Below are 44543 nucleotides of genomic sequence, written 5' to 3'. Positions count from 1 at the left end.
CTTGAACAAACCGTTTCATCTCGCTCACCCCCGTTACCGGATGAGAGATTTTAGCTCTTCAAAAAAGCGTTTTGACACACTCTGGGCCATGTCCGCTCATCGGGTCGATTGAAGGGGTGCTCACTGGAATGGCTGGTTTATGTCGGCTGCGGTAGTTCGATGTTGGATGGCCCGGTAGCTTGTCCCAACGTGGTACGGAAATAAAAAAACAGGGAGTGCGGCAGCACGCTCACTCACCATGCAGGAATGCCCGCAGTGCAATGAACTTTTCTACCCCGAGGATGAACGCGATGGGCAGGATGGGTTCGCGACACCGGTCAAGCGGATTGAAACGCTCTGACCTGGCGTAGCATCTCGAAAACAAGCAAGGTTTCCTTGCTTGTTTTTCTTTTGATTAGCCCACGTGTGGGAGGGCGCCTGCCGTGCGAACCTTGGGCGGCCGGTCGCGCAGCAGCAGGGGCATCAAACGCCGGTTGGCTGTCTGCGCCGCCCACTCGCAATACGCGGCGCTGCCGAGCACCCGGCCCTTGAGCGTCGACTGCATCAGGTTATTGACATCAAGTTCGTCAAGGGGTTGTGCGCCCAAATCGCGATAAGCCTGGTGGCGCTCGAACGGTGTATTGCCGAGCGTCCGGTAGAGTGGATGGTCCTTGATGAAACTATCGACACGCAGCCCGATGTGATGCGTGAAGCTGGACCACTGGTAGTTTCCCGGCTCTGCCACAAGGCGGTTGCGCACCGGCGCATGATCGATGACCTGGCTCGCGAGCAGGAAATACCGCTCGGGCTCAATCACTGTTGCCCAGTAACCGCCGCGCCACACCGACCCGCGGCGTCCATGGCGGCGGTTGAAGGTCTCGACATAGCGACGGCCGACCGCCTGCATCGCCATGGCCACGCTCGACGCGTATGAAGGTGTGACGAGGAACTGCACCGCGTCAGGCATGAGTACCCACGCGTGGACTGCCAGATCGGCGACGCGCGCTGCGTCTGCCAGGCAGGCGAGGAAGTACAGGTAGTCTCCTTCGTCCAGGAATGCGGGCCCCGTGAGCCCCTGCAAGATAACGTGCTGCGGTTGTTCTGGGACGTAGTGCCGTGCAAGCGATGTCATGCTGAATTAACCGGAAATCCGTGTCTGAGAAAGCGATCCGACAGGTATCGGACGCGTGACGGTGCGTAACGAAATTCTATGGGTAATGTGCATGCGTTTGCATCTCGAACAGGCCTTCTTTCTGGCCTCTCTTCGTTGAATTGCCGATCGCAGCCAGCATCTCTTCTATGCCAACGCTGAATAGCAGCGCCGCGCTATACACCTCCAGACGCTCTCCCGCGCGCCATCCGGCACCAATACGTCAGGCAGCACGACGGTACAGCGGTCGAGGCGTCTCTAGTCTCCATTCGCATTCGACCTGAATCGGTCGAAGCCCAGCGTAATGTGATTGGCGAATTTCATCGGCAGGTATGTGCTACCTGGTTCGTCGCTACCTCGAATCGATAGACGTGGCGCTGGCACCTGAACCGCTCGCACTTCGATGGCACCAAGGCAAGTCGCAATCTCGCCGTCGTAATCCGGGTTACGGAAGCTATCGATTCGCGCGCCTATGTTCAGCAAAACCTTGGGCGCAGTGCATAAGCGGCGCCAGCTGGATTTTCAAGCAGGCGCGCGACGCGTCGCAGGCAGATTGGTGTAGCAGTGCCAAGGGCCTGCGCAGGCTCGGGGCCGCGATCTTCGCTCTCGGTTGCGAGCTTCCTATGTGATTGCTGTCGCGGGGGGGGGGGTGAAAGGGTCGACCGCGGCACGTGAGTCGATGGCCGCATTGCATTCGGCACCGCCCTTCCCTGCAGACCGTCAGCCGGCAGGGAGCTCAAAGTTAAATGAACCGCCTTCCGAATAGTTTAGAGTTAAGTGAATCGCGGGCTCGGAATAACCGAACAGCACGCCCGTGAAGCCCCGATTCTAGGGAAATGACCCATTCAAACTTAAATGAATCTTGCCAATCGACCCCGCTATCCCGCTAAAGCGCGTCAACCGAAAGCGGATTGCATCGAGGTCGCAGACTTTCCCGCTACTGTCGTATCCTAGGCTTTGGGCGCACACAACGGGGTTCTTGACTTGACCCGCGTTCACTATTCTACTTACGCCCCCGCGTGGACCCTACTGGGAGCCTGCCGGGGAATATCTGCCGGAAGCGGACTATAAGGAGAGCAATGCGCGGCCCTACCAAGAAGCAACTGACTTTGATCGAACTGGTCGACCAGGGCTTGAGCGTCGAAGAAATTGCGACGCGTACCGGAAAACTGGTGGCGTCGGTTCATAAGCAATTGAACCGGGTTCGACGCAAAGTGCGCGAAGGGCATTTCGCACCTTCCCCTCTGCCCATCGAGCGCGCTGCGGCCACTCCGCGCGTCTACCTCGCTGGGTTCGACGTCTTCCGCCGCGACGCGCTCAGTCACGGTCAGCATCTGAAAGCGCTCTGCCAGGCCCGCGGAATGATCGGTCTCTATCCGCTGGACGGACAGGTTCCCGACGAACTCGAGCCGCGCGCCAAAGCGCAGTGGATTTGCCGCGCAAACATGGACACCATTCGTTCCGCCGATGTCGTCCTCGCCAACCTGAACGACTTTCGCGGAGCCGGCGAACCGGACAGCGGGACCGCGTTCGAAGTGGGTTTCGCCGCTGCGCTTGGCAAACCGATATGGGCCTATGTCGATGACGACCGATCGCTGCACGAACGTGTATCGGTCACGACCGACAAATCTGCTGCGTATTGCGCGAACGGCTTCCTGGTCGAAGACTTCGGCTTGAACATGAATCTGATGCTGGCGTGCACTGCCCGTATTGTCGTGGGCGGCCCGCAGGCGTGCCTGGACGCCATGCTCGCAACCGGGCAGTTCTAATGCTTAGCGCCATGCCGCGGGGCGATCAGAGGCCACTTAGCGTTATAGCGGGCTTACCTTCCAGCCTTTGGCGGATATGCAAAGCGAGCAGATCCGCGAACGTTCCGTTCGGTCCACCGGCGGTATTGGAAAGCACGATCACCGCGTAGTTCGCTTGGCGGTTGAACATCGCATAGGACGTGTAACCGCCGGTTCCGCCACTGTGCCAATACATTTGGGCGCCCGGATCGTAGAGCCACCCGAGCCCGATGCGCTCACCCCGCCACGCGTGCGCCCTCAGTTCGTGAGCCTGCGTGAGGGCCGCCGCCATGGATCGGCTTTCCGGGCTGCCCGTCGCCACGTATTTTTCCGGATGCAGGTTAGCGTTGAGATAAGTCAGCATGTCTTTGGCCGACGAACGAATCGCGCCAGCTCCGGCCAGCGCGGTCAGGTCCCATGCGGAGACCGGCTGATGGCTCGCGTCGTGCCCAACGATAAATCGCGCACGCAGATCCGGCCGCATCGTGACGACAGTCTCAGTCATACCGAGCGGACACGTGATCTCTTCTTCGAGCAAGTCCTCATAAGACGTTCCCGCGCGATTCGCAAGCGCCTGACCTAACAGTCCGACCCCCAGGTTGCTGTAAAGAAAAGGGGCATTAGCGGGCTTATCCACGCCGTATTTCGACATGTACGAATACAAGGCGGCGGTCCCGTAGTCCGCATAAGGATTCGCGTTGTCCGCCGGATTGAAATTGCTGGGCATACGCGGCAAACCGGAATGCTGAGTCGATAAATCCACCAGCCTGATCTCATCACCGTCGGGTTTGGCTACCGTGCCGGCGGGCAGCAGTTCACGCACCGGCTGGTCAAACCGCACTTTCCCCTGCAAGACCATTTGCGAGAGCATCAGTCCTGTAAAGGTCTTGGTGATCGACCCAATCTCATAGATGGAGTCCGGTTGTGCAGCCCCGTACGCAAATATCTTTTGTCCGCCATGCTGCACGATGCCAATCGATACGCCCGCCCCTGTCCCCGCCTTCAAAGCGCCGGACTTCAACGCCGTCGCCAGATCGCGAGCGAGAACCTGTCCGAGTTCGGCCACAGGCACGGGCGGGATCGCGGCATCGACAGGTAGTGGCGTGACGGTTAGCGCCCGCGTCTGCCGATCGAAGTCGAGCGTCATGGATCCACTCTGCGTCCACGTTCCCTTGAGCGTGTTGCCATTCGGCGAAAGCGTTCCGGCCCAACGTCCTCCTACCGTCGGCACATCGAAGGAAAAGGTGTGCCCGTCAAACGCGACGTTCGTGCATGTCAGACCCGTCGCGTGCTGGTCGAGGCTGTCGAGACTGCAGAATTCCTGCCCGGCTTCATCGCTCTTGGTAGTGATCTGAATACGCAATCGGTTAGGCTCGATTGCCAGCGAGCCTAACCAGTATCCATCGACGGCGGATGGATTCTTCGCAGCAACAAAGGTATCGCGCGCAAAAGCAGTTGGTGTTGGCGTGCCCTGATTCCAGATACCGGAAAGCGTCAGGCCATTGCTTTCAATCTTGCCCCTCCAGGTGCCATGTATTGACGGAATCGCGAAGCTTAACGAGTCGCCGTCGCGATGAAAGTCGGCACAAGGAATGTCCGCCGCGCCCTGGTCCGGACTATCCACCGTCCCGCCAAGCGTCCCGTCCGGACTCTCCGTTAAATGCAGTTTGATGGGAAGCCCAGCAACGTCGCCTGCGTAATCGCCACTGATATTCGCTGGTTGCTGTGCCATGGCAATGGATTGAGTGAGAACGATAAGGGCGACCACGCCGATCTTCCGTGCGAGTCGTAAAAAACAGCATCCCATGCAACGACCCCGAGAAGTCGGTTTAGGAGTGACCGGGCTTGCGTCATTCCAGCTTGCGCTATTAAGCCCGCACTATCGTAATGCCTGCGTCCTCCAGCGGCTTCGTCAGTGCAAGGTCAGTTTCCCGCTCGACAATGATCGTCTGAGCTAGCGTGATGTCGCCAATCACATACTGCGACGCGGCGTTGATCTTATCGGATGAAGCCAGCACAACCGTCTCCGCCGCGCGAGCGGCAAGGGCTCGCTTGACGTAAGCCTCTTCGAAATTGCCGGTGCTCAGGCCCGCGGTCGGATGCACGCCGGTCACGCCCATGAAATAGATATCGGCCTGGATATGCGACATCGCTTCAACGGCGGCGGCGCCGACCGTCACGATCGAATGCTTGAAAAGCCGGCCGCCGATGACAATCACCTCGATCAACGGATGATCGACCAGTCCGACGGCAACGCTCGGACTATGCGTCACCACCGTAGCCGATAAATCCTGCGGGATCTGGCGGATCAGTTCGGCGGATGTCGTGCCGCCGTCGATGATCACCACCTGCCCCGGTTCGATCATGGCCGCCGCCGCTGCGGCGATCGCGCGCTTGGCCGTCGACTCCAGGCCTCGCCGCTCGGCGAACGGCGCCACGGCCGTAGAAGCGGGCAGCGCGCCGCCGTGAACGCGCTGCAGTAATCCCTCGCCCGCCAACTCGCGCAAATCGCGCCGCACCGTGTCTTCGGACACCCCAAACGTCTCGCTGAGTTGCTTGGCGAGCACTTGCCCGTCGCGCGCCAGTGTCTTGAGGATCGCTTTCTTGCGTTGAGAGGTCAGCATAGTGTTTGCACGAAATATCTTGATATTGCACGAATCTGCACGATACCATGACTACTCCTTTTGCGCGATATGGAGCTGACGAGATGGTGTCTATGGCTACAAAAGACCGGGTTCGCATTATCGACACGACGGTCCTGTCCAACGACTGGTACGTGCTGAAGAAGACGACGTTCGATTTCCTGCGTCGCGACGGCGTGTGGCAGCGTCAAAGCCGCGAGACCTACGACCGGGGCAACGGAGCGACGATCCTGCTGTTCAACCGCGACCGGCGGACCGTCGTGCTGACCCGGCAGTTCAGGTTGCCCGCGTTCGTCAACGGCCACGACGGCATGATGATCGAGGCGGCTGCCGGACTGCTCGACAACGCAACGCCTGAGGAGCGAATCCGCGCCGAAGCGGAAGAGGAAACGGGGTATCGGGTGGATAACGTGCAGAAGGTTTTTGAAGCGTACATGAGCCCCGGTTCGGTCACGGAGAAGCTGCATTTCTTCATCGCCGAGTACGACGCGTCGACGCGCGTGGGACACGGCGGCGGCGTGGAGGCGGAAGGCGAGGATCTTGAAGTGATCGAATTGACGCTCGACGATGCGCTGAATGCCGTGCGTCGCGGCGAGATCGTCGATGCGAAAACCATCATGCTGCTGCAGTTCGTTGCGTTGAACCCTGTGCTCGAAAGGAGTGTGTCTTGAGACCTCAACTAATACTCATCGCGGGACCGTACCGCAGCGGCACCAACGGAAATGCCGAGTTGATTGCCGGCAATCTTGGTCGGCTTGAAGAGGCTGCGCTGCACATCTACCAGCTCGGACATATGCCGATGATCGGCGAGTGGGTCGCGCTTCCGCTAGCGGCTGCGGCAGGCTCCAAAGCGGTGGGCGATCCGATCAGCGAAACGTTCTTGTACCCGGTCGCGGATCGCTTGATACGGCAGTGCGATGCGGTGTATCGGATCGATGGCGCGTCCCAAGGCGCCGAAAGCGATGTCCGACTCGCCAAAGAACTCGGCTTGCCTGTTTATACAAGTCTGGGGGAGATTCCGCAGGTGGCGACGACGGTCTGAGAGCAAGCCCAGATGCTTGGCGTTTTCCCCTAAGCAAGCTTCAAAACAGACACAACAACGCCAGAAAACGCTCATCGATTGGCGGCAATATCAAACCTTCGAAATGGAGGTTGGATCATGGTCTCGCTGCAATTGCTGCTCGTTTTTATCGGCGCCCTCGCGGTCGTTTATGCGCTCCCCGGCCCGGACATGGCGCTCATCCTGCAGACCAGTTCATCGCAGGGCCTGAAGCACGGATTCTCGACCGCTGCCGGTCTGGCGATGGCGCGCACTCTGCACGTTACATTGTCGGCGCTTGGCGTCGCGGCGCTGCTGCGCAATGCACCGTGGCTCTACGACGGCGTACGCATTGCCGGTGCGCTGTATCTCGCCTACGTGGCGATCCAGATTTTCCGCTCGCCGGCGTTCGGTCTCGACGACAACAACATGGCATCGAAGACGCGTCCGCCGTTGCGCGCCGCCTTGTCGAAGGGCGTGCTCAGCAGTCTGCTGAATCCGAAGGCGCTGCTGTTCTGTTCGGTCCTGTTGCCGCAATTCGTGCATCCGGAAGCGGGCGCGATCTGGTCGCAGGTTCTTGAACTGGGCGTCGCGCTGGTCGTGATCGGCGCGGTTTTCGACACGACACTCGCGGTTTCCGCCGTGCGGCTTTCGCGCTGGCTGCGCAGTCATCCGCGCGCTCAAGTCGTGCAACGCTGGACATTCTCAGTTGCCTTACTGGCGTTTGCGTTGAGGTTGTCGATTGAATGAGACAGCCTTGATTAAACCAGCGGGCCGTCGGCTTGCTTGCTCCTGATTGCCACCAGGATTGAACTGCCGACAATCAGCAGGATGCCCAGCAGCGACACCATGCCGACCGTCTCACCCCAGACCACAAACCCGAAGATCGCCGCCCAGACAATGCTCGTGTAGTTATACGGCGCGAGTGCGCTGGCATCGGCTTGTCGAAACGCCATGGTCAACAGCAGTTGCCCGGTGCCGGCCAGGATACCGAGCAAAGCCATCACGGCGAGGAAATCCAGCGTCGGTGTTTGCCACGCGAACACGAGCGAAAGCCCGCTGACGAGCGCGCCGATCATGGTGAAGTAAAGCACGGTGACACTCGAATCATTCGATGCGCGGATACGCTTGATTTGCAGGATCGATAACGCGCCGAAAACCGCGCTCGCCAAAAGAAGCGCGGGACCGAGCCAACTCGTCTGATCGCTGCTTGGACGCACGACTAAAAGCACGCCGATAAAACCGATCGCGGCCGCGCCGGCGTCACGCCGTCTTAGCGTTTCCTTGAGAAGCAAGGGCGCCAGCACGATCACGAAGATGGTCTCCGAATAGACGATGGCAACCGCTTCGCTCAACGGCACGTAAGGCAAGCCCGCGAAAAACAGTCCGAGCGCGCAAAGCAAGGTAACCGCGCGTAGCGTCTGCGCCGGAAAGTCCAAAGTCCTCAAGCGCTCGCTCAACGGTTTGCCTTGCAAGCACATCGCAAACGCGGGCAACAGACCGAAGATCATTCGAAAGAACGTGATCTCGTTAGCGGGGTATTTCAGGCTGACCGACTTCGCCAGTGCATCGACCACTGCAAAGCAAAACATGGCGGCGAGGATTTGCGCGATGCTGCGCAGTGGCACCGCTCTGCTTTGGGCAATGGTTGCAGGCATAGTGATTCACGATCGGAGGAAACGCGGGGTGCTCGCGCAAGCGTCCTGGGATAAGCAGCCGGTCGTGGCCTTGCTAAGGCCGTTAAGAGAACCAACTTGTCTGGACATCGCGTAGCTTATCACCGGATGACGGGGTGTCAGGCGATGCTTTTGCACACGCTCTTGATCAAATGCGACGCGGTGTTTTCGGGCGATGACGGATTAAATCATCTTGCTGGCGGCTTAAGACATTCCTCTTTAGCGGGAATGTGCTTAAGCGGTATTGTGAAGTCCAGACTAAGTGTTGACTCAGGCCGTTACATCGCTGGCGATGACGGCGCCTTCCTCTTTGAGCGCGTGAATACGTTCATCGGAGAAACCGTATTCCCGCAGCACTTCCGCGGTGTGTTGACCCAGCAGCGGCGCAGGCATGGGCGATTGCGCAAGCCCGTCGGAGAAATGGATCGGCAAGCCCAATCCACGCATGCGTCCTGCTACCGGATGCGTCGTCTCAACAATCATCCCGCGCGCCAGCGTTTGTTCATGCGCCGCCGCTTCGGGTACACCTAGCACTGGCCCCGACGGCAGGCCGATTGCATCGAATGTGGCAAGCCATTCGTCCGTCGTTCTCTCGACAAGCCGCGCTGTCAGGATGTCGACCAGCGCTCCGCGATACTTCAACCGCCCGGCATTGGTCCGGAAGCGCTCGTCCTCGGCAAGTCCCGGAATATCCAGCACACCGACCAGCCGCTCGTAATTACTCTGATTCGCCCCGCCGATATTCACCCAGCCGTCACGAGTCCGGAACGCCTGATACGGCGCGCTGGTCGGATTGGCCGAGCCGGCCTTGGGCAACACCGTGCCATCAGCGAAGTAGTTGGCGAAGGCCCAGTACATCTGCTGCAAACCCGCTTCGAAGAGCGATGTATCCACCATCTGGCCCAGCCCGGTCTTTTGCTTGCCCGCATAGGCCGCGCAGATGCCGAGCGCGGCGAGAATGCCCGCGTTGATATCGGTGACCGGCGAGCCCGCCTTGATCGGCGCCTGACCCGGTTCGCCGGTCATGCTCATGAGACCGCTCATGCCCTGCGCGATCAGGTCGAAGCCACCCTTGTCGGCCATGGGTCCGCTGCGGCCGAAACCCGAGATCGCGCAATAGATCAGGCCGGGATTTTCCGCCTTGAGCACGTCATACCCCATGCCGAGTTTTTCCATCGTGCCGCGACGATAGTTTTCGGTGACTACGTCGGCAGTAGCCAGCATCTTGCGCAGCACTTCACGGCCACCGTCGGTCTTGAGATTGATCGCGACGCCGCGTTTATTGCGGTTCACGATCATGAACGACGCCGACTCTCCGCCTTCCAGGATGGGAGCGAAGCGACGGCAGTCGTCGCCGCCGGGGATCTTCTCGACCTTGATGACATCAGCGCCCATGTCGGCGAGCATCATCCCGCAGATGGGCCCGGACATGATGTGAGCCAGTTCGATGACGCGCATGCCCGCAAGGGGGCCTTTGCTTCCTGTATCAGTTCCGAGCATTTCAACGCCCCTTGAATTCGGGTTTGAGCTTGTCGAGGAAAGCTTGATATCCCGTGCGAAAGTCTTCGGTGCCGAAGCACGCGAAACCTTCGTCACGTTCCTCGGATGTAAGCGGCGCCGGGTTCATGGCGCGCTTCACGAATTGCTTGTGCCAGCGTGCGACCAAGGGCGCTCCTTCTGCGATCCGCTGCGCTGTTGCAAGCGTTTCGGTGGTGACCTGATCATCGGCTACGACCCGCGTGACGAGCCGTTTCTCAAGCGCCTCTTGCGCCCCAAAAATGCGCCCTTCCAGCAGGATTTCCAGCGCGACGGCGGGACCCGCGAGTTGCACGAGCGCATCGAGTTCCGCATGCGCCATCACCAGGCCAAGGTTCTTGATCGGCACGCCAAAGCGGCTGGACTCCCCGCAAATACGCAGGTCGCACATGGCGGCAATCTCAAGTCCGCCGCCCACGCAGATGCCATGAATCATCGCGACAATCGGATGCCTGCATGCACCCAGCGACTTCAACGTGCGATGCATGATCGCCCCATAAACACGGGCCTGTTCGACATTGGAGCGATCGGTCTGGAACTCGGCTATGTCATTGCCCGGCGAGAAGGCTTTCTCGCCGGCGCCGCGCAGGATGATGCAGCGGATGGAGTCATCGGCGGAGAGCGCATCGATGGTTTCACCCAGCGACTGCCAAAGTGGCTTCGTCATTGCGTTGAGCTTCGCGGGGCGGTCGATAACAACCGTCGCGATAAACCCCTCGCGTTCAATCAAGATGGATGGTTCAGCCACAGCGTCTCCTGGAAAAAAATAGCAGCGTCCGGTGCGAGCGGACATCTAGACAAACTTCCTCGCCGCCTGTGCGCCTTCCTTTCCTTCAGCACCCGCAGTAGCGTCGTCCAGCGCCCGATCCGGCCGCATGGTGAACGAGAGCACAATGCCGACCGCCATGAGGATCATGGAAACCGTGAAAGGCAGGTTCCAGTTCCCGGTCTTGTCGATCAGGAAACCACCAACAACCGGACTGATGATCGCGGCCAACGCAGAGCCCGAATTCATGATGCCGCTGGCGGTGCCGGCGTGCTTGGGGGCGATGTCCATCGGCACGGCCCACATGGGTCCGATCGTCATCTCGTTGAAGAAGAAGCCGCCGCTCAGGCAAACCGCGGCCAACGTTATCGACATATTGGAAACCAGCATGATGGGCGCGAGCGAAAGCATCGTCAGGAACATGCAGACACCGACCATCACGTTGCGAGCCATGCGGATATTCCCGCTGCGCCGCAGGATACGGTCCGTGACCGAGCCGCCGAGCCAGTCGCCAAGCACGCCCGCAAAGAACACGCCTGATGCGAACAACGCCGACTTCCCTAACTCCATGTGGTAGTTGTGGAGAAAGTATTGCGGAATCCAGCCGAGGAAGAGCCACAAGACCCAGCCGTAGCAGAAGTACACGGCGGTCACCGGGGCCATCCGTCCCAACAATGCACGCCATGGAACAGGCACGCGCTGCTTGACCCCGGAGAACGACGAAAGCGTGGCGCACTCATCGGCGGTAATGCTCTTATGGTCGCGGGGGTTATCGCGGAAATAGAAGATCCAGACGATCGCCCACAGAAAACTGATGACCCCCGTCACGATAAATGCACCGCGCCAGCTCGTTGCAATCATCAACCAGACGATCAACGGCGGCGCCACCGCATTACCAATGCGCGACGCGGCATGCGTGGTCCCTTGCGCGAAACCGCGTTTGTCCGCCGGCATCCAGTTCGACATGGCGCGGGTGGCGGTCGGGAACGTTGCCCCTTCGCCCAGCCCAAGCAACAAGCGCGCAATGATCAGCGATACAAATCCGCCGGCCAGCCCGGTCATGATCGTGGCGGCCGCCCAGATCACGGCGCAGACAGCAAGCGTGCGGCGCGGTCCGAAGCGGTCCCCCACCCATCCGCCAATAATCTGGAACACGAGATACGGATAGGCAAATGCGGAAAAAACAAAGCCGATCTGGACATGCGACAAATGCAGTTCCGCACCGAACTGCGAGGCAGCGGTACTGACGTTGACACGGTCGATATAGGTAATGAAATACATTGCGCACAGCAGCAACAGAACGCGCGTCGTAGCTCGACGGAACATCATCGTCTCCTTGAGTAAGGCGTGCTTCATCAAGGCGCCCACGGGCGCCAGAAGCGAACTGCATCCCGAACTTTCGATAAGGCTTTACCGGATGGGCGTTAAAGCGAGGTGCGAATCCTGGGTTTGCGCGGTCGTGCCATGCTGGTCTCCAATGCGCGGAACATGACGCCGTCCGCTGTTTATGTGAACCTGTGCTGCTTTGGTGCTGTGCTGGTCAATAATCCCTTAGCGCCGCAGCCAGTACCTGCGCGACATGCAGCGCTTTTGCATCGGTGCCGTCCGCTATCTGGTGACGGCAGCTGGTGCCATCGGCGACGATCACTGCATCCTGAGCCTTGCGCACGGCGGGCAGCAACGACAACTCCGCCATCGCCTTCGATGCTTCGTAGTGCTCGGCTTCGTAACCAAAACTCCCGGCCATGCCGCAACACGACGATTCGACCACCGAGACCTCCAGCTGAGGAATCCAGCCGAGCACAGCTTGCACGGGACGAAACACGTCGAAGGCCTTTTGATGGCAGTGACCGTGAACCAGCGCCTTCGGCTGAGCGAGTGGTTTCAGCGAAAGCCGCAACCGTCCCGCCTCTTTCTCGTGAACCAGGAACTCCTCGAACAGGAACGACGACTTCGCGAGCTTGCGCGCTTCATCGCCGTAACCGTAGTCGAGGAATTCATCGCGGAAAGAAAGCAGGCACGACGGTTCAAGGCCGACGACCGGCACCCCGCGTTCTATATAGGGGCGCAATGTGTCCAGCGTGCGGCGCGCTTCAGCCTTCGCTTCATCGACCCGTCCCGCGGATAAAAACGTACGTCCGCAACACAACGGCCGCTCGCCAGCTTTGACGTTCAGATGAACCGTGTACCCCGCCGCCTCGAGCACGCGCTTCGCGGCGCGGGCGTTGTCGGGTTCCATATAGTTGTTGAAGGTATCGACGAAAAGCAGCACTTCCTTGTCGCCCTGCGCGGGTGGCAAAGGCTGCACGGTCGTCGATAAAAACGACTTCACGAAATGCGGAAACGCGCGTTGCGGGGCAAGGCCCAAGCGCGTCTTCAGCCAGCCTGCAAAACGCGGCAAACGTTCGACCGAGCCGAACAACGACGGCATGCGGCTCGCATACGGCGCGTAACGCGGCAGAAAGCCCACTAGCCGGTCGCGCATACGCAAGCCGTTCACTGACGTCCACGCCGCACGCGCTTCAATCTTGATCTTCGCCATGTCGACGCCCGTCGGGCAATCACGCTTGCAACCCTTGCACGATACGCACAGGTCCAGCACATCCTTCACGTCCTGGCTTGCAAGGCCTCCCTCACCGAGTTGTCCGCTGATCGCGAGCCGCAGCGTGTTCGCGCGGCCTCGCGTGACATGCTGTTCGTCCTTGGTGATGCGATAGCTTGGGCACATGGTGCCTGCATCGAACTTGCGGCAATGGCCGTTGTTGTTGCACATCTCGACGGCCTTCGCGAGGCCGCCAGTGTGATCGTCACCTGTTCCCGGTGCGGTCTCGACACCCGTCAACGGATCGCGCGTCACGTTCCATTGCGACCAGTCGAGCTGCGTCGCGATCTCGCGTTCGCGATAGGTCGGCGGAAAACGGAAGTTCGTCGCGTCATCCATTTTCGGCGGATTCACGATGCGATCCGGACTCATGCGATTCTCGGGATCGAAGAGCGTCTTGATCTCGCGGAACGCCTCGTTGATACGTGGTCCGTATTGCCACGCGACCCATTCGCCGCGACACAAACCATCGCCGTGTTCACCCGAATACGCGCCCTTGTACTCGCGCACGAGCGCTGACGCTTCCTCCGCAATCTCTCGCATCTTCTGCGCGCCGGTGCGCCGCATATCGAGAATGGGCCGTACGTGCAGCGTCCCGACGCTCGCATGCGCGTACCAGGTGCCTTCGGTGTGATGCTTGTGGAAGACTTCAGTAAGTCGCGTGGTGTACTGCGCGAGATGTTCGAGCGGCACGGCGCAATCTTCGATGAACGACACCGGCTTGCCGTCGCCCTTCATGCTCATCATGATGTTGAGGCCGGCCTTGCGCACCTCCCACAAGGCCTTTTGTTGCGCGGCGTCGGGCATCTCGACGACCGAGCCCGGCAAGCCGAGGTCACCCATCAGTACCACGAGCTGCGCGAGCTTTGCGATTTGCACGGCCTTGTCCGCGCCGGCGAATTCGACCAGCAACACGGCTTGCGGCTGGCCGACCAGCGCACGTTCGATCACCGGACGAAACGCCGGATTGGACATCGACAGGTCGATCATCGTGCGGTCGACCAGTTCCACCGCGACCGGTCCCAGCTTAACGATGTGCTGCGTCATGTCCATCGCGTCGTAGAACGTAGGGAAGTTCACGACGCCGAGCGTCTTGTGCTCGGGCAAGGGCCACAGTTTCAACGTGAGTTGCCGGCTGAACGCGAGCGTGCCTTCGGAGCCCACCAGCAACTGCGCGAGATTTGGCACGCCGTCGGCGCTGAAGGGCAAGGGGCTCTGGCAATCGAAGAGATCGATGTTGTAGCCCGCTACTCGCCGCAATACCTTCGGCACTTGCTCGCGGATTTCATCGCGTTCGCGCTGTGCTATGCGCTGTACGCCTTCGACCAGCGAACGCGTGCGAGCGTCGGGCGACATCGCATGCAACGCTGCGAACGTGGCTTGATGACCATCGGCCAGCACGGCGTCAATGGCGGCCACGTTGTGCACCATGATCCCGTATTCCATCGACCGCGAGCCGCACGAGTTGTTGCCCGCCATGCCGCCGATCGTGCATTGCGCACTGGTCGATACATCGACGGGAAACCACAAGCCATGCGGCTTCAGCCATGCGTTCAGATGGTCGAGCACCACACCCGGCTCGACCGTTACCGTGCGCGCTTCACGATCGAAGTGGACGATATTGTTGAGCCACTTGCTTGTATCGATAACCAGCGCTTCGCCAATCGTCTGGCCGCACTGGCTCGTCCCTGCACCGCGTGCAAGCACGGGAGCATGTGCGTCGCGTGCAATCTCCAACGCGAGCAGCAAGTCCGCCTGATCGTTCGGTACGACGACGCCCAGCGGCATGATCTGGTAGATCGATGCATCCGTCGCGTAGCGTCCGCGCGCCGCCCGGTCGAACAGCACATCGCCCTTCAACTCTTGACGCAGGCGCATGGCCAGCGGCGACAGGGTGGCGCGCGCCGAAGCCGGCATCAGGTGGATCGGCTGGACGAGCGCTTCGGAAGATTTAGTGAGCATCGGCGTCTACGCGCGGTTGAGTAGAGGGGAGCCGGTCATGCGTTGCCGCCGGACCGGCTTTCGTGTCACGCCGCCGCATTCAATGCCGGTGCCGCAGTGTGGCTCGTCAGGTAGTCCATTGCCGCCAGGACGCCGCTGCCCGCCAGCTTCACGCCGTACAACTTGAGGCCCATTTCACAGCCTGTGAGCGTGGCCATCAGCGTGAGGTCGTTGCAGTCGCCCAGATGCCCGATGCGGAACATGCGGCCCTTGAGCTTGCCGAGGCCCGTGCCAAGCGACATATCGAAGTGCTCGTAGATAGTCTTGCGGATTGCGTCGGCGTCGACACCGTCGGGCGTCATCACGCCCGTGAGCACCGGCGAATAATCGGCCGGGTCGGCACATTGGATCTCCAGGCCCCACGCGTTGACCGCAGCGCGGCAAGCCTCCGCCAGCCTTTGATGCCGGGCGAAGACCTGATCGAGCCCTTCGTCGCCGATCATCTCGAGCGCTTCAGACAAGCCATACAACAAGTTGGTGTTCGGCGTGTACGGCCAGTAACCGCTCTTGTTCATCTCGATGATCTCGTCCCACGCCCAGAACGCACGCGGCAACTTCGCTTCCTTGCTTGCCTCGATCGCTTTCTGCGAGACCGCGTTGAAGCTGATCCCCGGGGGCAGCATCAAGCCTTTTTGCGAACCGGACACCGTGACATCCACGCCCCATTCGTCATGCCGATAATCTGCGGACGCAAGTCCGGAGATCGTATCGACGAGAAAAAGCGCCGGATGCCCGGCGGCATCGATCGCGCGCCGCACCGCTGCAATATCCGATGTCACGCCCGTCGACGTTTCGTTATGCACCACGCACACCGCCTTGATCGTGTGCTGCGTGTCTTCGCGCAAACGCGCTTCAATCATGTCCGCCTGCACGCCGCGCCGCCAACCCTCGATGCCGGGCAAGCCCAGGAACTCCGGCTTCAGCCCGAGATTTTCGGCCATCTTTTTCCAGAGTGTCGCGAAGTGGCCGGTCTCGAACATCAGCACGGTGTCACCGGGGCTGAGCGTGTTGCAGAGCGCCGCCTCCCATGCGCCTGTGCCGGAGGACGGATAGATCACGACCGGCTGTGCGGTCTTGAAGATGGCCTTGATACCTTCGAGGACTTTCAGGCCCAACGCGCCGAATTCCGGTCCGCGATGGTCGATCGTCGGATAACTCATTGCCCGCAGAATGCGGTCCGGAACCGGACTCGGACCGGGTATCTGCAGGAAATGGCGACCAGCGGGATGGAAATCGAGTTTTAACATGATGCGTCCTTTGAATTTTGCATGCAAAATACTTTAACGCACCGTTGGGGTGATCGGAAGTGAAAAATGGCTGTTTTTCTTAGGTAGAAACCCGTCCCTCCAAATTTACCGGAGTCGTACGGTAAAATCCTGTAACAGAATGGGTTGAGGTATTGAATGCAAAATGATCATTTGGCGGGTTCGCAGATCGCGGGGATTGCGCAGATCACGACCACGCTCCCCAAAGTGGAGCGCCAGCGGCTGCACGACACGGTGGTTGAGCACCTGCGCAATTTCATCGTCGAGGGCTTGCTCGCGCCGGGCGTGAAGCTCAACGAACGCACGTTGTGCGAGACGCTGGGCATTTCGCGCACGCCGTTGCGCGAGGCGCTGAAAGTGTTGGCGTCCGAGGGCCTGATCGATATCCTGCCGAACCGGGGCGCGTCGGTGTCGCAAATGAGCGAGGCGGAGATTCGCGAGATGTTCGAACTGATGAGCGGGCTGGAAGCGTTCTCGGGCGAACTCGCGTGCGAGCGGATAACGCCTGCCGAACTGAGCGAAATCAAGGCGCTGCATTACGCCATGCTGGCGTGCCGGGAGCAGAACGACCTGTCGGGGTACTACAGCCGCAATCAAGCCATTCACGACAAGATCAACGACGCCGCGCGCAATTCGGCGCTGCGGCAGACCTATATATCGGTGAACCGGCGGCTGCAGGCGTTACGGTTCCGGTCCAACTTTCAGACGGTGAAGTGGGACAGCGCGATCCGCGATCACGAAGCCATGATCGAGGCGCTGGAAGCACGCGACGGCAAGCGCATGGCGTCGGTCCTGCGCGGCCATTTGCTGGCCAAGCGCGATGCGGTCTTGGCCGAAAGGACGATGACCACGGTGCGCACGCGCTCGGAAGGCGGCACGCTGCCTGACGCGCCGCCGGGTTAATTGCGGCACACTCACTCAACGTGAAGGTGATGCCCTGCGCTGCACTGGCTAATCTACGAATTCGACATGAATAACCCCTCCGCCAAGTCCGGCTTGGTGCACGCCCACTCTAAAGACCCGATCACATCCGTGCGCAACCGCGAGGCTGAAGTGATACGCCCGCTCGGCGAAATCGAGGCACTGGTGAATGAGGTCGAGGCATGACCGAGCTCGTTCCCATCAGTCCCGACTACAGCAGCGTTCACATCGGCATCGTCGTCCTGCTGGAGAGCGCCCGTCGCGCCGCTGCGCGCAGCGTCAATGCGCTGATGACGGCTACCTACTGGGAAATCGGCCGGCGCATTGTTGAATTTGAACAAGGTGGCCAAGACCGGGCAACCTATGGCGAGGCGCTGATCAAACGACTGTCAGCCGACTTGTCCAGTCGATTTGGCCGAGGATTTTCCGCGCGCAATTTGGAACAGATGCGATCGTTCTATCAAGCCTGGCCTATCGATAAGATTTCGCAGACAGCGTCTGCGAAATTGAATCAGGCTCGAAAATCGCAGACGCTGTCTGCGATTTTCGAGGAAACCGGGATCTCGGAGTCGCTAGGGCACAGCGTAATTGACTTGTCTTCCCTTGCTAAAGCTTTTCCCTTGCCCTGGTCGGCCTATGTGCGTCTGCTGTCGGTCAAGAACGAGCTAGCCCGCAGCTTCTATGCGACTGAAACCTTGCGCGGAGGGTGGTCGGTACGCCAACTCGATCGACAGATCGGTAGCCAGTTTTACGAACGTACGGCGCTGTCTCGCAACAAGGCCGCCATGCTGGAAAAAGGCGAGGCGGCCGATCCCGGGGATGCCCTCACGCCTGAACAAGCCATCAAGGACCCCTTCGTACTGGAGTTCCTCGACCTCAAGGACGAATACTCCGAATCTGACCTCGAAAACGGATTGCTTCAACATCTGGCCGATTTCCTCCTCGAACTGGGTGACGACTTTGCCTTCGTCGGCCGTCAGCGCCGGCTACGAATTGACGACAGCTGGTTCCGCGTCGATCTGCTTTTCTTCCACCGTCGTCTCAAGTGCCTCCTGGTGATCGACCTCAAGGTTGGCAAGTTCAGCTACGCCGATGCCGGGCAGATGCACCTGTACCTCAACTACGCCCGCGAACATTGGATGAAGCCCGGAGAAAACCCGCCGGTGGGATTGATTCTCTGCGCTGAGAAAGGTGCATCCGAGGCCCACTACGCCCTGGAGGGACTCTCCAATAAAGTGCTGGCAGCCGAGTACCAAACCGTGCTGCCCGATGAGAAGCTGCTGGCCGAAGAGCTAGCCAAGACGAGAAGAGAGCTGGAAGCACGGCAGGTCTGGCACACGGGAAAAATGGAGGGGAAGAAATGAGCGCCTGGCCTATTGCTCTTGATTCCACTTCCATTGCTAGCTGATCAAATGCGGATTGTCGAAATACTGGCGTGCCCGGCTGCGCTAAAAGCCAAGCACGCCGCCATCCGCAAAGCGAACGCCGCGCTGCTACTAGCAACACTGCAACGCGGCTTCATCCATACGGAGCGTGCTCACGCCTGAAACGCCGAGCCGTCCGTCGCTGTTTAAGGAAGACTATCTATCGCGCCGGGGTTCGAAACCAAAAACCGTCGGCGCCACTACTCGCTCCCCCTCAATATCGATGCGCGTTTTCTGTCAGCAAGGGCAAGACCGCTGTCCGCTGACCGTCGACAGTTGCGCCTGCAAACGCAAAGCTCGGCGAAAGTTCGCGGTTGAGATCGGCGGGGAAGTTCAGAACGGGCTTCGATACCTCATCGAGGGTCGCGATCTGCGCCTCAGTCAGCTTGAGGTCGAGTGCGGCAAGATTCGCCCGGAGCTGGTCAATGCGGCGGGCACCAAGGATTGTCGATGTCACGCCAGGACGGCTTTGCACCCATGCAAGCGCGACCGCAGCCGGAGTGGCGCTCGCTTCCTTGGCAACGGCCGTCAGCGCATCGATAACCTGAAAATCCTTCTCGCCCGGCAAGCCGACCAGAGACCCTCGATCCGACGCAACGGTACTCACATTCTCACGGCTATATTTGCCCGACAGCCAGCCGTTCTTGAGAGGACTCCAAGGCATCACGCCGATGCCAAGCTCTTGCGCCATCGGCGTTAGTTCGCCCTCTACGGTCCGCTGCAAAAGGGAGTATTCGACCTGCATCGCTATCAACGGCGCCCAGCCGCGAAACTGCGCAATGATCTGCGCCTGCGCGACTTTCCAGGCGGGTGCGTCGGAGAACCCCAGATAACGCACTTTGCCGGCGCTCACGAGATCGTCCATCGCGCGCATCGTCTCTTCAATGGGCGCGGTGCGGTCCCAGTTGTGCATCCAGTACAGGTCGATGTAATCCGTCTGCAACCGGCGCAGCGATTCCTCGCACTGTTCGACGATTGCCTTGCGCCCGGCGCCGCCACCATTCGGATCTCCGCGATACAGGTTGCCGAAGAACTTTGTGGCAATGACCGCGCGATCCCGCCGGCCTTTTTGCCTCGCAAAGAAATCGCCGATGATCTTTTCGGAATGGCCGATGGTGTAGATGTTCGCGGTATCGACGAAATTGCCGCCCCGATCAAGATACTCGGCAAGGATGGTTTCTGACTCAGCGGGGCTCGAGCCCCAGCCCCAGTCTTCGCCAAAAGTCATAGTGCCGAGACAAAACGGACTGACGCGAAGGCCGGAGCGGCCGAGCGTGACATAGGAATCCAGCGACATGATGTTTCTCCTGAAAATTGACGGGTTGACCTGACGACAATAAAACCACCGCGCGCCTTCCCGGCGATAGACCAATGCTCGCAAGCTCTTGCACAATCCTGCCAACGTTGAGCGAATCATGCGTGCGGTGCTTGCGTCTCGTTCGTTCGCCCCTTACCGTAACAAGATGGACCATATTGCCGAACTTCGCACATTGATCACTCGCCACGCCCGCGCCGACATGATGGTCAAAGCGCTCCCGGGCGTCGCGATCATGGCTTCCGACACGACCACCGAGCCGATCCACCATGTGTACGAACCCACGCTTGCCGTAATCGCCCAAGGCACCAAACGCACGGTGCTTAACGAGAAGGTGTTTGAGTACCGCGCGGGGCAGTACCTGGTAGTGTCCGTCGATTTGCCGATCACCGGGCACGTAGTCGAGGCAAGCGAACGCGAACCTTTTCTCGCAATGGGGCTGCTACTGAAGCCGGCGAACATCGCCAACTTGCTGCTGGAGACAGCGACCGGCGACAGGACCGTCGCCGAGCCCCTCGGGCTGGCTATCAGCATTGCATCGCCAGAGTTGCTCGATCCGATCGTGCGTTTGCTCCGTCTACTGGATCGTCCTGAAGACATCTGCGTGCTCGCGCCCATGCTCGAGCGCGAAATTCTCTGGCGGTTGCTCGCCGGTGAACAGGGCACGATGGTGCGGCAGATCGGTCTCGCCGATAGCCGCTTGTCGCAAATCAGCCATGCCATCCGCTGGATTCGCGGCCACTACGCCGAGACGCTCACGACCGAAGCGCTCGCCGGGCAGGTCGGCATGAGCATTTCGTCATTTCACCGGCACTTCCGCGCAGTTACTTCGATGAGCCCGCTTCAATATCAGAAGCGCATACGTCTGCAGGAGGCGCGTGCGCGGCTCCTGGCGACATCGGGCGATGTCGCTGCGGTAGGATTCGAGGTGGGCTACGACAGCCCCTCGCAGTTCTGCCGCGAATACAGCCGCCTGTTCGGCGCGCCGCCAGGCCGGGACGTCGCGCGCTTACGCAGCGTGCCGATGCTGGAGAAAGGCATCGCGTGAACGTACGAAAAGAGCGCCCTTAACCGGCGCGCAACTCCCACGCCTGGAGCCCCTTGTATAAATCCATTTGATGGGTTTATAAGAAAACACAATTATTTTTATGGTTTTCAGCTTTGTACAGTCCGGTGCAGTCACAACGCGCCATGCAGCAAAAAACGAGCGCGACAACAACATCCACTCGCCACCGGACCACCATGAAACTTCTCAAGCTTGCCCCTCTCGCGGTGTTGGGCGCCTTCACGGCGTCGTCGTATGCGCAGAGCAGCGTCACCCTTTACGGCCTGATTTCAGGCGGCGTCGGCTTCGCGACCAATCAGGCCGGTCACAACGCTTACGAGGCGCTCAGCGGCACGAACCAGAATCCGCGCTGGGGCCTGAAAGGACGCGAAGACCTGGGCGGTGGCTTAAGCGCAGTGTTCCAGCTTGAGAACGGTTTCAACATCATGAGCGGCACGGCCTCGCAGAACGGCCGCGAATTCGGCCGGCTGGCGTATGTCGGTCTCGCCGATAAAACCTACGGCACGCTGACCCTTGGCCGCCAGTACGACGCGATCCACGATTACATCGGCCCGGTGATCATTGCGAGCAACGGCGTGAATATTGGCGATAACGACAACGGTTACAACGACATCCGCGTCCAGAATTCGGTCAAGTATGTAAGTCCGGATTATCGCGGGCTGAAGGCCACCGCCATCTATGGCTTCAGCAACTCGACCGGCTTCGGCGACAACAACGCGTACAGCTTCGGGGTCGGCTACGAGAACGGTCCGCTTAAATGGAGCGCGGTCTACGCGCAGTACAACCACCCGGACAGCCCCACCAATCCGGACGGCGCGATCTCCAACGACTACGCGTCCCCCATCCTGATCTTCGATAAGAGCGCGACCCACCCGTCCGTGTTCGCGAGCAAACAGCGCATTGTCGGCACCGGCGGTTTCTACACGATCGGCAAGGCGCAATTCGCCGCGCTCTTCACCGATGTCCACTACGACTACCTCGACAACTCTCACCTGCACCTGCAGAACTTCGGCGTGAACGTGGTGTACACCATGACCCCGTCGCTGTTCCTCGGCGCGGCCTATGGTTACACGGACGGAAAGTACGACGTCATCAACCAGAAGCCGCAGTGGCATCAGGTGAACTTGCAGGCGGACTATTTCCTTTCGAAGCGCACCGACATAGCGTTGACGGTGATCGGCCAGCTAGCCGCCGGCGACGCGCAGCATGCGCAGATCTTCGCGTTCGCCCAATCGACCACCACGCGCCAACTGGTCGCAACCATCGGCATGCGCCACGTATTTTGAACATGAGCCAAACTTTTAACGTCCCCCGTCGTACTTTCCTCAAGACATCCGCGGCGCTGGCTGCCGGTGCGCTGTTCAACCCGCTTGCGCAGGCCGCGAACGAGCGCCGCACGGTGATCATCGACTGCGACCCGGGTCAGGACGATGCCATCGCCATCCTGTTCGCACTCGGCGCGCGCGACCGGCTGGACGTGCGTGCGCTGACTGCCGTGGCAGGCAACGTGCCGCTGGAGTTGACCGAGCGCAACGCACGCATCGTGCGCGACTGGGCGGGTCAGACGAAGACCTTGCCGGTGTACGCGGGATGCCCACGTCCGCTGATGCGCCCGCTGATCACCGCGGCAAACGTACATGGCAAGACGGGGCTCGAAGGCGTGGAGTTGCACGAGCCGCTGGCGCCGGTCGCGCAGCAACACGCGGTGGCGTATCTCATCGAAACATTGAAAGCGGCCGCGCCCCATAGCGTGACGATCTGCGCGATCGGACCGCTGACGAACCTGGCGACTGCGCTCACCGAAGCGCCCGAAATCCGTGATGGCTTGCGCGACATCGTGCTGATGGGCGGTGCATTCTTCGAGCGCGGCAATATCACGCCGGCCGCCGAGTTCAACATCTACGTCGATCCGGAAGCGGCGAGCATGGTGTTTGCGAGCGGCGTACCGATCGTCGTACTGCCACGCGATGTCGCCGTGAAAGCGCCCATCACGCCCGCCCGCATTGCGCCCATACGCGCCATCGGCAACCGCTGCGGCGCGATCGTCGCAGACATCATGGCGGCGGAAGTGAAGTATCAGAAGGGCCGGCGCGGCGTGGAAGAAGCACCGATGTACGATCCCGCCGCAGCGGGTTATCTCGTCGACCCGTCCTTGTTCAAGGGCCGCCTGGTGAACGTGGTGGTGGAGACAACCGGGCAATGGACGCTGGGCGAAACGGTGGTCGACTGGAGCGGCCATAGCGGCCGTGCACCGAACGCGACCTGGATTACCGACGTCGATGCCGACGCGTTTTATGCCGCGTTAAGGGCGAGCATTGCTACGCTACCCTAAGCCAACGCCCACCAATAGTTCAGATATGCGCAGCAATATAGTCCCAGCACGCTTTCACGTGCGGGCCGCGATCCTCGCCCACCAGCGAGATCAACGCAATGGCACGCGTGACGCGCGGTTTGTCGAGACGCAGCGCTATCAGTTCGGGATCGTGCAGATGCAGCGTGTAGAGGCTCGGCAGCACCGCAATCGCGAGGCCGTTGCGCGCCAGCGCGTAGAGCGGCTCGGAATATTCCATCCGGTACGCCACCGAGAGACGCAGCTTTTCATCGCCACTCGTTCGATGCAGCGCGTCGCTCACGCTGCCGCGCACGAACACAGCAAGATCTCGGCCGACAAGCTTCGCCCACGGCAGCGTCTTGCGTTTGGCAAGCGGGTCGTCGCGCCGCAGGACCACGACGATCTCGTCTTCGAAGACATCTTTGAAACGCAAGGCCTCGTGGTTCGCTTCCGGTTCATGCACGCCAATGCCGATGTCCGCGACACCATCGCGCACCGCATCGATCAGCGCGGTATTTGGCAAGTCGGTCAGCGTGAAACGCAGCGACGGCCGTTGTTCGCGGAACGCGTTCAACACCGGCAGCAGACGTCCCGCCACCGATGGAATCATCGCGATGCGCACCGTCTGCACGCGCTCGGCGAAGGTGCTGGCCATGTCGTCGAACGTGCCGCGTGCATGGTTGAGCAAGCGCTCGGCGAGCGGCAGTATGCTTGCGCCGGCAGCGGTCAGCGTGAGGCGGTGAGCGGAGCGCGCGAACAACGGACCGCCGAGCAGGAACTCGATCTGCCGGATCGCGGCGGTCAGCGCGGGTTGAGTCAGCGAGAGCGATTGCGCCGCTTGCGTGAAGCTGCGCGCATGCGCGAGCGCAACGAAGTACTGCACTTGCCGCAACGTCAGCGCGGGCAAGAGGGACGAACGATCGGACATTGAGCGCCACCGCTGGGGGACAGATGCGCCGCAGTATAAAGCGCGACCAAGCCGGCACATGCAAAGGAAATAATAGTGAACAAGGAATCTTCGATGGCTTCTCCCGAGCTCGCCGCGCCAAAAACATCGAGCGGCTGGCTGGATCGCCGCTTTGCGTTGAGCGCTCGCAATACCAGCGTGCGCATTGAGACGCTTGCAGGCATTACGTCGTTTCTCGCAGCGGCTTATCTGCTCGTCGTGATCCCGTCGCTGCTTGCAACAGGTGGCATGGATCGGGGTGCGGCAACTACGTCGACCATCATCGTTTTCGTTTTAAGTACCATTTTCATGGGGCTTTATACGAATCTGCCGTTTATCGTCGGGCCCGGGATTGGCGGGTCGGTGATCCTTGGCGTGACGCTCGCGGCGACCGAACACGTCGCTTGGCAGACCGGTCTCGGCATAGCGTTCATCTCCGGCGTGCTGTTTCTGATCCTCACGCTGGTCGGCGCACGCAGCCTGGTCGTGCGGCTGATTCCGGCGCAGATCAAGCTGGGACTCGGCGCATCCATCGGGCTCTTTATCGCGGTGCTTGGATTCCGCAACGCGGGCATGGTGATCGCGAACGCTAAGACCAATGCGCTCGCGCTCGGCGATTTTTCGCGGCCCGGCACGATCGTCGCGCTGATCGGCCTCGCAGCCGCCGTGGTGTTGCAGGGGCGACGCATTCCGGGCGCCATTCTCTGGGCAATCCTGATCGCGGCGGCAGCCGGCGTACCGCTTGGCGTGACGCATCTGCCGCAATCGATGATCTCATTGCCGCACGACATCATGCCCGTCGCGTTCAAGCTGGATATTCCGAGCGCGCTGACGGTTGCCGCCATTCCTTATCTGTTCGTGTTCTTCGCCGCTGAATTTTTCTCGACGCTCGGCACGACGCTCGCGGTCGGCGCCAAAGCGAACCTGCTCGATGAAAATGCCAACCTGCCGAATATCAACCGGCCATTCCTGGTCGATTCGATCGCAGCCACGCTCGGCCCCGTGTTCGGAATTCCCGCGCTCACGGCGCTGGTTGAATCGGCGGCGGGCGTGGAAGCCGGTGGGCGCAGCGGGCTCTCGTCGCTGGCGGCAGCGGGCATGTTCGCGTTGATGCTGCTGTTCGTGCCGGTCGCGCTCGCGATCCCGAAGGAAGCCACTGCGCCAGCGCTAATCCTGATTGGCCTGTCGATGTTCAGCACGATCCGCCACGCGCACTTCGACGATTTCACGGATGCTTTCCCGGTCCTTTCCATGGTCCTCCTCACGCTGATGTCGAATAGTTTCGGCACAGGGATTGCGGGCGGCTTGCTGTGTTTCGTGATCGTCAAGCTGCTTGCAGGGCGTTTGAAAGAGGTCCCCTGGGGCCTTGTCGTGCTGGCCATTCCGCTCGGTTATTACTTCTGGACCGTTGTTAAGCACCATTAATCCAAGCACCATTGATTCCGCACTATCGCAAGTACCGAAAAATATGAACGAGACATTTGGCAACGTGCCCGCTTCACGCACCGGCATCAAGATCACGCCCGCGCACCGGGCATTTTTCAACGCAATCCCGAAGGTCGAACTGCACTGCCATTTGCTGGGCGCGGTTCGGCACCAGACGTTTATCGCGCTGGCCGAAAAAAGCCATGCACCAATCGAGCGTGCCGAGATCGATGCGTTCTATACGCGCGGCGAAAAGCCGGTTGGCGTGTTGCGCGTATTGCGCGCGCTCGATGAATACCTGCTCACCGATGCCGATGACCTGCATCGCATCACCTACGAATATCTGCAGGACGCGGCCGCGCATAACGTGCGCCACGCCGAATTTTTCTGGAATCCGACCGGTACCGTGCGGGTATCGAAGATTGAATACGCCGATGCGCAGGCGGGTATTGTCGCGGCTATACGCGATGCTTCGCGGGACTTTGGAATGTCCGCGCTGCTGATTCCGAGTATCGACCGGGAGGCCGATCCCGACGAAGCGGTGGCCCTGGTCGAGTGGATGAAAACCCATCGCGCCGATGAAGTCGCGGGCATTGGCGTGGATTATCGTGAGAACGACCGGCCGCCGGAATTGTTCTGGAAAGCGTATCGCAATGCGCGGGACGCGGGCTTCAAGACCACCGCCCATGCGGGCGAGTTCGGCATGCCGTGGCGCAATGTGGAGACTGCCATCGAGTTGCTGAAGGTGGATCGTGTCGACCATGGTTATACGATCGTCGACAACCCCGCGCTGGCCGCCAAATATGCCGCGTCGGGTTTGGTGTTCACGGTCGTGCCGACCAACTCTTATTATTTGCGCACGTTGCCGCCGGAGAAATGGGCGGAGCTCCATCCGATCCGCCGCATGGCCGGGCTCGGTTTGAAGATCCATCCGAATACCGACGACCCGACGCTGCACAAGGTCAATCCAAGTGAAGCGTGGGAACTGATGTTCAGCCATTTCGGCTTTGGCATCAGCGATTTGCGGGGTTTCATGTTGAACGGCGTTGACGGAGCGTGGGTCGATGACGCGACACGTGACGCATGGAGAGCCCAGTGGCTCAGCGAATTTGATGCGCTAGCCGCGCAATTGCCGTAGGGGTGGCGCCGGTGGTCTGGGGGCCGCCGGCATTGCACGAAACCCGCAGCGATTCGGCTTCAAGCGAGAGTTTTCCGGTTGCCTTATCATTCCGCGGGCATTGCCCAAGCCAACAATAGCGACCACGCATATCGGCACAAGCGCCGCCGCCCCCCAGACCGCACCCATGTACCCCGCAGCAGACCACCTGACTCAAGCCCCAAAAGCAAGACCCGCCCGCGTCGTCCTGGCTACCATCATCGGTAACGCGTTTGTCGCGTACGACTTCACGGTCTACAGCTTCTCCGCGGTCATCATCGGCCAACTTTTCTTTCCTTCGCACAACCCGCTGTCTTCTCTGCTGCTGTCGCTGGCCACCTTTGGTGCAGGCTTCGTGATGCGTCCGCTCGGGGCTGTCATCATCGGGCAGATCAGCAGCAGCCGGGGCCGCAAAGCCGGCATGACCTGGTCGCTCGCATTCATGACACTCGGCACGTGGCTGATCGCCGGCCTGCCTACGGTCGCCTCCATTGGTCCGGCTGCTACCGTGCTGATGGTTCTCGCGCGACTCATGCAGGGGTTCGCGGCAGGAGGCGAGATCGGGCCGGCATCAGCCGTGCTAATGGAGTCTGTACCGCGCAACCGCCGCTGTTATCTCACCAGCTGGCGTGGCGCGAGCCAGGGCGCGGCGGCATTTGCCGCTGCGATGGTCGGTGCAATTACGACCGCCTTACTCTCGCCGGCCGACATGCACGAATGGGGATGGCGGATTCCGTTTGTGCTCGGTGGGTTGATCGGCCCTGTCGGCTGGTATCTGCGCCGGCGCATGCCTTCGGTTGTCATTGAGGCACCCAAGCGGCCCCGGCTTGCGACCCTGTTCTCGGAGCACGCTCGCACGCTCATATACGGAACATTGATGATGGCCGCGCCGTCGATCGGTATCTATATCACCGTGTTCTACATGCCGAGCTACCTGGTGCGGACGTTGCATCGCCCCCCGGTCATCAGCCTGCTGACCGCCAGCCTGTCCGGTCTCGTGATCCTGGTGGTGAACCCGCTGGTAGCCCGGATCGCCGATCGGCAAAAACGGCGCAAACCCATCCAGTACCTGGCGCTCGTGGTATGCCTTGCGCTGACTTATCCGGCCTTCCTCGGCTTGAAAATGGGCGTGGGCAATGTCACCGCGCTACTGATCATCCTCGGGTATGTGGCCGTCGCGCTCAGCAATGCTGGCGCGAGCACGGTGATGATGCTGGAGGCTTTTCCGCCCCAGCATCGCGCCGCCGCGCTGTCTATCATGTACAGCTTCGGCGTGGCGATTTTCGGCGGTTTTTCGCCGCTCATCGTCACGTGGCTGATCGCTGTGACCGGCAATCCGATGATGCCCGCGTGGTATCTGATCGCCGCCACCTGCATCACGCTTTTTGCCCTTCAGCGCTTCCCGGAAAGGGCGCTCGACTGACCGGGTGATTGAACCGGCCAATCAGGCCGGATACCACGCTATCTGCCGCCGGGCCCGTACGACGACATCAACTCCGCCTTGCTCGCTTGCTGCAGCTCGAGCGCGCGAGCACGCGCATCTTGTGGACTCATGCCGTAGGCGCGGCGAAACGCGCGCGTGAAATCCGATGCGCTGTTAAACCCCAGCCCGAAGGCAATATCGATAACCTGAAGGTGCGGGAAACGGACCAGTTCGTCGGCCGCCTCGCGCAAACGGCGATTGCGGATATACGCGCCCAGTCCGCCTTCATGCTCGAACCAGCGGTAGATCGTGGCGCGCTTCAACTGCAATGCATCCACCACGCTGGAAGGAGAAAGCTCCGGCTGGTTGAGATTTGCTTCAACGTACCGTCGCACCTGGCTCATCACGGCCGCCTGCACGGCCGCGCGGGCGTCGCCACTCAGCCTTGCCTGCTTGCGAAAAGCTGCGAGCAGCAGTTGCGCGCCGGCCTCCATCTCGCGCGCTGCCTGCGCCGCACTCATTGCGGCCAGGTCGCGGCTCAGCGCCAACGCGTGATTCGTCGCCAGCTGGGTCAGCGGCGCGCCGTGCTCCAGCACGCGGCCGTGAATTGAATCGGCGTCCGGGAACGTGGCCTCAACAGTCGCTCGCGGCACGAACATCGTCAACACCTGGCACGCAGACCGCTGGACTCGAAACGGCTGGTCCATGTCGAAAACGACTATTCCCTGAACCGAATTCGGGGCGCTGCGTTTCTTCTGCATGCTCACGCCCGTATCGACCTCGCCCTGCACGAAGATGTGGAAAACATAGTTGCGCCGCACGTCGGTGGACACTCTCGCGACCGAGCGTTCCAGCGACATGGCGTCAGTCTCCGAGTCTGTGAAGACAAGGTCGCCCACCGCATACCGGTCGATACGTCCGCTAAAGCCGCCTGCGATCTGCGCCTTCGAGGGCAGGACATCCACGACGTGCCCCACCCGGTCGCGCCAGGCGAGCAGCTGCTGGTCCACCTCGGAAGCGTACGTGCTGAAACTGCTGCGGGCGATGCCGGCATCCGGGACTTCAGCGTGAGCGAGCCCGTCTTGACGGGTATACGAAGCCATTATTCCTACCTGATGGCGCCCCAAAAAAGCCGATTCATCCGGCCCGGGTCGCAGTGATCGATTTATTTTGAAAATTGAGACATAGGGTAAAGCCTGCCTAAAACAGTGCGATATCTTCTGATCAATAACTTCGCTGTCCATCCCGCATCGTGAGAGGCAATGTCTGGTTTACGGCATTGCAAGCGGGAAACGCAGGCTCTTCCCATCAAAAGGCGGCGGTAACGGGGAACGATACCGCCACGCTCATACAGCGCCTTGGCATTTGCATTTGCTTTGCGTTGGCAGGACGAGCGGTCCGATGGGCGATGCCCGGACAAAATAATCGCAGCACGCTTCCTGAGACAACTCAGCGAAGCACGACGAGATATCAGCAAAATGAGCGCTTTAAAGAAAGCACCGTCGCCTAATCCCGGCAACTTGATGCCCGCGAGTGTAGCGGATCGCCAGCTTGATCACATCGAGCGCATGGTCAGGTCGGTCGTGCGCGCCAGCACGGCTGGACCCGTCCACGGCATGGACCAGGGGTACTGGGAAAGCCGGATTCACGCCCTGGTCAATGAGAACAATCTAGTGGCCGTGCAACAACACCGCGTGCAGCGCTTGTTACAGGATCTGGCCAAGCGCGCACGGCCGAACGTACTGAAACGAACGGCAGCGTGAACCGGGATGGGGCGAGCGAAGGTCTGAGAAACCAGCGTTGAGCGCGGGCACGGGTTGCAACCTGCATGCCCTGCAGTCGGCTACCGTGGCTCCTGCCACGGTCGGTCGGCGAAGACCCCGACCACCCAATCCACAAACGCGCGGGTCTTCGCCGGCTCATGTTGTACGGAAGGCCGGACCACGCTGACCCCCGACTCTCCGGCGACCGTCCAGTCCGTCAGTACCGGCACGAGCCGGCCGTCGGCCAGTTCGCGCGCCACCAGCCAGTCGGCCGCCATGATGATGCCCGTGCCCGCTAGCGCCGCCTGGACAACGGCTTCGGCGTCGTCTGTTTCCATCCGTCCCCTGATCCTGACCGTGCGATTTTTGCCATCGCGATGCAGATGCCAGGACGGATGTGTCGTCAGCCGCGTGAAGCAAATGCAGTCGTGACGCAGCAGGTCGTCCGGCTCTTTCAACGCTGACCGGCGGTCCAGATAAGAGGGTGCCGCGCAAAGAAGCCGGCGGCTCATGGCAAGGCGGCGGCCGATCAGCCGGCTGTCATTGAGCTCGCCCACCCGGACTCCGGCATCGAATCCTTCGTCTATCAGGTCGGTGTATCTATCGGCGTACAGGGCCTCGACGCGAATCGATGGATACCGCGCAAGAAACTCCGGCATCCGCGGCGCAATCCACATGCGCCCGAACGTGACGGGTAGCGTAAGCCGCAGAAGGCCGGTGGGCGAAACGGCCAGCGCGCGCGCCTCGTCCTCGGCGGCACGCACCATCTCCATTGCATCGCGCATCCGGTCCCGGAAACGGATCCCGGCTTCAGTCGGCGATACACGGCGCGTCGAGCGCTCAAGCAGCCGGATCCCCAAACGCACCTCGAGTGCCGCAACGCGTCGCGACATGACCGAGCCATCGCGACCCAGTTTGCGGCCGGCAGCCGAAAAGCTCCCCGATTCGACAACAGCCAGAAACGCCGCTGCCTGGTCTGCTTCCACGCTATCCATTGATGCACCACACGCAGTAGTGTTATGTTTTCGAGATGAATTATAGCGTCAGGGCATGGTTACTATTTTCTCCATTGCATCACGGTTCTTATTGGAGATTGCCATGCGTGCCTTCCACCTGAGCTCTGCCTCACTCGACGCGTTAAAGCGTGTCGAAGCCCCGACACCCCGGCCGAAGCCTGATGAGGTACTGATCCGCCTGCGCGCGGCGAGCCTGAACTATCTCGACCTGATGGTCGCATGGGGACGGTTCGGCGACAGGAGCATGCCGTTCATCCCCGGAACGGACGGCGCGGGTGAGATCGTGGAGGCCGGCAGCGGCGTGGAGGGCTGGAAAGCGGGCGACAGAGTGGTCCCCGGCCTGATGGTCGACTGGTCGGCGGGGCCGTTGACCGCGGCGAGCACCCTGCGCCTGCGGGGCGTGACCATGCCGGGCTCGCTCGCCGACTACGCGGTCGTCCCCGCGACGTCGCTGGTCCGAATCCCCGAGCAGCTTTCGTTTATAGAAGCCGCCACGCTGCCGATAGCCGCCACGACTGCATGGAACGCCATCGTCATCGGACGTGTCCGCCCGGGTTCGACAGTCATGCTGCTGGGCACAGGCGGCGTCAGCCTGTTCGCACTGCAGTTCGCCAAGGCGGCGGGCGCGCGCGTGATTATCTCGTCGTCATCAGATGAAAAGCTCGACCGCGCGCGTTCGCTCGGCGCCGACGTGACGATCAACTATCAAACGACACCCGCCTGGGACGAAGCGGTGCTCGCAGCGACCGGCGGTTCGGGCGCGGACCTGATTGTCGAGACGATCGGTGCGCCGACTTTCGCGCGCTCTCTTAACGCGGCCGCGGTGGCGGGGACGATCTTCGTGGTGGGTTTCGTGGGCGGGATGGAACTCTCCATCCCTATCCTGCCCATCAATCTGAAGACGCTTAATATTGTGGGCAGCAACACGGGGTCGACGGCGAATCTCGCCGACGCCGTGCGCGCAATCGCCACGACCGGCATCAAGCCGGTGATCGACCGGACCTTCGGCTTCGAGCACACCGTCGATGCTTACCGCTTCCTTGAAAGCGCCGCGCACTTCGGAAAAGTCGCCATCGACCTGGATGCTTGATGTTTGTTTTGCTGCTCGGACGGAATTACTCCGCGAGCTTCGGTTGTAGCCCGACATAACGTGCGCGAGGCCGGATCAAACGACCTGTTAGCCCTTGCTCCAACGCGTGAGCAAGCCAGCCTGCGCAGCGTGCAAGCGCGAATAGCGACAACGGCGCATGCGCCGGCAGATCGAAAGCAGCGGCAAGAACCGCCAGCGCGAAATCCACGTTCGGCCGCTCGCCAACCGCCCTCTCCACGCACGCGGCAAGTTCCGCGTAAAGCGGCGGCACGGTCATCGTGCTGAGCAGAGCGCTCGCCCTGGGGTCTCCATCGGCGTATAGCGGATGACCGAATGCCGGAAACACGCGGCCTTGCGCCAGCCAGTTACGCACGGCCGCCTCCGAACCAATAGCCGTTGCCAACTCGATCAGCGCGCAAACCGACGACGATGCGCCTCCATGCAACGGTCCAGTGAGGGTAGCAAGGCCTGCCAGCACGCCAGCCGATAACGAAGCGCCGGTGGAGACGGTGACGCGTGTCGCGAAGGTCGATGCATTCAGTTCATGATCGGCGAGTAAAACGAGGGCGCGCCGGATCGCGTCTTCCGCCTCGCTGCGTCCCCACGATACCGCCAGCCGCTCGCTCAATGTGCGTCCCGCGCGCGAAGAAGCTGTACTGCCAAGGATGGCTTGAGCAAGCGTCGAAAGCACGCTGGCGGCCTCATCTCGCAGCACGGCAGGAGTGCGTCCACGCGATGGCAAATCACGCGCGCTGCGCCGGGCCAATGCGACGAGACTCGCGGTCAAAGGATCGTCGGCGTCGGCGGCCTTGCGCGTGATTTTCGGCTCAATCCGAACCGCATCGGTCTCCCATAACAGCCCGGTTACTTCCTCAAACGACGCCGTGTTTGCAAGCTCGATTGCATCCTGCCCGCGATACCAAAGCTTTCCGTTCGACACCGTCGAGACAGCAGACGGCAAAACGGGATCGCCCCAGTCGATGGTCTGCGCCGCGACCTTCTCGACCTTGCGCTGTCCGCTACGGCGCTCTGCCATTCGCGCTACATCATCACCGTGATAAAGGCTGCGGCGAGGGTCCGTCTTGTCTGGTTTCGCGCGGATCTTTCCACGGCTCACGTTCGCATACAGCGTCTGCGCGCGGACGTTCAATACGCTCAAGGCCTCGGCCGCCGTGATCCATGCCATGGGAGTCTCACATTGATGAATTGAATCAAGATTGACGTCAACTTTATCAATATTAATATCCGTACGTTACGAACGTTTTTGAGCCGCAAGGAGGACGACATGCAGGGATTGTTCAAACAGCACTTCGATACATTCGCGCGCTACAACGCCTGGGCAAATACCCGGCTCTTCGATGCAGCCGCCTCCTTGAGCGACGCCGATTATCGAGCGGATCGCGGCGCGTTTTTCAGGTCGGTTCATGGCACGCTCAACCACTTGCTCGTAACCGACCGCGTATGGATGTTTCGCTTCACCGGCGAGGGGGATTCACCTGATCGGCTCGATGCGATCCTGTTCGCGGAACTTGAGTCGCTGCGCCATGCGCGTGAGATGGAGGACGCGCGGATCGTGCGGTACGTAACAGGACTTGACGATGCTTCGATGGAAGGTGCGATCACGTACCGGCGTGTCTCCACGCCGGACGTAATCGAGCAACCTCTCGCGCCTGCACTGGCGCACTGGTTCAATCACCAGACGCATCACCGTGGCCAAGTGCATGCGCTGTTGACCGGTCTGGCAGGACGCGCACCGGAACTTGACTTGCTTTTTTACCAGCGTCTCGCGGAGAAGGGGCTTGCTTGAGCGACAGCGGGCCTCATCGCGGCTTGCGATAGACCACGGAACCTTGCTTCTCGCCGACCTTATCGTAGAGTTGCATCGCCGTGGTGTTGGTCTCTCGCGTGTGCCAATACACGCGTTCCACACCTGATGTCTGCGCGTGTCGATAAACCTCCTCGATCAGCTTGCGGCCAACTCCTTTTCCTCTGGCGCCCTTAGCAGTAAACAGGTCCTGCAGATAACAACTCGGCCCCAGTTGGATCGTGCTCCGATGAAAAAGAAAGTGCGCCAAGCCGACAAGCTCTCCCGCGCTTTCCGCCACCAGTGCATTCATGGGCTCGTAGACATCGAAGAAGCGGGACCACGTCATGCGGGTGATCTCAGGCGCTAACGCGGTGTCGCCGTGGCGATCGTAAAAGGCGTTGTAGCCATCCCAGAGGGGCTTCCATGCGGGGAAATCGGATAACACAACGGGGCGTACGTGAATGGCTTCGGTCATGTTAGGTCGCTGGCTTGTAAGGTCAGTTATAAGAATAAAATGCGGCTGGCACCATTCATAGATCCATTAAGGCGATTAAACCTGGAGCCACGGCCGGTCTTTCGCATGGACCACGATACCGTCGGCAAGCTGGTAGAGATCGCGCGATCCACGCCGAGCACAACGTGCAGACCGTCAAAAACACCATCTAAAGTCTGAGCGTCCATTTGCCAATAAAGGGGTAAACACCTATCCCACGAACACGCAATTCATATAAACATATATATGTTTTAACGATTGGTTGACCATTCATCAATCTCAGCTCGCCTCATTCATTCAAGCAAGCAAGACAAAAGACGCACGGAGACTCGATGTTTTCCTGGTACCGGCAGGTTTCTAAAGGCGAGCGATACACGTTCTGGGCATGTTTCGGCGGTTGGGCGCTCGACGCTCTCGACGTCCAGATGTTCAGTCTCGTTATCCCCGCGATCATTGCGGAATGGGGCATCAGCAAAACGCAGGCTGGTCTGGTGAGCGGCGTCACGCTGGTAGCGTCGGCACTGGGTGGATGGATTTGCGGCGCAGCGGCGGACCGTTACGGCCGTGTGAAAATCTTGCAGGTCACCGTAATCTTTTTCTCCGTCTTCACATTGCTGTCGGCATTCGCACAGAATTATCCGCAGTTCATCGTGCTGAAGGCGCTGCAGGGCTTTGGCTTCGGCGGCGAATGGGCAGCGGGCGCGGTGCTGATGGCCGAGACTATCCGCAACGAGCATCGCGGCAAGGCGATGGGCGCCGTACAAAGCGCGTGGGCCGTCGGCTGGGCCGCAGCCGTGCTGCTTTACGCGACCGTGTTTTCGTTCATGTCGCCCGATATCGGCTGGCGGGTGATGTTCGGCATCGGCATCTTGCCTGCGCTCCTGATCATCTACATTCGCCGCAATGTGAAGGAACCCGTTGCACCCCCGCGCAAGGAAGCGGGACTGAAGACCGGGAAGGAACGCACACCGCTTCTGTCGATCTTCGCGCCCGACGTGATCCGCATGACGCTGATCGGCGGCCTGCTGGGCGTGGGCGCACATGGCGGCTACTCAGCCCTCACCACCTGGCTGCCGACCTACCTGACGACCGAGCGGCATCTTTCGGTGCTCAATACCGGCGGTTATCTGGCGGTGATCATCGCGGCATTTTTCTTCGGTTGCCTGGCCGCGTCGCAGTTGCTCGACCGCATCGGGCGCCGTCAGACCATCCTGCTGTTCTCCGTTTGCTGCGTGGGCACAGTCATCGTCTACCTGTTCGTGCCGCTCTCCAATCACGCGATGCTCGCGCTCGGCTTCCCGCTCGGATTTTTCGCTGCCGGCATTCCGGCCAGCATGGGCGCGCTGTTCAACGAACTCTATCCACGCGGCACACGCGGTACAGGGGTGGGGTTTTGCTACAACTTCGGCCGGGTCGTGTCGGCGGGATTCCCTGTGATGGTCGGACATCTGGCCGCGCAGTATTCACTTGGATTCGCGATCGGTGTGGACGCTGTTTTTGCTTATTCGATCGTCGCCGTCAGCGTCATGATGCTGCCCGAAACGCGCGGGCGCACGCTGGCCGAAGACGTCCCGGCATAGATCCTTATGACTGACGGTCTCGTTACCGGTATAGATTCGCACGCCCACGTCTTCACGCGGGACTTGCCGCTTGCTATTGGCCGGCGTTATGCACCGGCCTACGACGCCACGCTCCAGCATTATCGGGCTATGCTTGCCAGCATCGGGATGTCGCATGGCGTGCTGATCCAGCCCAGCTTCCTCGGCTTCGACAACAGCTATCTGCTCGCCTGCCTCGATGCGCATCCACAACAGTTGCGCGGCGTCGTCATGGCTGATCCGGTCAACGCGCTTGGGTTTATCGACGACTGGCATGCGCGAGGTGTCGTGGGAATCCGCGCAAACCTGATCGGTACCCAACTCCCCGATTTCACCGATCAACACTGGAGCGCGCTGCTGTCGCGCATGGCCGCGCTCGACTGGCACCTTGAAATGCAGATCGACGCCGGGCGCTTGAACCAAGTCGCGCCCGCGTTGCTTACCAGCGGCGTGCGGATCGTGATCGATCATTTCGGGCGTTTTGATCCCGCGCTCGGCATCGGCGACCCCGGCTTCGCTTACCTGACCTCGCTGGGCCAGACACGGCGCGTGTGGGTCAAAATATCTGCGGGGTACAGGGTGAGCGCGAAACCGGCGAATCCCGAAGCGACCTTCGCCACGAGCGCGAACGCATGGTCCGAATTGTTGCCCGCATTCGGCGTCGATCGGCTGCTCTGGGGCACCGACTGGCCGCATACCCAGTTCGAACACGTCTGCAACCCACGGCACGCGCTGCACGACCTATATCGCCTTGTCACCGATGAGTCACATCGACAGGCTTTGTTAATCGATACGCCCGCAGAGCTGTTCCACTTTCGCTAGGCCACTCGTCGGAAACAAGGAAAAACCCTCAAGTCTTCCGCGTCGGATCCGTTAAACATATATATGTTCATATCAATGAGGTCGACGGACAGTGTTTAAAAATCTTTCAATCAAGACAGGCTTGACCCTTGCGACAAGCGTGTTTGTCCTGTTGGTACTCGTTGTCGGAACCTGTGCGTTTGTTTCGCTGGGCCGCGCCAACCACGCGCTAAGCGGCATGTACGAGCACGATCTGGCCGGGAGCAGTGCGCTGACCCGCAGTTCCGAATTGCTGTTGCGTTGCCGCTCTGCGAAGAACCGGTATGAATCGCTGATTGAGGACAACAAGGCCGACGCCGCCGCAAAACAACTGGCCACGGCTCACGAATATTGCAATGAGTCGCAAAAGCAGTGGGATGCGTTCGCCGCGTTGCCAGTCTCGGGCGACGCGCAAGCGCTCATTACCGACGCCGCCGCCAAGCACGCCGTGATGATGCAAAAAGGCATCACGCCGGAGTTCGACGCGCTCGAAGCAAAAGACTTCGATGCATACAAACGTACACAGATGCAGTTCAGCAGTCCGCTCTACAACCAGTTCGATCAGCTTTCCCAGCCGTTGCTCGCGTATGTGTCGTCGCGTGCCCAGCAGCGTTTCGAAGCAGCGGAAACGACCGCAAGCATCGTGAATACAGTACTCGTCGCCTGCGCACTGCTGGCGCTGGTGATAGGCATCAGCGTGAGGATTGCGTTGACGCGTCTGGTCGTGAAGCCGATCACGGCGATGGCCGCCGACTTCGAGCGCATCGCCGGCGGCGATCTGCGTACAGCGATCGTCGTGGAAAGCGACAACGAAATTGGCAAGTTGCAGGGCGCGTTGCGCCGCATGCAGATGGAGCTCGCGACGACCGTGCGGCACATCCGCCACTCAGCGGAATCCATTACCGTTGCCGCCGGCGAGATCGCATCGGGCAACACCGACTTGTCGGCGCGCACCGAGCAGCAAGCTGCATCGCTGCAGGAAACGGCGGCGAGCATGGAACAGATCAGCGGCACCGTCCAACGCAACGCGGACAACGCCAGCCAGGCGACCACGCTTGCCGCGAGCGCGTCGACAATAGCGAGTCATGGGAGCACGGTGGTCAACAACGTGATATCGACCATGGCCGATATCTCACAGAGTTCGGCGAAGATCGCAGACATCATTACGATCATCGAAGGGATTGCATTCCAGACCAACATCCTGGCGCTCAACGCGGCGGTGGAAGCTGCGCGCGCCGGTGAGCAAGGCCGCGGTTTTGCGGTCGTGGCGGGCGAAGTGCGCAGCCTCGCGCAACGTTCGTCAAGTGCGGCAAAAGAGATCAAGGATTTGATCGATACATCGGTGCAACGGGTGAATGCCGGCTCGGGGCTCGTGGGAGAGGCGGGTACGACGATGACGCAGATCACGCAAGCCGTGCAGCGCGTGACCGATATCATGAGCGAGATCTCGGCGGCATCCGGCGAGCAGAGCCGGGGCATCAGCCAGGTCGCAACCGCGGTCACGCAAATGGACGAGGTCACGCAGCAGAACGCAGCGCTGGTGGAAGAGGCCGCCGCGGCCGCGCAATCCCTGGAAGATCAGGCGAAGTCGTTGAAAGACGCGCTCGCGATTTTCAGCGTGAGCCAATGAGCACGGAAGTGCCTGAACAGGCTTCCTCGCGCGTGGTTCAGCGGATTTCCGATTGATACAGGAACTGGCTCGCCGGGCCGCGCGAGCGACGCCATTCGAGTGGATGGCGATCGTATCCATAGGCCAGCCGTTCGATCACCACGATCGGTGTGCCCTTCTCTATGCCCAGCAGCTTTGCGTGCTTCAGGCTTGCCGCTTCGACCGTCAGGGTCTCCGTAGCCGACGCCACGACCTGATTGCATTTCGCTTCATAGACCGGATAAAGCAGGTCGCCGATGGAGTCGAGCGGCAGGTCGGCGAACGCCGCGAAGCGGTCGAGCGGCAGCCAGATGTCCTCGGTCAGCACCGGCGCCTCCTCGATAAGCCGTAGCCGCGCCATCTGGATCACGTTGGCGCCGGGCGCGATCTGCAGCGTGGCCGCGACGGCGGCCGGTGCCTCCACCACGCTGCGTTTCAGGATTTGGCTCTTAGGAATTCGCCGTTCGCCGGTCTTGCTCTGGAAGCGGAAGAACCGGAACAGCGAACCATCGAAACTCGCGCGCCGGACGAAGGTGCCTCGACCCTGGTAGCGTTCGAGCAGTCCTTCAGCAACCAGCAAGTCGATCGCCTTGCGTACGGTCCCTACCGCGAGGTCGAAGCTCTGGGCAAGTTCCTGCTCTGTGGGAATCGCTTCGCCGGGTTGCCAGCGGCGCGCGGCTATCTTCGACGCAAGCTCGTCGCGCAGGCGTTGATATCGGGGGAGTCGGTTGTCGGCTTGCATGCGTGATCTTCTCTGGAATACATGCACAGGATTGTATGACTTCCCTTCATGCTTTGTTGCGTCAAATTGTTTTGCTACGGGATGTGGTCCATTTCCCTCTTGGCCGAATGCATAAAACCCCGATCTACTTGCCCGGAAGCGATCGGGCGAATTCGAGCGCGGCGTCCATCAACTTGTGGCGGAGCGCGTCGTTACCATAAGCTTCCGAAGCCGCCCAGACCCAGCCTTGCATTCGCCGGCCACGCGAAGTCATTGGAATGATGCCGGGTATTTTAAGTGCCCAGGCATCCCGATCCTTGCCGAGGCGTACCAGCATGCCGCCGTCTCGAGCACCGCACAGAAGGTTGCCGTTCACGAGCCATGCCCATCCGCCGAACATCGCCTTTTCTGTTATGCCCGGCTCGGTCCTCAGCTCGTCGGCCAATACTTCTTCCAGACCTTTATCGCGTGCCACGCTGCTTTCCTGTTTGTTAGGGATCTGCCGCCCGCGCCAACCACGCGATGAAGCGGTTGCTCAGGTCCCGCTGAGAGCGCAACAGTATCGAATCTCGGTCAACCACTTGCCACCGAGTTGAACGCCTCTGCTGGAGTTATCGCAGACGAGGCCGCTTCGTTTATAAAAGGCACGCGCGCGACGATTGTCCAGCAGCACCCACAGGGCGACGTTCGTGTATCCGGCGGACTGCAGCGCGTGTCGTGCAGCATCGATCAGTCGGCGGCCGATGCCTTTGCGCCAGAAAGCCGGCGCGATGTAAAGCGTCTCCACTTCGCCCCAGCGATGATCCTTGTCCCCGTCCCGAGAGTCGCCGAATGCGACCCAGCCGAGAATTGTTTCAGCGGCGTCGGCGGTTTCGGAATGAGCATGGGCGTGAGCGACCAGCACCCGGGGCCTTCCCGCGATGAGCGACTTGCGCCATGCCTCGCCACGCTGCGCCACGGCCAGATTCGCCAGATAGGTCTCGGGCAAGATTCCCCGATACGCAGCCTGCCATGAGTCCACGTGGATCGTGGCGATAGCCCGCGCGTCTTCGACCGTGGCCTCGCGTATTCCAACCAGCATGGCGAGTTCCTTGTTGATGTTGGTTGGGACCGCAACGCCGGCAGGGCTTATTGGCTGCGCCAAGCGGCGATTAGGGCCTCCATGGCCGCGGCGCTCTTCTACTTGCCAGCTTGTCTTAGCGACACGGCGTCCAGCGTTGTCTCGTGCAAGCGTCCGTCTTCGAACGCTACGTGACGGGCGGTCGCCCCGGGCCGCCAGGAAACCACTTGTTGAAGGGCATTTCCCTCATAAAAAGCGGCCGCGAAATCATCGATTGCGATTGACGCAGGAATGGTTCCGGATCGTAGCGCTGCGTCCAGCGACGGTCGTCGATTCGCGTCACCACCGTGGTGGACACTGCACCCGCCGGGCAATAGTCCAAGGCACTGAAGAGGCCGATAAAGCGAACCGCCAAACGAATCCGTCAGCCCTGCTTCGAACCAGCAGATTGCCCCCGCACTCATTCCGGACAACAGGATTCCGCGTTCCGCCGCTTCGCGCAGAATCCGGTCCAGTTGCCACTCGCGCCAGACCGCAAGCAGGGACTTCGTGTTGCCGCCACCCACGAAAACAGCGTCTTGTTCGAGCAGGCGCGCACCGAGCTCCGAGAGCGGTATCGCGTTGCGATCGGCTTGCCGAAAAAAACAGAGGTGCGAAGGCTCGCATCCAAGATGCTCGTAGGTGCGATAGAACTTGTCGATGTGCGCGGGCAGGTCACCGCTTGCAGTCGGTATAAAACAGATGCGAGGGCGCTGTTTGCCGGTCAAGTTACGGATATAGGCGTCGATGGGAGACGGGTCGTCTTCCATCATGAAACCGCCACCGCCCACCGCGAGAATGCGCTGCATAGAATGGTCCTGTATGCGATCTTGACGCGAAAATCATAGCAGCCGTCGACGACGAAGCAGGTTATCCACACTCAATCCAAGCACTCGCCCCTCTTGGCAAGAGCATCCGGACCCTGCTTCGCATGCGTGGCAGAGTCATCGTCTACTTGAGAAAAACCGCATCGCAGATAGAAGTCGGCGCCGGCTCGCGTATCAGTCGTCAAACGGACGAGCCGGAACCGTCCCGATGCATGCTGGAGAAGCGCGTCGACCAGCGCGGCGCCAATCCCGCGCCGCCGCGCGGAAGGGGCTACGTACAGGCGCCGCAATCTCCCGGCATCGCCCGCCGGAAGATAAGGATCGATCGTGAGGCCGCCAATCCCGATCATTCGGCCCCCTTCAAACGCGCCGAGCAGACACTCCCCGGGCTTGTCGAACCGGTTCGCCCCGCTTCGCCATTCGGCAAGTAACCGTGTCATGAAGTTGAAGCCTTCGGACGCGGCCAACCCTTCAAGCGCTTCCACGTCGGGCGACATTGCGGCAATGCGCGTAATCGTGATGTCAGGTGTCATCGTCTTCCTGCGTCTGCGGCGCGTTTCCTGCTGCTTTCCTGCTGCGATGGTTGTTATTGAGCGGACCCCGCACGCAGCGGATCATCAGAGGCCGATTCGAGTTTATCCAAATTTCCTCTTCCGGCAGGTTTCACCCGCATAGACTCCATGGAGAGCGAACTCCATACTTGCTTAATACGTCCGGTTGCCGGGATTTCCGGGTTGACGACGCCGTCACGGGGACGCTCACCGATAAGCACCGGGCGCTGCACTCCCACGACGAGAGGCCATATGCGAAAACAATTGCTTCAATGGGGTTGTGTCGGATTTGCAGGGTTGCTGGCACTGCCCGGCGTGACGTTCGCGCAGCAGCAGGCGTACACGAACAGCCCGGTCAACATGCGCGCCGGGCCGGCGGGTGATTACCCGATCGTGACTCAGTTGCCGAGCGGCGTGCCCGTCACGGTCATGGGTTGCATCAGCGGCTACACATGGTGCGACGTGGTGGTGCCCAACTTGCGCGGCTGGGTCTACGCGGGGCGCCTCAGCTATCCGTATCAGGGTGGCAATGTACCGATCCTGACTTACGGAACCACGATCGGCTTTCCTATCGTGACGTTTTCGATCGGTTCGTACTGGGGCAATTATTACCGCGGTCGCCCTTGGTATAACCAGCAATCGCACTGGGCCAATCGACCGCCTCCCGGGCCCGGTCCCGGTCGTCCGCCCGGTTATGGCGGACGTCCTCCACAGGGACCGCAGCCGGGTCATGGCAGCGGGCGTCCTCCTGGAGTACAGCCGGGCCAAGGTGCGGGTGGGCGTCCCCCCGGACCACAGCCGGGCCAAGGTGCGGGTGGGCGTCCCCCCGGACCACAGCCGGGCCAAGGTGCGGGTGGGCGTCCTCCCGGACCACAGCCGGGCCAAGGTGCGGGTGGGCGTCCTCCCGGACCACAGCCGGGTCAAGGTGCGGGTGGGCGTCCTCCCGGACCACAGCCGGGTCATGGCGGCGGCGGTCGCCCTCCGGGCCAAGGCGGCGGTGGACGCCCTTCAGGACCACCACCCGGTCAAGGCGGCGGAGGGGGCAACGGTGGCAGCCACGGTGGCGGAGGACAAGGCGGTCGCGGCGGTGAGAACAATCAGCAGCCGCGCGGCGGTTAGCCTCAATTGGTCGCCGGCCTCTGGCAACGGCACATCTCTGCGCCGGCGGCAACGCGCCGGCGACGGTAGAAACATCGCGAGTTTCCCGTCGCCTGTGCCCACGCCACCCGCGTTGAAAAATCATTTTCCCGATCAGGCGCCCGCTTCCGTGGGTGCCTGAAGCATCGACAAGAACGCTTCCCGTGCAACGCGGGATTGCAGAACAACTCGAGCCAGGAACAATGCTGCAAGCCAATGCTTCAACGCAACATGCAAGCCTCAAGTCTTTCGCCGCGAAGATGGCTTTTGTCCTGCTCTGGTCGGGGGGCTTTTCCGTAGCGAAAATCGCGGTCGAATATGCGCCACCGCTGACCTTGCTGGCGCTGCGCTATGGATGCTCCATTTGCCTGCTCATCCCGCTTTTCATCATCATGAAACCTGCGTTGCCAAAGAGTGGAGCGGACTGGGTACACGCGTGTGTGGTCGGGTTCCTCGTGCAAGTTGTCTACTTCGGCCTGAGTTACCTCGCCTTCAAAGCGGGGGCGTCAGCGGGCGTGGTGGCGGTCATCGTGTCGCTGCAGCCGGTGCTGGTGGCTGCGCTGGCACCGCGACTCGTAGGCGAGCGGGTGGGTGCTCGGCAATGGCTGGGGTTGGCGCTTGGGCTGATTGGTGCAACGGGCGTTATTGTTGCCAGATCGAGTCTGTCGGTGCATTCGATGTCGGGTCTGCTGCTCGCGATAGGCGCATTGGTTGGAATGACGGCGGCTTTGCTTTATGAAAAGCGGTTCGGTGTGGGGCAACATCCGGTGACGGCAAACCTGATCCAGTACGCAATCGGCCTGGTGTTCTGCGCGCCCCTGGCGTTGCTGCTGGAAGACGTTCATGTGCACTGGACCGGGGCGTTTATCGCTGCGCTCGGTTATCTCGTGATTGGCAACTCGCTGATTGCGATCACGTTGTTGCTTGCGTTGGTTCGAGCGGGGCAGGCATCGAAGATCGCGTCCTTGTTCTTCTTTATTCCACCGGTAGCCGCAGCGCTCTCGTCGTTGTTATTGAAGGAAGTGATGCCACCGCTTGCATGGGGAGCAATGGTGTTTGCGGTGGCAGGCGTAGCACTTGCGACTTGGTCGACGTCCGGCGTGAAACCGAAAAAGGCGTGACTACAAAGCGAGCGGCCGGGGCAAGCCAAAAGAGGCATGGCGCATTCACATGCTCATGAAGAGTGGTTGTCCGCGGATAGCGCGGGGTGCCCCATGGGCAGGTTCAGTCACTGGTGGCGAAGCGTGTGGGTATCCGTGTTCGGAGAAGGAGGGTTTCACACATCCGTCGCTCTTGCGAGCACCGTGCTTTTGGGGTGCCAAAAACTTGGAAACTGCACGCTGGGTCAACTTATGAGCCCTCGTTCTGAAAGCGTTTTCTTTGCTTCGTTTCTTTGTCGCTTTGGACGTAACTAGTCAGCACTTGTAAACTGCTGCGAAGCTCGGCATGATTCGGAGATGACATTTGTGCCCAACCTTAAAAATCTGACGGACGAGCAGAAA

General features: G+C 60.7%; 41 protein-coding genes. 21 read left to right on the top strand and 20 right to left on the bottom strand.

Annotation, left to right across the window (positions count from 1 at the left end; translation table 11 throughout):
• Window positions 1-394: 394 nt before the first annotated feature.
• Window positions 395-1111 (bottom strand): transposase, encoded by a 717-nt coding sequence (locus FH08_RS0131200; protein WP_031362120.1) that lies wholly within the window; start codon window positions 1109-1111, stop codon window positions 395-397.
• Between the two features lie 1097 nt (window positions 1112-2208).
• On the opposite strand from FH08_RS0131200, the gene FH08_RS0131185 reads away from it, so the two are divergent.
• Window positions 2209-2898 carry a nucleoside 2-deoxyribosyltransferase gene (locus FH08_RS0131185; RefSeq protein WP_081889632.1) on the top strand — a complete coding sequence of 230 codons (690 nt, stop codon included), beginning with the start codon at window positions 2209-2211 and terminating at the stop codon, window positions 2896-2898.
• 25 nt (window positions 2899-2923) lie between these two features.
• On the opposite strand, the gene FH08_RS49685 is transcribed toward FH08_RS0131185, so the two are convergent.
• Window positions 2924-4684, bottom strand: a complete 1761-nt coding sequence (locus FH08_RS49685) for a serine hydrolase domain-containing protein (RefSeq protein ID WP_160172518.1) — start codon at window positions 4682-4684, stop codon at window positions 2924-2926.
• A gap of 100 nt (window positions 4685-4784) precedes the next feature.
• On the bottom strand, window positions 4785-5540 hold the full coding sequence (locus tag FH08_RS0131175) for a DeoR/GlpR family DNA-binding transcription regulator (protein ID WP_031362116.1): 756 nt from the start codon (window positions 5538-5540) through the stop codon (window positions 4785-4787).
• Window positions 5541-5632: 92 nt separating this feature from the next.
• Between FH08_RS0131175 and FH08_RS0131170 the strand changes: the two genes are divergently transcribed.
• The 3 genes from FH08_RS0131170 to FH08_RS0131160 all read left to right on the top strand — a co-directional run bounded on the left by FH08_RS0131170 (window position 5633) and on the right by FH08_RS0131160 (window position 7347).
• Entirely contained in the window at window positions 5633-6229 is a 597-nt protein-coding gene (locus tag FH08_RS0131170) for an NUDIX domain-containing protein (RefSeq protein ID WP_031362115.1), read from the top strand.
• Window positions 6226-6600, top strand: coding sequence for an NUDIX hydrolase (locus FH08_RS0131165; protein ID WP_031362114.1), 375 nt, complete (start codon window positions 6226-6228; stop codon window positions 6598-6600). Before FH08_RS0131170 ends, FH08_RS0131165 begins: the two co-directional genes overlap by 4 nt.
• Before the next feature lie 117 nt (window positions 6601-6717).
• Window positions 6718-7347 carry a LysE family translocator gene (locus tag FH08_RS0131160; protein WP_031362113.1) on the top strand — a complete coding sequence of 210 codons (630 nt, stop codon included), beginning with the start codon at window positions 6718-6720 and terminating at the stop codon, window positions 7345-7347.
• A gap of 11 nt (window positions 7348-7358) precedes the next feature.
• Here FH08_RS0131160 and FH08_RS0131155 read toward each other — a convergent pair whose 3' ends face one another.
• From FH08_RS0131155 to FH08_RS0131130, 6 genes are all read right to left on the bottom strand, one after another.
• The gene (locus tag FH08_RS0131155) at window positions 7359-8255 is read right to left on the bottom strand and encodes a DMT family transporter (RefSeq protein WP_031362112.1); all 897 of its coding nucleotides are present in this window, start codon (window positions 8253-8255) and stop codon (window positions 7359-7361) included.
• A gap of 288 nt (window positions 8256-8543) precedes the next feature.
• Window positions 8544-9773: a CaiB/BaiF CoA transferase family protein gene (locus FH08_RS0131150; RefSeq protein ID WP_235210561.1), complete on the bottom strand. Its 1230-nt coding sequence runs from the start codon at window positions 9771-9773 to the stop codon at window positions 8544-8546.
• Between the two features lies 1 nt (window position 9774).
• A complete protein-coding gene (locus FH08_RS0131145) occupies window positions 9775-10602 on the bottom strand; it encodes an enoyl-CoA hydratase-related protein (protein ID WP_200878815.1) in 828 nt (275 codons plus the stop codon).
• Window positions 10603-11904, bottom strand: coding sequence for an MFS transporter (locus FH08_RS0131140; RefSeq protein ID WP_035567527.1), 1302 nt, complete (start codon window positions 11902-11904; stop codon window positions 10603-10605).
• Between the two features lie 211 nt (window positions 11905-12115).
• Window positions 12116-15139 (bottom strand): FAD-binding and (Fe-S)-binding domain-containing protein, encoded by a 3024-nt coding sequence (locus tag FH08_RS0131135; RefSeq protein ID WP_031362108.1) that lies wholly within the window; start codon window positions 15137-15139, stop codon window positions 12116-12118.
• A gap of 65 nt (window positions 15140-15204) precedes the next feature.
• On the bottom strand, window positions 15205-16425 hold the full coding sequence (locus FH08_RS0131130; protein ID WP_031362107.1) for a pyridoxal-phosphate-dependent aminotransferase family protein: 1221 nt from the start codon (window positions 16423-16425) through the stop codon (window positions 15205-15207).
• A gap of 156 nt (window positions 16426-16581) precedes the next feature.
• Here FH08_RS0131130 and FH08_RS0131125 point away from each other — a divergent pair, with 156 nt between their 5' ends.
• The 3 genes from FH08_RS0131125 to FH08_RS0131115 all read left to right on the top strand — a co-directional run bounded on the left by FH08_RS0131125 (window position 16582) and on the right by FH08_RS0131115 (window position 18728).
• Entirely contained in the window at window positions 16582-17346 is a 765-nt protein-coding gene (locus tag FH08_RS0131125; protein WP_051888675.1) for a GntR family transcriptional regulator, read from the top strand.
• Window positions 17347-17412: 66 nt separating this feature from the next.
• Entirely contained in the window at window positions 17413-17550 is a 138-nt protein-coding gene (locus tag FH08_RS52690) for a hypothetical protein (protein WP_160172517.1), read from the top strand.
• Window positions 17547-18728, top strand: coding sequence for a PDDEXK nuclease domain-containing protein (locus tag FH08_RS0131115; RefSeq protein WP_031362105.1), 1182 nt, complete (start codon window positions 17547-17549; stop codon window positions 18726-18728). Before FH08_RS52690 ends, FH08_RS0131115 begins: the two co-directional genes overlap by 4 nt.
• Before the next feature lie 274 nt (window positions 18729-19002).
• Here FH08_RS0131115 and FH08_RS0131110 read toward each other — a convergent pair whose 3' ends face one another.
• Window positions 19003-20085 (bottom strand): aldo/keto reductase, encoded by a 1083-nt coding sequence (locus tag FH08_RS0131110; protein WP_031362104.1) that lies wholly within the window; start codon window positions 20083-20085, stop codon window positions 19003-19005.
• 118 nt (window positions 20086-20203) lie between these two features.
• On the opposite strand from FH08_RS0131110, the gene FH08_RS0131105 reads away from it, so the two are divergent.
• The 3 genes from FH08_RS0131105 (at window position 20204) to FH08_RS0131095 (ending at window position 23501) form a co-directional block, all read left to right on the top strand.
• Window positions 20204-21151 carry an AraC family transcriptional regulator gene (locus FH08_RS0131105; protein ID WP_200878814.1) on the top strand — a complete coding sequence of 316 codons (948 nt, stop codon included), beginning with the start codon at window positions 20204-20206 and terminating at the stop codon, window positions 21149-21151.
• A gap of 194 nt (window positions 21152-21345) precedes the next feature.
• On the top strand, window positions 21346-22455 hold the full coding sequence (locus FH08_RS0131100; protein ID WP_031362102.1) for a porin: 1110 nt from the start codon (window positions 21346-21348) through the stop codon (window positions 22453-22455).
• A gap of 2 nt (window positions 22456-22457) precedes the next feature.
• A complete protein-coding gene (locus FH08_RS0131095; protein WP_031362101.1) occupies window positions 22458-23501 on the top strand; it encodes a nucleoside hydrolase in 1044 nt (347 codons plus the stop codon).
• A 19-nt stretch (window positions 23502-23520) separates the two neighbouring features.
• Here FH08_RS0131095 and FH08_RS0131090 read toward each other — a convergent pair whose 3' ends face one another.
• The gene (locus tag FH08_RS0131090) at window positions 23521-24429 is read right to left on the bottom strand and encodes a LysR family transcriptional regulator (RefSeq protein ID WP_031362100.1); all 909 of its coding nucleotides are present in this window, start codon (window positions 24427-24429) and stop codon (window positions 23521-23523) included.
• A gap of 93 nt (window positions 24430-24522) precedes the next feature.
• Between FH08_RS0131090 and FH08_RS0131085 the strand changes: the two genes are divergently transcribed.
• The 3 genes from FH08_RS0131085 (at window position 24523) to FH08_RS0131075 (ending at window position 28451) form a co-directional block, all read left to right on the top strand.
• Complete coding sequence (locus FH08_RS0131085; protein WP_031362099.1) at window positions 24523-25872, top strand: NCS2 family permease; 1350 nt, start codon at window positions 24523-24525, stop codon at window positions 25870-25872.
• A 43-nt stretch (window positions 25873-25915) separates the two neighbouring features.
• On the top strand, window positions 25916-27010 hold the full coding sequence (locus FH08_RS0131080; RefSeq protein WP_031362098.1) for an adenosine deaminase family protein: 1095 nt from the start codon (window positions 25916-25918) through the stop codon (window positions 27008-27010).
• Between the two features lie 166 nt (window positions 27011-27176).
• On the top strand, window positions 27177-28451 hold the full coding sequence (locus FH08_RS0131075; protein WP_031362097.1) for an MFS transporter: 1275 nt from the start codon (window positions 27177-27179) through the stop codon (window positions 28449-28451).
• A 38-nt stretch (window positions 28452-28489) separates the two neighbouring features.
• Here FH08_RS0131075 and FH08_RS0131070 read toward each other — a convergent pair whose 3' ends face one another.
• The gene (locus tag FH08_RS0131070) at window positions 28490-29554 is read right to left on the bottom strand and encodes an AraC family transcriptional regulator (protein WP_063771247.1); all 1065 of its coding nucleotides are present in this window, start codon (window positions 29552-29554) and stop codon (window positions 28490-28492) included.
• 375 nt (window positions 29555-29929) lie between these two features.
• On the opposite strand from FH08_RS0131070, the gene FH08_RS48710 reads away from it, so the two are divergent.
• Window positions 29930-30214 carry a hypothetical protein gene (locus FH08_RS48710; protein WP_035567519.1) on the top strand — a complete coding sequence of 95 codons (285 nt, stop codon included), beginning with the start codon at window positions 29930-29932 and terminating at the stop codon, window positions 30212-30214.
• A gap of 80 nt (window positions 30215-30294) precedes the next feature.
• On the opposite strand, the gene FH08_RS0131060 is transcribed toward FH08_RS48710, so the two are convergent.
• Window positions 30295-31209 (bottom strand): LysR family transcriptional regulator, encoded by a 915-nt coding sequence (locus FH08_RS0131060; RefSeq protein WP_031362094.1) that lies wholly within the window; start codon window positions 31207-31209, stop codon window positions 30295-30297.
• Window positions 31210-31312: 103 nt separating this feature from the next.
• Between FH08_RS0131060 and FH08_RS0131055 the strand changes: the two genes are divergently transcribed.
• Window positions 31313-32320 (top strand): zinc-dependent alcohol dehydrogenase family protein, encoded by a 1008-nt coding sequence (locus FH08_RS0131055; protein ID WP_031362093.1) that lies wholly within the window; start codon window positions 31313-31315, stop codon window positions 32318-32320.
• Between the two features lie 25 nt (window positions 32321-32345).
• On the opposite strand, the gene FH08_RS0131050 is transcribed toward FH08_RS0131055, so the two are convergent.
• Window positions 32346-33506 carry a citrate synthase gene (locus FH08_RS0131050; RefSeq protein WP_031362092.1) on the bottom strand — a complete coding sequence of 387 codons (1161 nt, stop codon included), beginning with the start codon at window positions 33504-33506 and terminating at the stop codon, window positions 32346-32348.
• 99 nt (window positions 33507-33605) lie between these two features.
• Here FH08_RS0131050 and FH08_RS0131045 point away from each other — a divergent pair, with 99 nt between their 5' ends.
• Window positions 33606-34127 (top strand): DinB family protein, encoded by a 522-nt coding sequence (locus FH08_RS0131045; RefSeq protein ID WP_031362091.1) that lies wholly within the window; start codon window positions 33606-33608, stop codon window positions 34125-34127.
• 13 nt (window positions 34128-34140) lie between these two features.
• On the opposite strand, the gene FH08_RS0131040 is transcribed toward FH08_RS0131045, so the two are convergent.
• Window positions 34141-34602, bottom strand: coding sequence for a GNAT family N-acetyltransferase (locus tag FH08_RS0131040; RefSeq protein ID WP_031362090.1), 462 nt, complete (start codon window positions 34600-34602; stop codon window positions 34141-34143).
• A gap of 350 nt (window positions 34603-34952) precedes the next feature.
• Here FH08_RS0131040 and FH08_RS0131035 point away from each other — a divergent pair, with 350 nt between their 5' ends.
• From FH08_RS0131035 to FH08_RS54185, 3 genes are all read left to right on the top strand, one after another.
• Complete coding sequence (locus tag FH08_RS0131035; RefSeq protein ID WP_031362089.1) at window positions 34953-36200, top strand: MFS transporter; 1248 nt, start codon at window positions 34953-34955, stop codon at window positions 36198-36200.
• A 6-nt stretch (window positions 36201-36206) separates the two neighbouring features.
• Window positions 36207-37040, top strand: coding sequence for an amidohydrolase family protein (locus FH08_RS0131030; protein WP_051888674.1), 834 nt, complete (start codon window positions 36207-36209; stop codon window positions 37038-37040).
• 91 nt (window positions 37041-37131) lie between these two features.
• Entirely contained in the window at window positions 37132-38688 is a 1557-nt protein-coding gene (locus FH08_RS54185) for a methyl-accepting chemotaxis protein (RefSeq protein WP_051888673.1), read from the top strand.
• A gap of 37 nt (window positions 38689-38725) precedes the next feature.
• On the opposite strand, the gene FH08_RS0131020 is transcribed toward FH08_RS54185, so the two are convergent.
• The 5 genes from FH08_RS0131020 to FH08_RS0131000 all read right to left on the bottom strand — a co-directional run bounded on the left by FH08_RS0131020 (window position 38726) and on the right by FH08_RS0131000 (window position 41886).
• A complete protein-coding gene (locus FH08_RS0131020; RefSeq protein ID WP_031362086.1) occupies window positions 38726-39448 on the bottom strand; it encodes a GntR family transcriptional regulator in 723 nt (240 codons plus the stop codon).
• Between the two features lie 124 nt (window positions 39449-39572).
• The gene (locus tag FH08_RS0131015) at window positions 39573-39902 is read right to left on the bottom strand and encodes a TfoX/Sxy family protein (protein ID WP_031362085.1); all 330 of its coding nucleotides are present in this window, start codon (window positions 39900-39902) and stop codon (window positions 39573-39575) included.
• A gap of 60 nt (window positions 39903-39962) precedes the next feature.
• Window positions 39963-40508 carry a GNAT family N-acetyltransferase gene (locus FH08_RS0131010; protein WP_031362084.1) on the bottom strand — a complete coding sequence of 182 codons (546 nt, stop codon included), beginning with the start codon at window positions 40506-40508 and terminating at the stop codon, window positions 39963-39965.
• A 98-nt stretch (window positions 40509-40606) separates the two neighbouring features.
• On the bottom strand, window positions 40607-41335 hold the full coding sequence (locus tag FH08_RS0131005) for a peptidase E (protein WP_031362083.1): 729 nt from the start codon (window positions 41333-41335) through the stop codon (window positions 40607-40609).
• A 71-nt stretch (window positions 41336-41406) separates the two neighbouring features.
• Window positions 41407-41886, bottom strand: a complete 480-nt coding sequence (locus tag FH08_RS0131000) for a GNAT family N-acetyltransferase (RefSeq protein ID WP_031362082.1) — start codon at window positions 41884-41886, stop codon at window positions 41407-41409.
• Between the two features lie 270 nt (window positions 41887-42156).
• Here FH08_RS0131000 and FH08_RS50700 point away from each other — a divergent pair, with 270 nt between their 5' ends.
• Window positions 42157-43023, top strand: a complete 867-nt coding sequence (locus tag FH08_RS50700) for an SH3 domain-containing protein (RefSeq protein ID WP_075583402.1) — start codon at window positions 42157-42159, stop codon at window positions 43021-43023.
• Window positions 43024-43244: 221 nt separating this feature from the next.
• Window positions 43245-44162, top strand: coding sequence for a DMT family transporter (locus tag FH08_RS0130985; RefSeq protein WP_051888672.1), 918 nt, complete (start codon window positions 43245-43247; stop codon window positions 44160-44162).
• Window positions 44163-44543 lie beyond the last annotated feature (381 nt).

Source organism: Caballeronia sordidicola (assembly GCF_000729995.1).
GTDB lineage: Bacteria > Pseudomonadota > Gammaproteobacteria > Burkholderiales > Burkholderiaceae > Caballeronia > Caballeronia sordidicola_A.
This window is presented reverse-complemented; position numbering and strand designations above follow the sequence as displayed.

Bases quoted from the DNA above. Each gene is read 5' to 3' on its own strand.
- FH08_RS0131110 (WP_031362104.1), bottom strand. From the start codon at position 20,085: ATGTCGCTGGATTCCTATGTCACGCTCGGCCGCTCCGGCCTTCGCGTC.
- FH08_RS0131090 (WP_031362100.1), bottom strand. From the start codon at position 24,429: ATGTCCGATCGTTCGTCCCTCTTGCCCGCGCTGACGTTGCGGCAAGTG.
- FH08_RS50700 (WP_075583402.1), top strand. From the start codon at position 42,157: ATGCGAAAACAATTGCTTCAATGGGGTTGTGTCGGATTTGCAGGGTTG.
- FH08_RS0131125 (WP_051888675.1), top strand. From the start codon at position 16,582: ATGCAAAATGATCATTTGGCGGGTTCGCAGATCGCGGGGATTGCGCAG.
- FH08_RS0131135 (WP_031362108.1), bottom strand. From the start codon at position 15,139: ATGCTCACTAAATCTTCCGAAGCGCTCGTCCAGCCGATCCACCTGATG.
- FH08_RS0131145 (WP_200878815.1), bottom strand. From the start codon at position 10,602: ATGTCCGCTCGCACCGGACGCTGCTATTTTTTTCCAGGAGACGCTGTG.
- FH08_RS0131060 (WP_031362094.1), bottom strand. From the start codon at position 31,209: ATGGATAGCGTGGAAGCAGACCAGGCAGCGGCGTTTCTGGCTGTTGTC.
- FH08_RS0131200 (WP_031362120.1), bottom strand. From the start codon at position 1,111: ATGACATCGCTTGCACGGCACTACGTCCCAGAACAACCGCAGCACGTT.
- FH08_RS0130985 (WP_051888672.1), top strand. From the start codon at position 43,245: ATGCTGCAAGCCAATGCTTCAACGCAACATGCAAGCCTCAAGTCTTTC.
- FH08_RS52690 (WP_160172517.1), top strand. From the start codon at position 17,413: ATGAATAACCCCTCCGCCAAGTCCGGCTTGGTGCACGCCCACTCTAAA.
- FH08_RS0131080 (WP_031362098.1), top strand. From the start codon at position 25,916: ATGAACGAGACATTTGGCAACGTGCCCGCTTCACGCACCGGCATCAAG.
- FH08_RS0131160 (WP_031362113.1), top strand. From the start codon at position 6,718: ATGGTCTCGCTGCAATTGCTGCTCGTTTTTATCGGCGCCCTCGCGGTC.
- FH08_RS0131170 (WP_031362115.1), top strand. From the start codon at position 5,633: ATGGCTACAAAAGACCGGGTTCGCATTATCGACACGACGGTCCTGTCC.
- FH08_RS0131040 (WP_031362090.1), bottom strand. From the start codon at position 34,602: ATGACCGAAGCCATTCACGTACGCCCCGTTGTGTTATCCGATTTCCCC.
- FH08_RS0131175 (WP_031362116.1), bottom strand. From the start codon at position 5,540: ATGCTGACCTCTCAACGCAAGAAAGCGATCCTCAAGACACTGGCGCGC.
- FH08_RS0131005 (WP_031362083.1), bottom strand. From the start codon at position 41,335: ATGCAGCGCATTCTCGCGGTGGGCGGTGGCGGTTTCATGATGGAAGAC.
- FH08_RS0131020 (WP_031362086.1), bottom strand. From the start codon at position 39,448: ATGCAAGCCGACAACCGACTCCCCCGATATCAACGCCTGCGCGACGAG.
- FH08_RS0131000 (WP_031362082.1), bottom strand. From the start codon at position 41,886: ATGACACCTGACATCACGATTACGCGCATTGCCGCAATGTCGCCCGAC.
- FH08_RS0131155 (WP_031362112.1), bottom strand. From the start codon at position 8,255: ATGCCTGCAACCATTGCCCAAAGCAGAGCGGTGCCACTGCGCAGCATC.
- FH08_RS0131075 (WP_031362097.1), top strand. From the start codon at position 27,177: ATGTACCCCGCAGCAGACCACCTGACTCAAGCCCCAAAAGCAAGACCC.
- FH08_RS0131030 (WP_051888674.1), top strand. From the start codon at position 36,207: ATGACTGACGGTCTCGTTACCGGTATAGATTCGCACGCCCACGTCTTC.
- FH08_RS0131150 (WP_235210561.1), bottom strand. From the start codon at position 9,773: ATGCTCGGAACTGATACAGGAAGCAAAGGCCCCCTTGCGGGCATGCGC.
- FH08_RS48710 (WP_035567519.1), top strand. From the start codon at position 29,930: ATGAGCGCTTTAAAGAAAGCACCGTCGCCTAATCCCGGCAACTTGATG.
- FH08_RS0131045 (WP_031362091.1), top strand. From the start codon at position 33,606: ATGCAGGGATTGTTCAAACAGCACTTCGATACATTCGCGCGCTACAAC.
- FH08_RS0131115 (WP_031362105.1), top strand. From the start codon at position 17,547: ATGACCGAGCTCGTTCCCATCAGTCCCGACTACAGCAGCGTTCACATC.
- FH08_RS0131010 (WP_031362084.1), bottom strand. From the start codon at position 40,508: ATGCTGGTTGGAATACGCGAGGCCACGGTCGAAGACGCGCGGGCTATC.
- FH08_RS0131035 (WP_031362089.1), top strand. From the start codon at position 34,953: ATGTTTTCCTGGTACCGGCAGGTTTCTAAAGGCGAGCGATACACGTTC.
- FH08_RS0131140 (WP_035567527.1), bottom strand. From the start codon at position 11,904: ATGATGTTCCGTCGAGCTACGACGCGCGTTCTGTTGCTGCTGTGCGCA.
- FH08_RS0131105 (WP_200878814.1), top strand. From the start codon at position 20,204: ATGCGTGCGGTGCTTGCGTCTCGTTCGTTCGCCCCTTACCGTAACAAG.
- FH08_RS0131100 (WP_031362102.1), top strand. From the start codon at position 21,346: ATGAAACTTCTCAAGCTTGCCCCTCTCGCGGTGTTGGGCGCCTTCACG.
- FH08_RS0131070 (WP_063771247.1), bottom strand. From the start codon at position 29,554: ATGGCTTCGTATACCCGTCAAGACGGGCTCGCTCACGCTGAAGTCCCG.
- FH08_RS0131095 (WP_031362101.1), top strand. From the start codon at position 22,458: ATGAGCCAAACTTTTAACGTCCCCCGTCGTACTTTCCTCAAGACATCC.
- FH08_RS0131055 (WP_031362093.1), top strand. From the start codon at position 31,313: ATGCGTGCCTTCCACCTGAGCTCTGCCTCACTCGACGCGTTAAAGCGT.
- FH08_RS0131185 (WP_081889632.1), top strand. From the start codon at position 2,209: ATGCGCGGCCCTACCAAGAAGCAACTGACTTTGATCGAACTGGTCGAC.
- FH08_RS0131085 (WP_031362099.1), top strand. From the start codon at position 24,523: ATGGCTTCTCCCGAGCTCGCCGCGCCAAAAACATCGAGCGGCTGGCTG.
- FH08_RS0131050 (WP_031362092.1), bottom strand. From the start codon at position 33,506: ATGGCATGGATCACGGCGGCCGAGGCCTTGAGCGTATTGAACGTCCGC.
- FH08_RS0131130 (WP_031362107.1), bottom strand. From the start codon at position 16,425: ATGTTAAAACTCGATTTCCATCCCGCTGGTCGCCATTTCCTGCAGATA.